This is a genomic window from Actinorectispora metalli (assembly GCF_056323685.1).
Map to the genome: position 1 here is coordinate 1,712,698 of NZ_JBREYE010000001.1, position 56,297 is coordinate 1,768,994.

Genomic DNA, 56,297 nt, shown 5'->3' on the forward strand with positions numbered 1-56,297 from the left:
TGGGGTCGCCCAGCTGCGGGCTGGCCGGGCGCAGCAGCACCTGCGCCACGGTGGGCCGAGGCGCGGTCGCGCTGGTCACCGCGTCGCCCAGTTCGCGCAGTTGGTTGAGGGTGATCGCGTTGGAGCGCACCAGCGCCAGCTGGTTGTCGCCGCGTTGCAGCGCCTCGGCGATGCCGCGGTGGTCGGAGCGGCGCAGCACGATGCGGTTGGGTTTGATCGGCGCGTCCCAGTACCGGTCGTTGCGCTCCAGCACGACCTCGCCGCGGTCCCGGTCGACGGTCTTCACCGCGAACCGGTGCCCGGAGACCGAGATGCCCTCGGCGAAGCCGTTGGCCCAGCCGCCGGGGGCGTCCTTGAGCAGGTGCGCGGGCAGCAGGTTGGTGAACAGGGACCGCCAGCCCGCGTAGGGCTTGGCGAACCTCACGTCCACGGTCTTGCCGCCGTCGCGGGCGGTGACCTCGGAGATCAGCCGGTAGCCCGCGGGCTCGGCGACGCCGGGCTCGGCGCGCATCCGCTGCCAGAGGTAGACGAAGTCCTCGGCGGCGATCGGCGCGCCGTCGGACCAGGAGGCCGCCTTGTGCAGGCTGTACTCCACCGTGAACGGCTCGTTCGCGGTCACCCGCGCGTCGGTGACCAGCGCGGTGTCCAGCTGCGGGCTGCCGTCGGGGGCGGGCCGGAACACCGAGGGCAGCACCAGCGCGGCGACGGTGTCGTTGACGGGCGCGGAGTCGGGCAGCGTGTGCGGGTTGAAGTCCCCGGCGATCGAGTCGATGCCGACGACCACCTCGGTGAGGTCCGGCGGCTTCGTGGTCGTTGTCGGCGTCTTGGGCTTCTCGACCAGCTGCGGGGGCGGGGCGTTGGTGCAGGCGGCGGCCAGCAGGAGACAGACCGCCAGCACGGGCCGGAGGTACCTGTCTGCCATGCCACCCCCTCGCTAGTGACTCGGATCGACTCGAGCGGCCACCCGAACGTGTGGAGGAAAGGGTGCCAGATCGCCCGATCGGCCCTTGCGGTGCGGGGTGCCCCAGCGGTCCCTGCACCGCGGGGACACCCCGTTCACGGTCATCCCCTGAACGATCACTAAGACGCGCGGGGGTCCGGGGAGGTTGCGTTCAGTTGAGCTGCTTCGCGCGGTTGCGGGCCTTGGCGCGCTCGTTGACGTCCAGAATCGTCTTGCGGACCCGGACCACGTTGGGCGCGACCTCGACGCACTCGTCGGAGGCGCAGAATTCCAGCGCCTCCTCCAGGCTCAGCAGTCGGGGGCGGGCCAGCCGCTCCAGCTCGTCGCCGGTGGAGGAGCGCATGTTGGTGAGCTTCTTCTCCCGGCAGATGTTGATCTCCATGTCCTCGGCGCGCGGGTTCTCGCCGACGACCATGCCCGCGTAGACCTCGGCGCCGGGCTCGACGAAGAACGAGCCGCGGTCGGCAAGCTGGAGCAGGGCGTAGGAGGTCACCGGGCCGGACCGGTCGGCGATCAGCGAGCCCTTGTACCGGGTGCGCAGCTCGCCGACCCACGGCTGGTAGCCGTCGAAGACGTGGTGCGCGATGCCGGTGCCGCGGGTCTCGGTGAGGAACTCGGTGCGGAAGCCGATCAGGCCGCGGGCGGGCACGGTGTACTCCAGCCGGATGCGGCCGGTGCCGTGGCCGCCCATGTGGTCCATCCGTCCCTTGCGGGTGGCCAGCAGCTGGGTGACCGCGCCGAGGTGCTCCTCGGGCACGTCGATGGTCAGCCGCTCGAACGGCTCGCAGAGCTTGCCGTCGATGGTGCGGGTGACCACCTCGGGCTTGCCGACGGTCAGCTCGAAGCCCTCCCGGCGCATGGTCTCCACCAGGATCGCCAGCGCCAGCTCACCACGGCCCTGCACCTCCCAGGTGTCGGGCCGCTCGGTGGGCAGCACCCGCACGCTGACGTTGCCGATCAGCTCCGCGTCGAGGCGGTTGCGCAGCAGCCGGGCGGTGAGCTTGGTGCCGCCGCCCTTGCCCGCCAGCGGCGAGGTGTTCACGCCCAGCGTCATGGAGATGGCGGGCTCGTCCACGGTGATCCGCGGCAGCGGCACCGGGTTGTCGACGTCGGCCAGGGTGTCGCCGATGGTGATGTCGGGGATACCGGCGATGGCGACCAGGTCACCCGCGCTGGCGGATTCGGCGGGCACCCGCTCCAGGGCCTCGGTGATCAGCAGTTCGGTGATCTTGACGCGGGAGATGGCGCCGTTCTCGCGGCACCAGGCCACCTGCTGGCCCTTGCGCATGGTGCCCGCCTGGATGCGGCACAGCGCGATGCGGCCGAGGAAGGCCGAGGCGTCCAGGTTGGTGACCAGCGCCTGCAGCGGAGCCTGGGAATCGCCGCGCGGCGCGGGGATGTGCGTGAGCAGCGTCTCGAACAGCGGGTTGAGGTCATCGGAGTCGGGCAGTCCGCCGTCGGCGGGCTGCTCCAGGCTGGCCTTGCCCGCCCTGGCGCTGGCGTAGACGACCGGGATGTCCAGCGCGGAGTCGTCCGCGCCGACCTCGGTGGCCAGGTCGAGCAGCAGGTCGTGGGCCTCGTCGACGACCTCGGAGATCCGGGCGTCGGGGCGGTCGACCTTGTTCACCACCAGGATCACCGGCAGACCCGCGGCCAGCGTCTTGCGCAGCACGAAGCGGGTCTGCGGCAGCGGGCCCTCGCTGGCGTCCACCAGCAGCACCACGCCGTCGACCATGGACAGGCCGCGCTCGACCTCGCCGCCGAAGTCGGCGTGGCCGGGGGTGTCCACCACGTTGATGGTCACATCGCCGTCGGGGGTCTTGCGGTGGATGGCGGTGTTCTTCGCCAGGATCGTGATGCCTTTTTCCCGCTCGAGCTCGCCGGAGTCCATCACCCGGTCGACCAGCTCCGCACGCTCGGAGAAGGCGCCCGACTGCCGCAGCATGGCGTCGACCAGGGTGGTCTTGCCGTGGTCGACGTGGGCGACGATGGCCACGTTGCGCAGGTCGGTCCGCACCGCCTGGTTGGACGAGGCGAGAGCACTGATTGCGGACACGGGGAACTCCTGATCACTGGATTCGGGGATTGCGCGAACAGCATGACGGTGTTCGCGTCGATACTCAGATTACCGATCGGTGTCATGTGGCCGACGACACAGCCCAAAAAGGTAAGGCTTACCTATCCTGCCTTAGGCGATTCAAGCAGGGAGTGTGACGTGGGCAAACCCAAGGTGAAGAAGAAGTGCTGCCGCTCCAGACCGCGGTGTAAGCGCTGCCCAGTCCTGGTTCTGCTCGCGAAAAAAGATCAACAACGCAAGGATGCGGAGAAACTAGCCAACAAATTGGCGCGCAAGATCGCTTAGTCCACCTCGTTCGGAAAAGCCCTTGCCAGGCCCAACCGGTAACCCAGCGCGAGCCGCGAATTCGTGCCGAACCGCAGTTGCAGCCCGGCCACCACGCTGCGCACCGTGCGACTGCTCACGTTCAGCCTGCTGGCGATCTGGTGGTCCGTGGCCCCGGCCACCAGCAGCCTGACCACCATCAGCTCCCGGATGGACAGGTTCTGACCCGGCGGCGACTCGCCGGAGCCCGATCCGTCGGGCAGCGGACCCGCTTCGCGCCACAGCCGCTCGAACAACGCGGCGTAGGTCTGGGCGAGACCGTCCTTGACCAGCACCGCCAGACCACGTGCGTCCTCCGGGTCGAGCGCCATCAGCGCGGCGTCGTCGTCGAAGATGACCATCGGGGGCAGCGTGCCGGGATAGACCCGGCATTCCACCGACCTCGGCGCGACCGTCGCGAACTGGTCGAGCACCGCGGCGGAGACCGACGAGTCGGCCAGCAGCCTGCTGCTCTTGCCGCTGGTGAGCAGCTCGCGGAGCAGCAGATCGTGCTGGTCGGCGAGGGTCACCACACCACGCACCCGACTGGCGGCCACCATCAGCGACGCGCAGCGCCTGCGGGCGACCGCTCCGCCCTGAATCACCTCCACCAGATCGTTCTCCGAGGCGATCTTTCCGGCAGGCTGGCCCGTGAACATGAGAAGTTCCGCTCCTGTCCTCTTTTCCGGTTGCCGATGACAGCCGACCGCTTCCGCGCCGCCGAGGGGCATCAGGTGGAAAGTCCGACAAAACCGACTTCAGGCATAACTCGTCAAGACATCCTCGAAACCAACTGCGCAACGCCCTTGCGGCGGCAATGACCTGCGGGTTCGCCCGATCAGTTCCGGACGGTCGAAAGCCCGCCGTCTTCCCGCACCAGGTCCAGTTCCGCGAGCCGCCGGTACAGCGGACAGCCCTCGGCCAACTCCTCGTGGGTGCCCTCGGCCACGACCAGCCCGCCGTCGAGCACAACCACCCGATCGGCACCGCGGACGGTGCTCATCCGGTGCGCGATGACCAGCACGGCGCATTCCTCCGCGATCTGCGCCAGCATCCGGCTGAACACTGCCTCGTTGAGCGCGTCGAGCTGTGAGGTCGGCTCGTCCAGCAGCAGCAGGGCGGGACGGGTCAGCAGCGCCCTGGCGATCGCGATCCGCTGCCGCTCGCCGCCGGAGAGCCTGCCGCCGTGCTCGCCAACCTGGCTGTCCAGCCCGGCGGGCAGCCGCTCCACCAAGCCGCCCAGGTTCGCCAGTTCGACCACCCGTTCGACCTCGCCTGCGGAGGCCTCCGGGGCCGCGTAGCGTAGGTTGTCCAGCAGGCTGCCGTGCAGCACGGGGGCGTGCTGCTCGACCAGGCCGATCCGTGATCGCCAGCTCCACAGGTCCTCCTGCGACGCCCGGTTCCCGCAGAGCAGCACTTCGCCCTCGGCGGGCTGGTAGAACCGCTCGGCCAACGCGAAGATCGTGGACTTCCCCGCGCCCGACGGGCCGACCAGCGCCACCTGGCACCGGGGCGGCACGACCAGCGAGACGCCGTGCAGCACCTGGCTGTCGCCATAGCCGAACCGGACGTCCCGCAGCTCCAGGACGGCCGCTCCCTGCTTCGGCGTGCCGGTGCCCTGCCCGCGCTGTTCGACTGGCAGCCCGAGCGTGTCGGAGATCCGCTGCAGCGCCCCGAGCCCGCGGTGCACCGAGTCCAGCGCGCCGAACACCGACGCCAGCGGGATGACCAGGAAGCTGGCGTAGAGCAGGAACGCCACCAGGTCGCCCAGCGAACCGGGGTCGGCCGCAGCCCTGGCCCCGCCGACCAACAGCACCATCAGGAACGAGCCGTGCACCGCAAGCTCCACGGCCGGGCTCATCAGCGAGGCGTAGCGCGCGGTGCGCACCCCGCTGCGGTAGGCGCCCTCGGCCAGCGCCTCGATGCGCTCGGCCTCCCGGTCCTCCGCGCGGCTGGCCCGCACCGTCCTGATGGCCGAGAGCACCCGCTCCAAGTCCGCCGCCATCTCGCCGAGCCTGCCCTGCGCCTTCTCGCTGGCCGCCCGGATGCCCCGCAGCAGGGTGCCCACGACCAGCGCCGCCACCAGCACCGTGGAGGCCATCAACACAAACAGCAGCGGGTCGAGCCAGAGCATCAAGGTGATCACCGCGACCGCGGTGAGCCCGCCGGTGGCCATCTCCACGAAGCCCGCGGCCACCACATCGCGCAGCAGCGTGGTGTCCGCGCCCGCCCGGGAGATCAGGTCCCCGATCCGCTGCTGGTCGTACACGGGCATCCGCAGCCACAGCAGCCGCCTGACCAGCCTGCGCCGCAGTCCCAGCACCACCCCCTCGCCCGCCCGCTCCAGCAGGAAGCGGCCGACGGCGCTGATCACCGCCTGGGCGATGAACAGCGCCCCGAGCAGCAGCACGGTCGTCACCACCGACTCGCGCCGCGACGCCGCGTCGATCACATCGCGGGCCAGCAGCGGCTGGAGCAGGCCCAGACCCGAACCGGACAGCGTGAGCAGCACCGCGATCGCCACCGCCCGCCGCTGTCGCAGGGCCAGGCGCAGCAGCGCGCCCGCGGTGACGGTCTTGTGCTCACTCACCGCTGGCGGGCACCGACATCAGGGTGCTGAAGTAACCGTCGGGAACGCCCTCGTCCACCGGATGGCCCTCGGCCTCCACCCATGCGTGCGCGCCGAAGGGCGGCAGGGCGCGCACCCCGACGCACCAGGTCGGCCACTGCCCGCGCAGCCGGGCGAGCAGCACGGTGGCCAGCGACCGGGGCAGGCAGCCCTGCGGCCGGGCGCAGCGCAGGCTCCCCGCGAGCACGGCGTCCCTGGCCTGTTTGGCCTCCGCCGCGGTCGCGGGCCGCGCACCGCGGCGCAGGACCAGCAGCACGCGGCGGATGCGGTGGGGCGGCAACAGCCTCAGCAGCCCCGCCAGCACCACCGCGGCCCTGGCCCCGAGTCGGCGGCCCAGCGGCACGCCCGCCGGCCGCACGAGCGCGCTGGGCGTGGTCATGGGGTCACCAGCCCGGCGTCGGTGAGGCTGTCCAGCAGGGCGGTCACATCCCGCTGGGCCTGCTCGGCGTCCACCTCGAACTCCGCCATCAGCGCGGCGACGGCCTGTTCCCGGTCGTGGCCCGCCAGCAGTTCACGCATCACGACCGCTCCGGTCTCGTTGAGCTGCCAGTACTGCCCGCTGCGGCCGTCGAGCAGCACGGTTCCGTATTCGGTGTCCGTGGTGGACACCTCGCCGGCGAGTCGCATCAGCCCGCTCTCCTTTCCAGTGCCGGTTCGGCCGCGAGGCTCCGCAGCCACACCTCGGCGGCGATCGTGGTGTACAAGATCGGCTCCCGCAGCCGCGGCGAGTCCGGGCAGCGGGCCAGCGCCCTCGGCTCGGTGACGTCGATCAGGCCGCGCCGGGCGAGTTCGGAGTCCTCCCACAGCGCCAGCAGGTCGCCGCTGTGCGCGCGCAGCCCGTCGATGGCGTCCCTGGCCGCCTGCGCCTTGGAGGTCCGCAGCAGGCAGTCGGCGGGGACGATGTCGCGCATGGCCGCGGTGAGCAGTGGCTTGTAGGCGTACGGGGTGACCCGCTGGTCGGGCCGGACGGCGAGGCAGGCCTCGATCACCCGGTCGTCGAAGAACGGCGAGGCCATCGGCACGCCCTCCCTGGCCGCCAGCAGGTCCCACTGCCGCAGGATGCGCGTGCAGTCCCGGATCTGCTCGACGTCGACGTGCTGTCCCCGGCTCGGCGCCGCGGGCTCCGCGTCATCGAGGACGGACCGCAGCGCCTCGGTCGCCAGCTCCTCGGCCCGTGGGGTCATCCAGCCGTACAGGCGCGGCGGCATGCCCCAGCCCAGCGCGACGGACACCCGGCTGGGCGCCGCGGCACGCAGCGCGCCGACGGAGTCGGCCAGCCAGCGGCGGTAGGAGCGCCGGTCGGCGAGCGCCCGCAGCATGCCGCCGACCGGCCAGTTCCACAGCGCGCGGAAGCCGCGCAAGCTGCGCAGCGCGAACAGCGGCCGCCGAGCCAAGAGATCGTGGTAGTGCGCCTCGGAGCACCAGGCGACGTGGTCGCCGCCGATGCCGGTGAGGTGCACCCTGCTGCCCGCGGCGCGCATGGCGGGCAGGTGGCTGAGCACCCTGGCCCGGTCCATCACGCCGATGCTGGGCTCATCGAAGCCGCGGTCGGTGCGCAGCAGGTCGGCGAAGACCAGCGGGGAATCCTCGGCCACCCAGATCCGGTGGTCGAGCTCCGGCAGGTGGCTCGCCGCGCGGCGGGCCCACAGCTCGTCCTCGTCGGCGGGGTCGCGGCCCGGCCAGGTGCTGGCCACGACCTTGGCGGGCCCCCTGGCGGCCAGAAAGCTGATCGAGGTGGAGTCCAGCCCACCGGAGAGGTCCGTGCTGACCACACCGCCCGCGCCGGTGCGTGCCTCGACCGCCGCGTCCAGCGCGTCTCGCACCAGCGGCGCCTGGTCGGCCAGCGGCACGTCCGGCTCCGGCGGCTGCCACCAGCGGCGCAGGCCGGGCCGTCCGTCGGCCACCAGCAGCGCGCTGCCTGGCGGCACCGCGTGCACGCCCCGCCACATCGGCCGCTGCGCCAACGGCTCCGGCATCGGCCACATCAGCCGCGCCGCGATCATGCGCTCGTCCAGTTCGGACCCCGCGGCGGCGGCAAGCACGTCGGCCCGGTCGGCGGCGACCGTCAGCCCGCCGAAGGCTGCGTGGAAGACCCGGCGCAGGCCCGCGGCGTTGCCCTGCACGCGCAGCCCGCCGCGGTGAGCCGCGATGACGTGGAAGGCGCCGGGCAACCGGGCGGCCAGCCGGTCGAGCCCCGCGAGATCACTCAGCCGCTCCGCCTCGCGGCGGAGTTCCTCCTCGCCGACCGGGCAGCAGCCCAGCACGGCGATGGCCGTGTCACGTGTTCTGGCGACGACCAGCTCCGCGTCGTCCCATCGCCCGATCACCCATGGCCGCCCCGAGGGGTGGGTGAGGACCCTGCTGTCGGCTGCGCCCAGTAGCCGGGCCACGGCGAGCGCGGCCTCGTGGTCCGGGAGGACCGCGAAGTACGCGTCGCCGTGGCCCGCCGGGCCGTGTCCTGAAGACATGGCTCGAGGTGTGCTACAGGTCAGTTCTTGCTGAAGATCAGACGGTCGTTGCCGTTCCGCTGGAGCAGACCGGTGACCTTCCGGAAGGAGCCGACTGCCAGCAGAACGGGAGCGTTGTACACGCGCTTCATCGTGTGTCCCTTTCGTGAGTGGTTTAGTCGTTTCCGGCTGGCTGGTGCACCGCAGCCACTACCGAACGTAACAAGATCGCTCCAGAGCGCGTACCTAGAGTGGGCTTCCGGTTGCGGCAATTGCCGCAACCGGAAATGGGGGTTTAACGGCTTTGTCAAGAGGGGTGCTGCCGTAGCGAGCGGCTACCGGCAAGCGGAGGAGCCCTCGTGGCAAAGCGGCGTGGGGCGACGACAACGCCGCCAGGAGCCAATCTCCCCCCGTAGGCATGCCCTGTCGACGGAGCCTCTCAGTCCGATTTGGGCCAGCGGACCTCGACGCGAGCGCCGTTCCACGGCGAGACCGACGCCGACACGCTGCCGCCGCGGGCACGGACCGCCTCGGACACCAGTGCCAACCCCAGGCCCGCGCCGCCGCTGCCACGGCCGCGGTCGTCCTGCACCCGGTGGAAGCGGTCGAAGACCAGCGGCCGGTGCTCGGCCGGGATGCCGGGGCCGTCGTCGTCCACGATCAGCCGCACCTGCTCCCCCGCGGGCAGCACGGTGACCCGCACGACCGTGGCGGCGTAGCGCAACGCGTTGCCGATCAGGTTGTCCAGCACCAGCTGCACCTCCCGCGGGCTCGCCAAGACCTCGGCCTCCGGGCCGTCCACCCGGACCGGTGCGCCGCCTGCGCGCTCGGCGGCCTGGTCGGCCAGTGCCCGCAGCGCCACCGGCTCGGCGGGGGCCACTGCGCCGCCGTCGGAGCGGGCCAGCATCAGCAGGTCGTCGACCAGCCGGGACAGCCGCTGGGCCTCGGCGGCGATGTTGTCGAAGGTCTCCTGGGCCGCGGCGGGGTCGGGGTGGGCCACCGCGACCTCGGCCTGCACCCGGATCGAGGCCACCGGGGAGCGCAGCTCGTGTGCGGCGTCGCCGGTGAACCGCCGCAGCCGGGCGGCGGCGTCGTCGCGCCTGCTGAGCAGGTCGTTGAGCGCCACGGCCAGCAGCCGCAACTCGTCGCGGGCCCTGGGCACCGGCAGCCGCCGCCCCGGTGGCAGTTCGGCCGCGGCCTCCCGCATCCGGCGCACCGGCACCAGCGAGGACCGCACCGACAGCCAGGTGGCCACGGCCACCGCCGTGGACCCCAACAGCGCGGAGATCGTCAGCCAGCGGCCCGCGCGTTCCAGCGTTCCGTGCAGGCCCACCACCTCGGTGCGGGTCAGCACCAGCAGCTGCCTGCCGTCCGCGGCGGTGGCGACCCGGCCCATCCAGCGCACCGGGTTGCCGTAGGAGAACCGAAGCAGCGGCTCACCGGCCTTGAGGTTGCGCAGCTCCGGCTCGCTGAACCCGGTGCGGGGACCGCCGTCGGCGGGCACCCCCGCCGAGTCCAGCAGCCGCACCTGGATGCCGTCCACAACGGACGGCGGCTGCCCTGCCTGCACCTGGGACACCGCGGCGTCCAACGCGGGGCGCAGTTCGGCGTCGGCGGAGCCGAGCACCAGCCCGGACACAGCGCTGGCCGCGATCTTGGCCAGCGCCAGCAGGAACAGCAGCGAGACGCCGGTGGCCACCAGGGTGATCCGGAACTGAAGGGTGCGCCGCAGCCACCAGTCGCGCGGCCCGCTCATGGCTGGTCCACGACATACCCGTGGCCGCGCACCGTGCCGAGCAGCCCGGCGGCGCCGACGGCCTCCAGCTTGCGGCGCAGGTACCCGACGTAGACCTCGACGGCGTTGCGGGTGGCGGCCTGCTCGTCGCCCCAGGCGGCGGCCAGCAGTTCGTCCTTGCTGACCACCGAGCCCGCCCGGCCCGCCAGCGCCACCAGCAGCGCGTACTCCCGGGGTGACAGCTCGACCTCGCGGCCGGCGAAGGTCACCGCCCTGCGGTCGCGGTCGATGTCCAGCTCGCCCACCCGCAGCGGGCCGCCGCGGTCGGTCTCCACCCGCCGCAGCAGCGCCCGGACCTGGGCGACCAGCACCATGAACGAGAACGGCTTGACCAGGTAGCCGTCGGCGCCGAGGTCCAGCCCATCGGCCTGGTCCACCTCGCCGTCCTTGGCGGAGACCAGCAGCACCGGGGTGGTCACACCCTCGGCGCGCAGCTTCTGCAGCACCCGGTACCCGGACAGGCCGGGCAGCATGATGTCCAGCAGCACCACGTCGAAGGCGCCGGTCAGCGCGGCACGCAGGCCCGCGGTGCCGTCCGCGACGGCGACCACCTCCATGCCTTCGGCGGACAGCCCGCGGCGCAGCGCGGTGCGCATGCCCGCTTCGTCCTCGACGACCAGAACCCGTGGTTGCACATCCGCAAGCATGCCCTGTCGCCCCGCGGACTCTCAGCGTTCTCTCAGCGCTCTCAGTGGTCTCTCAGAACGGTCCGGACACCGTTGGTGGCGCAGAGAGAGATCGAGTGAGAAGGGGGAAACATGCAACGCAACCGCAGAACCGTCACCGCGGCGGCCACCGCCGGAGTCGTCGGGCTCGCCGGGCTGATCGCGATGACGCTGCCCGCGGGTGCCGGGGCGGCGCCGAACCTGCCCGCGGTGAGCCCGGAGGACCTGGTGTCCTCGGTGCTGACCAGTAAGGCACCGGCGCTGGGCGGCACCGTGGAGCTGGACAACAACCTCGGGCTGCCCGCCATCCCGGGGGCACCGGAGCTGGCCACCGGCGACGGAACGCTGCGGATCTGGCACGACGGCGGTGACCGCAGCAGGCTCTCGATGCCGGGTGTCGGCGGCGAGAAGACGGTCGTCAACGACGGCAGCACGATCTGGACCTGGGATTCCCGTACGCAGTCGGTGCTCAAGGTCGACAAGTCGGCGCACCAGGGCGAGCGGGACAAGGCCGAGGAGAAGGCCAAGACCCAGGACCCGGCCGCGTTGTCCAAGGAGGCCATCGCCAAGCTGCGCGAGACCAGCACGGTCTCGGTGGACGGCACCGCGGAGGTCGCGGGCCGGCCGGTGTACACGCTGGTGCTCACCCCGGCGCCGACCGAGCGCACGCTGCTGCGCGAGGTGCGGATCGCGGTGGACGCCGAGAAGCGGATCCCGCTGGAGCTGAAGGTGCTCGCCAACAACTCCGCGGAGCCGGTGCTCAAGGTCGGCTTCACCGAGCTGACCCTGGGTGCCCAGGAGGACCGGCTGTTCTCCTTCACCCCGCCCGCCAACGCGAAGGTGACCACACCGGAGCAGGCGGGCAAGGAGCACACCGACAAGCGCGAGGGCGCGAAGCCCGAGATGACGCAGCCGCAGGTCGTCGGCGAGGGCTGGGACACCATCGTGGTCGGCAAGCTGCCCGCGGTGGAAGCGGGCAAGGAAGGCCGCAACCCGCTGGAGGCCGTCAAGGCGCTGGCCAAGCCGGTCTCCGGGCCCTACGGCAACGGCTGGCTGATCAGCACCAAGGTCGGCAGCGCGCTGCTGACCGAGGACGGCCGGGTGGCCGCGGGTGCCGTTCCGGAGCAGGTCCTGTCGGAGGCTTTGAGCCGATGACGACGACTGCCACGGCAGTTCGGGAGGGGGTGGCCGCGGTCGCGGTCGCCCCCGCTCCCGAGTTCGCCGCCAGGACGCAGGGACTGCGCAAGGACTTCCGGGGCACCCTCGCCGTCGCGGGCGTTGACCTCGCGGTGCCCGCCGGTTCGGTGCTGGGCCTGCTGGGCCCCAACGGTTCCGGCAAGACCACCACGATGCGGATGCTGCTGGGGCTGAGCCAGCCCACCGACGGCACCGTGGAGTTGCTCGGCAGGCAGATGCCCGACGCCGCGGGCGAGGTGCTGCCGGAGGTCGGCGCGCTGATCGAGGGCCCCGGCTTCCACTCCTACCTCTCCGGTCGGGACAACCTGCTGCGGGTGGCCGCCGCCGAACCGCTGCTGGCGCCCGGCACGGCGAAGGAAGCCGTCGCGGAGGCGCTGGAGCGGGTCGGACTGACCGACGCCGCGCACCGCCGCTACCGCGGCTACTCGCTGGGCATGAAGCAGCGCCTCGGCCTGGCCGCCGCCCTGCTGGTGCCGCGGCGGCTGGTGGTGCTGGACGAGCCGACCAACGGCCTCGACCCGGCGGGCACCAGGGAGGTGCGGCGGATCATCGCCGAGTTGCACGCCGCGGGCGTGACGGTGATCGTCTCCTCGCACCTGCTCGCCGAGGTGGAGGCGACCTGCACGCACGTCGCGGTGATGCACGCCGGTTCGGTGGTGGCGCAGGGCCCGCTGGCCGACCTGCTGGAGTCGCGGACCGCCCGCCTCATCGTGTCCACCCCGGACAGCGCCGCAGGCCTGCTCGAACTGCGTGGACACGGGATCACCGCGGTGGACACCGGTTCCGCGCTGGAGGTGGAGCTTGCGGGCACCAACGTGCCGCAGGTGCTTGAGGTGCTGGTCGGCTCTGGCATCCCGGTGCACGAGGCGCGGCGCGAGCGCACCGGCCTCGACGAACTGTTCGCGCAGCTCACCACGGAGGTGCCCGCATGACCACGCTCGCACTGACCGCCTCCGCGCAGCGGTCGAAGCGCTCGACCACGCTGCCGCTGCTGGGTTCCGAGCTGCGCCTGATGTTCCGTCGCCCGCGCAATGTGGTCGCGCTGGCGTTGTTCGCGCTGCTGCCGGTGGCCATCGGCATCGGCGTGACCACCCTGAGCGGCCCCACCGAGGGCGAGGGCGGCCCGCCGATGCTGTCCTCGGTGGCGGGCAACGGGCTGGTGCTGCCGCTGGTGGCGCTCACCATGGCCATGCCGCTGCTGCTGCCGGTGCTGGTCAGCATGGTCTCCGCGGACGCACTCGCCGGTGAGGCGAACCAGGGCACGCTGCGCGGTCTGCTGCTCGCGCCGGTCGGCCGGAGCAGGCTGGTGTGGATCAAGGCCGCGGGCCTGGCGTCGGTGGTCGTCGCCGCCATCGGCCTGATCGCGGTGTCCGGTGTTGTCACCGGGCTGGTGATCGTCGGCGGCGAGGGCATGGTCACCATCTCCGGCACCACCCTGTCCTTCACCGACGGCCTCGGCCGGGTGGGGCTGGCCGCGGCCTACGTGATCGTGCAGATGATCGCGTTGGGCGCGGTGGCGCTGGCGGTGTCGGCGTCCACCGACCACCCGCTGGTGGTGCTGGCCGCGGTGCTGGGCGGACTGATCCTCTTCGGCGTGCTCGGCGCGCTGCCGTCCATGGAGTGGATGGCTCCGCTGCTGCTCACCGACGGCTGGACGACCTCGCTGATGGGCGTGCTCCAGGACCCGATCAACACCGACAGCATGCAGACCGGTCTGCTGAAGGCCGCCGCGTACCTGGTCATCGGCTTCTCCATCACGCTGATCCGGATGACCACCCGCGAGGGCTGAGCCTGGTCGCCTGCCCGCACCGGTGGAGCGGGCAGGCGGCTCTGGCACACTCCACGCCACCCGTGCCGTTGGGAGGTGGCCGTGGCCGTCGGGCCGAGAACCTGGAACCGACTGGTGATCGCGGCGGGCGCGCTGGTGGCGGTCGCGACCGTGCTCGCGCTCGCCAACGAGAGCACTCGCAGGCAGATCCTCGACCTGGAGATCTACCGGGTCGCGGGCAAGGCGTGGCTGGAGGGCCACCCGCTGTACGTGCCGGGGTTCGCCAAACCGCTCGGCGGACCGGACTTCCCCTTCACCTACCCGCCCATCGCGGCGGTGCTGTTCGGGCTGATCGCAGTCCCGCCCATCCCGGTGACCATGGGCTTGGTGACCGCGCTCGGCCTCGCTGCCATCGTGGCCACCACGACCATCGTGCTGCGGCACACCGCGATCCCGCGGGAGCGGCACCTGGTCGTGGGCGTGGGCCTCGCGACGGCCGCGATCGCGTTGGAGCCGGTGCGCCAGACGTTCTCCTATGGACAGATCAACCTGGTCCTGCTGGCGTTGGTCGTCGCGGACTGCCTGCTGCCGCGCACCCGCTGGCCGCGTGGCGCGCTGATCGGGATCGCCGCGGCCGTCAAGCTCACACCCGCGTTCTTCGTGCTGTTCTTCCTCGCGAGACGGCAGTGGAAACCCGTGTTCACGGCGGCGGCGAGCTTCTGCGTTGTGGGCGCGTTGGGGTTCCTGCTCGCGGGCCGGGACAGCATGGAGTACTGGTTCTCGGTCATCCTCGACCCGTCCCGCATCGGTGGCTTCGAGTACCCGGCCAACCAGTCGATCCGGGGCGCGCTGCACCGCCTGGGCACGAGCGGGACCACCGAAACCGTGCTCTGGCTGGTACTCGGCCTGCTGGTGGTGGCGCTGACCTGGATCGCCGCCCGGCGCGGTGCGGCCTCGACCCCGACCGCGCTGCTGTGCGTCGCGGTGGGCGGTCTGCTCGTCTCGCCGATCTCCTGGTCACACCACTGGGTCTGGTGTGTGCCCGCGCTGGTGCTCGCCATCGGGTGGAAGCACCGGATGATTGCCCTCGGTGCGCTCGCGGTGTTCCTGATCGGCCCGCACCGGTACCTGGTGGGCACCGACCCGCGCGACTTCGCCTGGTGGCAGCACGTGTTGTGCGACAGCTACCTGCTCGCGGGCCTGGCGTTCCTGACCGCCGTCGCGTTGTCACCCAACAGCTCCCGCAGCGCGGGCAGCAGCACGAGGTCGGCCTCCAGCCAGTCCACGGTGTCCAGTTCGGCCTGAGCCAGCCACCGTAGGCCGCGGTGCTCCACGGCGCTCGGCTCGCCGCCGGTGAGCAGCGCCGCATAGGTGTGCAGGCTGCCGAGGCCGGGGAGTTCGACGGCGGGACCGACCCGGTCGCCGACCGCCACCGTGACACCGAGTTCCTCCCGGCACTCCCGCCGCACCGCATCGGGCTCGGACTCGCCGGGCTCGACACGCCCACCGGGCAGCTCCCACTTTCCCGCGCAGTGGTCGGGAAACGCGCGTTGCTGGGCGAGCAGGAGTCCGTTGTGGACGATCGCGGTAGCGACCACGATCACGCGGACTCCTTGTCCTGGGCGGCCACCCGGCGGCGGGCGGGCTGGCGGGCCAGCCGGATGGTGTCCAGCACCTGCTCCATCCTGCCCTGCCGGTCGCGGACCATGGCGAACTGGCGACCGAGGCCCTGCACGCCTTCCTGGGTGGCCTGTTTGGTCTCCTCGAGGCTGCTCACCAGCTGGGATTGCTGCGCCTGCAAACCGGTCAGCGCCTCCCGGAGTTGGCTCACCGAGGTGCCGAGGGCGTCCACCATCTGCCCGATGGCCGCGCTCTGCGCCTTGCGGCGGGCGCGTTCCAGTCTCAGCAGGAAGATCAGACCAACGGTGACCAGTAGGAGGAGCGCCGACGCTGCTACCGCGATGAACAGAGTCACATGACCCCCAAGTCGCCCGATGGCACCCGAAAAGACTAGGCCATCCCCACCGGCACTTCCTACGCCGCGGGGCGCGTGCCTGTTCACCCGGCGCGGCGCGCGCGGAGTTGCCATCATGGAGGTATGGCTGCACTCCTGGATGAGGAACAGGTTCGTCAGGCTCTGGAGAAGCTGCCGGACTGGCAGCGGGACGGGGCGGACGGCGCGGGCGGACAGGATGCCGCGCTGCTGCGCACCGTGCGACTGGAGTCCTTCGTCCAGGCCATCCGGATCGTCAACCGGGTGGCCGAGATCGCCGAGAACGACAACCACCACCCGGACATCGACATCCGCTACACCGCGCTGACCTTCCGGATCTCCACCCACTCCGCGGGCGGCCTCACCGCCAACGACGTCTCGCTCGCCGAGGAGATCGACGGCGTGCTGGAGGCGTTCGCGGCGAACTGAGACCCGGAAGGCCCCCTGTCTACGCGGCGGCCACTCGGGTTCGGGTGCGGCGCCAGGCGATGGTCAGAAATGCGATCAGCGCGATCAGCGGCAGGATGCTGATCACCCGGCTCAGCGCCAGCGGCGGGCCGGGCTGCTCCAGCACCTGCACGCCGGACAGCTCACCGGTCCCGGTGCCCTGCGGTCCGTTGACGGTGAACTTGAACGTCCAGTCGCCCTCGGTGTCCAGGCTCTGGATGTCCAGGCCCCACACGTCCAGCTTGCGGGGGTGCCGGACCAGCGGTGCGGGCCGCGACTTGATCGTCTCCGGCCCGGTGACGGTGAGCGTGCCGGACTTGCCCGCGATGCCGCCGTCGGGGATGAAGGTGAAGTCCAGCGACTGCATGGCGCGCAGCGGCCAGGTGCTGAAGCCCACCGTCAGCGTGTAGGGCCCGGCCTGCACCTTCTCGGTGTGCACGATGTTGACCGGCTCGTAGGCCACCGCAGGCGATGCCGTGCCGAGCAGCAGCCCGACCACCAGCGTGAGCAGGATCTTGCGCATGGGTCACCGTCCTTCGGCGGGGGCGAGCAGGCGGAGCATCGCGCCGAAGCGCGCGCCGAGGAAACCGGCGAGGGCGCCGAACAGCAGCGCGGCGATCGCCGTCGGGACCACCTTCCCGACGTCGGGCAGCGGCGCGCCGTAGACCAAGGCGTTCTGGAACGGCTGGCAGGCCACCGCGATCAGGCCGCAGACCGCGCCCGCGGCCACCGCCATCCGGCGGCCCGTGGAGATCCTTCGCAGTCCGGCCACGGCCGCCGCGAGCAGCACCAGGTACATCGGCACGAAGGAGGGCGTGGTCGGCACGCCGTCGGTGTAGTCGCGCAGCGGCAGACCCACCGCCTCCGCGTAGACCCGCGCGGCCCACGGCGCGAACCACCAGAACACGCCCTGGAACACCGCGACGGCGGCGGCCAGCCCGAACACCGCCCACGGGCGGTCGATCAGGATCGCGGCGATCACCACCAGCACCACCGAGAAGAACACCGTGCCCACGGTCACCGCGGCCACCACGCCGTTGAGCGGTTGCAGTCCGCGCACCGTGGTCATGCTCTCCACCAGGAACGACGCCAGCGTGAACAGCACCCCGACCACACCCCAGCGCAGGTTCCGCAGCGCTGCGAAGACCATGACCATGCCGATCGAGGACACCGTGGAGGACAGCAGCAGGCCGACGTGCGGCGGGGACGCCAGGGTGGCGTCGAAGCCGTACACCTCGTGCCACCACAGGTCCCACAGGCCGTAGAGCAGGAAGGACGCCGAGCCCGCTCCCGCGATCAGGTAGCCGACGGGCGCGGTGAAGGTGCCGCCGAAGACCTTGACGGCCGGTCCGCCGACCCTGGGGTCAGGCAGGATGCCGCGGCGCTGGTCGGCGGTGGCCCGCAGCACCACGGCGAGCGCGACCAGGCCGGGGATCGCGGTGCCGACGTACATGAACAGATGCGGCAGGGTGAAGAAGGTGTCCGGGCCGACATCCACATGCCACTGGATGTCCCAGGAACTGCCGACATGCGCGATCAGGATGCCCACGATCAGCAGGCTCGCCGGGAGCAGTCCCGGCGTTCGCGCCGTCGCGGTCGGTGGAAGGGCCGACTCCGTGACAACCATCCTGGCCTCCTTGGGGGTCTAGCGAACGAGCAGGGGAAAGACGACCTGTTCCGAACCGTCGGCTCCGTGCAGCGACACCGCGATCTCCCACTGCCCGGACATCGGCAGCACGGTGTTCTCCGCCCGGTAGCGGCCCGGTCCGGCTGGCGTGGCGGTCACCGGCGCCAACGCGTGTCCCATCCGCGGCATGACGGGCTCGACGGTGACGCTGTCCAGCGCCACCGGGTGCTGTGCGGGGTCGGTGACCTCCAGCGCGAAGCTGTTGGCGCCGGTCCGCGGGGAGTCGACGGACAGCCGAACGGTGCGCTGCTGCCCGGTGACCGCGGTGCTCACCGAGGTGCCCGCGTCGCCGCTCGGCCAGAGCAGCCAGGCGCTGACACCGGCGACCACGACGAGCACGGCGGCGGCCACTGCGCGCTTCACGAGGCCCCCTGCGGAACGTCGACGGTGATGGGCACGGTCATGACGCGGTAGTCCCGTTCGGCCTGGACCCACAGCAGGTACCGGCCGGGCCGCGGGAAGGTGAACGTGAACGGCACATCGGGGCCGTAGGCGGCGACTGTCTCATCGGGCAGGTCCGGCTGGCCCGGCACCGGCGGGATCATCGAGTGCACATGCGCCCACACCGGGGTTTCGGTGAGGTCCCCGGTGACCGGTCCAATGACGAACAGATGGCCCAGCATGCCCAGCCAGGGCTGGAGGTCGGCGGTGCCGAACTTCGCGGTGATGGTGCTCGCCGTGCCCGCCGGGCGGATCGTCCTGGCGACCTCGACCTGCGTGGTGGCGGGCGCCCCGGCGGTCTCCTGTGTCAGCGGCAGCACCGAGCGCAGCAGCTGCACCCCGCCGCCGCGGCGGGCGATCTCGGCGGCCAGCGCGTAGTTCCCGGACTCCGGCGGCGTGAACCGCGCCCGGTACTCCCCGGGCGCGGTCCGCACCGGGTGCAGGTGCCACAGCGATCCGCCGGGCGAGACCACCACGAGGTGCACCAGCGCGCTGTCGTGCACCAGCAGGTCGTCAACGGGCCTGCCGGTGGACCCGTCGGACAGCCGCAGCCGGAGGTCGCCGCCGACCCGGTCGGAGAGCAGGTTCACCGGCGGCCGCGAATAGTCAACGGCGGTCTGCGCGGGCACGGCGTACGGGTCGTTCACCGTCTCCACGCTCGGGTCCAGCTTGCTGCCCGGCGGATCGGGCGGCGGAATGGACGAGGTCAACAGTGCGGCGGTGATACCGACCGCGAGCGCGGCGATCATGGCGCCGGTGGGCACCAGCGCCGCCCGCTCGCCCCAGCGCAGCGCGACGAACAACGCGATCAACAGCAGCGCGCCCGCTGCCACGAAACCCCCGTAGGTGGCCTTGGTCCAGGGCGCGGCCAGGTTGGCGGGCACCACGAACGGGATGGTGGCGGTGCGCCGGCCGTCGTCCAGCGACAGCTCCCACGGGCCGGGCCGGTCCACCAGCAGCGTGCCGCCGGTGAACGGCGCGTCCAGCGCCACGGTGGCCGTGCTGACCACCGAACCGGCCATGCCTGCCCGCAGCGTCAGTGATCCCGGCGGACTGCCCGCGTGCGTGACGAGATCCACCCGCAGCGGGCCGGGCATCGCGGTGACCCTGCGGATCACCACCGTGAGCTCACGGTCGCCGAGGGTCTGCGCCACCTGGATGTCGGTGCCGTTCTGGGCCCCGTCGGCCATGGCCGTGCCGGTTCCGGTGAGAACGCCCAGCAGCACCAGGGCCGCGAGCCACCGAAAGGTCATCGTGCACTCCCCTCGAGGTGGCCAGACCGGCTGAACAACGCCGAAACTAGGCCGGACCGGACTTGCTGTCGTGCACCCGCGGGTTGACTTCCGGGTGGAACCTGCGGTTGCGGTGCGCCCAGACCACCGCCTCGGCCCGGCTGCGCACACCCAGTTTGGCGAACACCCGGTTGACGTACGTCTTCACGGTCGCAGTGCTGAGGAACAGCCGCCGCGCGATCTCACCGTTGGGCAGGCCCTCGGCGATGAGGTCCAGCACCTCGCCCTCTCGCGGAGTCAGCGGGGTCACCGCGGGCTCGTCGGACGGCGCCAGCCCGCGTCGGGCAGCGGCCAGCAACTGAGCCCGCACCTCGGGCGCGAGCACCACCTGGTTGGCCGCGGCGGCCTCGACGGCCCGGCGGATCTCGGCGTGCCCGGAGTCCTTCGTGAGGTAGCAGCGCGCCCCCGCCAGCAGCGCCTCCACAATGGAGGCGTCGTCGGCGTAGGTGGTGAGCACCACCACCGCGGTGTCGGGCCGCTCGGCGAGCAGCCGCCGGGTGGCCTCGATGCCGTTCACCCTCGGCATCGACAGGTCCATCAGCACCACCTGCGGTGACAGGCTCGCGGCCAGTTCCACCGCCTCCGCGCCGTCCGCGGCGCCGCCGACCACCTCGATGCCGGGCATCAGGTCGAGCATCGTCATCAGGCCCTCGCGGACCACCGTCTGGTCGTCGACGACCAGCACCCGCAGCGTCCCGGCGACCTCGGCGGCGGCACTCATACGGGCACCTCCGCGCGGACCACCCAGCCGTCGCCGACCGGACCGGCGAAGAGACTGCCGCCGATCAAGCCCAGGCGCTCCCGCATGCCGGTGAGGCCGTAGCCGCCGTTCACGCCGGTCACCTGGCCCGTGTCGGTGTGGTCGGCGGCGCCCGAGGTGACCTTCAATGCGACGGCGTCCGCCAGGTAATCCAGCCGCACGTCCACCGCGAGGCCCGCGGTGTGCTTGGCGGCGTTGACCAGCGCCTCCTGCGCAGTGCGCACGATCGCCACGGTCACCTCCGCGGGCAGCGCACGCGGGGTGCCCGCCACCTGGAGGTTTGCGGCGCCTGTCTCGTTGTACCGGTGCGCGGCGACCAGCAGCGCGAGCGCGTCCGGCAGCGGCGGGCTGTCCACCCGCAGCGCGGCCACCGCCCGCCGGGTGTCGGCCAAGCCGTCGGCGGCGATGGCATGCGCGCGGCGCACCCGCTCCACGGCACCGTCCACATCGGCCTCGTCCCCGCTGAGCATCAGGTCGGCCACCTTGAGCTGCACGCTCAGCGCGCCGAGGGAGTGGGCGAGCACGTCGTGGATCTCGCGGGCGATGCGGGCCCGCTCGGCCAGCGCGGCCGCCCTGGCCTGCTCCGCCTGCGCCCGGCGGGCTTCCGCCAGCAGCCGCTGCGCCTGCCGTTGCTGGAGCCGGTAGCTGTAGCTGGCGATGCCGCCGAAGTAGGCGGTGACCAGGCCCGCCGACCAGCCCGCCACCGCCCACGGTCCCTGCACCGTCGTACCCGCGACGACGGCCAGCACCGCGACGCCCAGCACGGCGAGGCTGGTCTTCGGCTCGAGTTCGGCGGCAGCCACGGCCAGGGCCGCGATGACCACGATGGAACCGAAGATCCCGTGCGAGTGGCTCATCAGGAAGACGCCGCCGACCCCCACCGTGACCAGCAGGAGCACCACCGACAGCGGCCTCGGCGTCCAGTCGCGGCCATCGCGCCAGTACACCAGCGAGGCCGCGCACCACCACGTCCACGCCACCGCGCCGACCACGGCGAGGCCCGCGTTGAACACGGTCCAGTCGCGGGATTCGGTGGTCGCGTACATGAACACGGACACACCGAACAGGGCCAGCGGCGGTACGAGCACGCGCGCCAGCACCTCGGCGCGGACGACGCCGCTCCCGCCGGTATCCGTCACCCCTTCACCGTAAAGAATTTCCGGACCCATCTCCCACGGTGCGCAAGACCGAGTGGGTTTTTGGCACCTGGGTGACGTTTTCGGGTGCGCACCAGGAGGAATTCCGGTACGGCGGTGACCGAATCGAGATGGGTACTACCAGCCGTGACCGGCGGGCCCGTCTATTCTCACCCGAGCGCGACCGGTGAGGAGGCAGCGAGCATGGCAGCGCTTGGCCACGCCGGCCGCCTGCTGCGCGTGATCGAGCGCAGGATGCAACGCGGCCCTCTGCTGCGCGCGGCCGTGCTGACGGGCCTGGTCCTGCTCGCGGCAGGCGCCAGCACCTGGGCGATCTGGTCGGATCACCGCCTGACCGACGCGCATGTCTACATCGGCGGCGGCACCGCGTGGATGCGCGGCCAGGACATCTACTCGCTGATGTTCCCCGCCTCCTTCCCCGACTTCTACCTGCCCTTCACCTACCCGCCCATCGCCGCGGTGCTGTTCGCCGGCCTCGGCGCGATGCCGCTGCCCGCCGCGGTGGTGCTGCTGACCGCGCTGAGCCTGTTCGCGCTGGGCCTGGTCTGGTACCTGTGCCTGCGCGAGCGGTGGCCGCACCTGATCAGCCCGTTCGTGATCGGTGTCGCGGTGGTGGCGGCGCTGGCGCTGGAGCCGATCAGGGAAACCGTCTCCTTCGGACAGGTGAACCTGATCCTGATGGCGCTGGTCGCCGCCGACTGCCTGGCCCGATCCCCGCGTTGGCCGCGCGGCGCGCTGATCGGGATCGCCGCGGCGATCAAGCTGACGCCCGCGGCGTTCGTGTTGTTCTTCCTCGTCCGCCGCCAGTGGCGCCCGGCGTTCACGGCGTTCGCCGCGTTCCTGGCCTGCACGCTGCTCGGCCTGGCGCTGGCACCCTCGGACTCCCAGGCGTACTGGCTGCGGGCCCTCGGCGACACCGACCGCGTCGGCAGGCTGGCCTTCGCGGCGAACCAGTCGCTGCGGGGCGTGCTGGCCAGGATGGACATCCCGGACCCTGCCGCCACCGCGCTGTGGGCGGCGGCCGTGCTGCCCGCGGTGGCCCTGGCCGCCGTGGTGGCCGCCCGGCTGCACCGGCGCGGCGACGAACTCGGCGCCTTGGTGGCGGTGTCGGCGGTGCCGCTGCTGATCTCGCCGGTCTCCTGGTCCCACCACTGGGTCTGGGTGCTGCCCGGCCTGGTCTGGGGCCTGTCGGAACTGCTGACGGCCCCGAGCCGGGCCAGGTTCGCCCTGTACGCCGCCTGCCTGCTGATCATCGCGATCGGCCCGCACTGGCTGTACCCCGAACTCCGCCTGCCCGGCCAGCACTGGAACTGGTGGCAGAACATCCCCGGCAACGCCTTCGTCTGGCTGGCTCTCGGCCTGCTCGTCGCGATGCTCGCGGGCACCCGCCGCCGCTCCACGCCCGCCGAGGTGCCCGCCGAGCCGGAACGCGTTCCCGCACACGTCTGAAACCCGTGGGCGGCAACCGGATCGGCCGCCGCCCACGGATCATCGGGATCAGGTACGGAACGGGCCGGTGATCTCGTAGGTGATGCCGCCGGAGGACGAGCCGCTGGTGCCGCGCTGCGAGGAGAAGTACAGCCGGTTGCCCGCGGGGGTGAAGGCGGGTCCGCAGATCTCGGAGCTGCTCTGGCCGGTGACCCGCAGGAACACCGAGATCTTGTCATCCGGAGTGATCATGCAGATCTCCATGTTGCCGCCGTCCTCGGCAACGTAGAGGTCACCGGCGGTGGAGCCGGTCACGTTGTCGACGCCGGTCAGCGGAGGGGTGCCGGGGCTGACGAGGCTGTCGTCGTAGGCCAGCTCGTAGGTGTTGTTGGTCAGGTTGAGCTGCCACACCCGGTTGTCGCCCTTGGTGGTGAACCACACCTGGTTGTTGGCGTAGTGCAGGCCCTCGCCACCGTTGAAGCGCTTGGCGCCGGAGACCTGGTCGCGGGTGAACGTCGGCGAGCCGTCAGGGTCCGGGACGTTGCCCCAGGTGAAGCTGCCCGAGGTCGCGGTGCCCGCCTTCAGCACCTGGAGGGTGCCCGAGGACAGGTTGCCCCAGGTGGTCGGGATGAACCGGTAGAAGCAGCCGTTGCTCTCGTCCTCGGTCATGTAGATGACCTGGCGCACCGGGTCGGCCGCGGCGGCCTCGTGCTTGAACTTGCCCATCGCCGGGCGCTGTACGGCCGCCGAGGCCGGTCCCCACGGGTTGGTCTCGTAGACAAAGCCCAGGCTGACCTCCTCGCAGGACAACCAGGTGTTCCACGGCGTGGCGCCACCGGCGCAGTTGGTCCTTGTGCCGCTCAGGATCCGGTAGGCGCTGGTGACGGAGCCGCTGGAGTTGAACTTGATGGCGCTGGCGCCGCCGTTGGGGTTGATCTCGGAGTTGGAGACGTAGATCCAGCCCGTGCCGTCGGCGAACACGGCACCACCGTCGGGGGCGTTGTGCCAGGTGTAGCCGGTACCCGAGACGGCCTGGCCGGACCGGGCGATCACGCGGCTGGTGAAGCCCGCGGGCAGCTGGATTCCGTTGGCGTCAGCGGGTTGCAGGGCGCCGTAGGGGCTGGGCGCGTTCTGCGCCGGAGCCGCCAGGGCTGAGGGAGTCAGGGTGTTGCCGAAAGCCGTCACCCCGGCGCCGACCACGGCCGCGCGCAAGAAGTTACGTCGTTCCACTGTTTCCTCCGATGATCCGCTGGAAGGTTTCCGTGTGGTGGGAGCGGGAACCTTTGTCGAGCGGAACGCCACGTTATGTCCGGCAAGACGCGTGGCAGACGCGGCTTTCGGGCGTGCCGGTGAACATCCGGCGAAGCAACGTCTTTCAGTTTTCCGACATATTTCGGAACTACGACAGACCGTATGCCTCGATACCACCGTCGATGCACCAGGCATGCGCTTGCCGCATGAGCATGACGAACGCCGACGGATCCCAGCGTCCGGGAAGACCGTCGTCCAGCGATACCGGCAACTGGTGGATGACCGAGCCGAAAGCCAGCGGCACCGGCAGGCCGACCGATTGCCGGACGGACTGCCAGTAGGAGCCCAGCGCGCGGGCCGCGTCGGTCTCGCCGACCTGGCCCGCCAGCAGCGCGGCCACTAGCCCGCCGTTCACCGCGGCGAGGTAGTTGCTGGTCATCAGCAGCGAGCTCAGCGCCTCGCCCAGCAGCTGCCGCGCGGTGGCGGGATCCCCGCAGCGCCGTTCGGCCTCCGCGAGGTACACCATCAACGCGCCCACCCTGGCGTACCGGCCGGGGTGCTGCTGCTGGATCTTCATGATCGCGTCCCGGGCCATCACCAGCGCCTCGGCGTTGCGATCGTTGGTCAGCAGCAGCCCGACCACGTTCAGCAGATGCTGCTGCTGGTGCCGGAAGTTGTCGCCGTTCTCGCGGGTGCTGCGCTCCACCAGATCCATCGACGTGCCGGGATCACCCTGCATCGCGGCGAGTTGCGCGGCCACCTCGAGGTGCCTGCCGGACACACTGCGGCCCCTGGCGAACTGGTGCCTGCGGTAGTCGGCGACGTACCGCTCGGCCTCCGCGGGCCTGCCCCACTGCATCGCCGCGATGGCCGCCAGCGTGTAGGCGTTGGCAAGCTGGTCGGCATCGCCCATCTCCTGCGCGGCGTTGATCAGCGTGACGCTCTCCTGCAGCACGCTGGGATTCACCAGGTGCCGGTTGGCCACCACGACCATGTTGAGGGACTCGACGTACTCGATCGCCTTCTTCGCGGCCAGTTCCGGCAGCGCCCGCTCGGCATGGGTGCGGGCGCCGAGGAAGTCCTCCCGCGCCAGCAGGAAGAACGCCGTCATGGCGTCCAGTTCGCTGCGCAGGACCGCCGACAGGTCGTCGACGCCTGCCAGCCGGTCCAACCACTGCTCGCCCTCGACCACGAAGGTCGGGTTGTTCAGCCAGAAGTCATAGAGGCCCAACACGACCTGGGCGACCCGGTCCCATTTGCCCTGGCGCGACCCGGCTTGCAAGGCGGCACGCACGTTGGGCAGCTCCGGGGCCAGCAGCCGGGCGGGCTCGAAGCGCTGCGAGTACGGCTTGTCGACGAACGCCTCGTCCACCACGTGCAGCCAGTAGTTCAGGTGCCGCAGCTGGAGCTCGATCTGGTCGTCACACCGCGACTCGGCGAAGGCCCGCACCGCCTCCAGCAGCCGGTACCGGCGCCGTCCGTGCTCGTCGTAGGGGTTGACCAGCGACTTGTCGATCAGTCCCGCCAGCAGCCCGGCGACATCGCGGGCGGCCAGCGGCTCGCCCCCGCACACCTGCTCGGCCGCCTCGACGGCGAAGCCGGTGCGGAACACCGAAAGCCGGGTCAGCAGCAGCTGCTCGTTGTCGTCCAGCAGCTGGTAGGACCAGGCGATGGCGGCGTCGAGGGTGGCGTGCCGCTCATCGCGCGGCCTGCGCCCGCCGTCGAGCACCGCGAGGCTCTGCTCCAGCCGGTCGGCCAACTGCGCGACCGTGAACGCCCGCACCCTGGCCGCCGCCAGCTCCAGCGCCAGCGGCAGCCCGTCCACCCGTCGGCAGATCCGGGCCACCGCACCGAGATCGGACAGGTCGGGCTGGGTGGTCGCCTCCCGGGCCCGCCGCAGGAACAACGCGACGGAGGGGCATTCCGGGTCGACCACGGCGGCGCTGGGCGGCAGCGGCAGTGGGGACAACGCGTAGACCGACTCCCCCGGCACGCCAAGGGGCTGCCGCGAGGTCACCAGGATCCGCGCGATGGTGCCTGCCTCGCGAAGCTGCTCGACCGCCTCGGCGACCTCGTCGATGAGGTGCTCGGCGTTGTCGATGACGATCAGCCCGTCGTGCGCGCCGAGCAGCTCGAAGGCCGCGTCGCACAGGGCATCGGTGGTCTCGGAGGACACGCCCAGGGTGGAGCCGACGACGGAGATGAGGTCCTCCCAGCTCCGGCAGGGCGTGAGCACGAAGGACACCACGGGCACACCGGTCCGCTTGGCCGCCTCCAACGCGAGCACGGTCTTGCCGGAACCGGCCGCCCCGACGATGGTCACCAACCGGTTGGTCTCCAGCCGCTGGGCGATGCCGCCGAGTTCGGCGTCCCGCCCGACGAGCTCCTCCAGCTGGGAGCGCGGGCCCTGCCACCGCGGCGGTTCCGCGCCGCGCGGAGTCGGGGTCTGCTGGGCGGGCACGGGCACCCGCGGCGCGTTCTGCTGCTCCAGCAGCTGCTGGTAGGCCTGCATCAGCTGCGGCGACGGGTCGACGCCGAGTTCCGCGGTGAGGCCCTGCCGGACGCGCTGGAACGCCGCGACGCCGTCGGCCTGTCTGCCGACCGCGCTCAGCACCATGATCAGCTCGGCCTGCAACGGCTCGTCGTAGAGCCGGTCCGCGGCGAAGATCTCGATGGCGGGCAGCGCCCGCGCGGGCTCGCCCGCCTCGCGGGCCGCCTGCGCCAGGCAGACCACGAACCGCGAGCGCATGTCCTGCCATTCGCCCGCCCGCAACGCCGTGCGGACGTGGTCCTCCAGGTCGAGCGCCAGCTCCTCGTCGGCGAGGTCGAGACACCGTTCCAGCAGCGGCAGTTTCGCGGCCGGGTCGTCCAGGGTGTGGGCGCGGTCCCGCAGCATCTGCGCCTGGTGCACGTCGACGCTGTAGGGCGGCACCTCCAGCGTGTAGCCCGCGGGCCCGTACTCGATACGCAGGCGCCCGCCCGCGCTGTCCTGAAGCCAGCCCCGGAGCCGGGCGACCGCGGCGTGCAGCGCGCCGACCCCCGCGGTGGCCTCCGCGCCCCACACGGCGTGGAAGAGCGAGTCCCGGGAGACGGGTCGGCTGTCCGCCAGTGCGAGCACCGCCAGCACCGACCGCAGCCGGGCCGAGGCAGGCGTGCGCCAGGTGTTGTCGGCGCAGCGGACCAGGACCGATCCCACGAGTCGAACGAGGAGCTGAGGGTGCTCAGCGTCCTCATCGTTCGACAAGCAGCTTGGATCGATCACGGGACCATCAAAGCATCAGCACGGGTCGGCGTCTGTCAAACGGGACAGTAGGGAGCAGCGATCTCGCCACTTTGGCCCAATGGCGCGACAGATCACCCGGCAATGGTAATGCAGCCGGAGAAGTTCCGGTCACGGCAACCTCTGCCGAAACAGACTTCGCATCGGCGCCGATGCTTTACATTTCAACAACTTGCCATGCTTGTGAACTGGGGCAACGTTGGCAGTGACCTCAGATTCACAGGTCATTGAAATGCGAATTTCAAGAACCCGCCACGAGCAATCCGCCATCTGTGTGAACCTTTTCCGCTCGGTAAAGGTAATTGGCAAGATCCACCTCGGCCGCCGACCGAATGCCCGGCTCCCGCGATCGGCGATAGACCACGTCAAATGGGCAGGCGGCCTGCGCGAATCACGCCCATGACCGCCTCCGGACCGCGAAAATCCGACCGGAGTTCAGACGTTGAAGCGGAACTCCACCACATCGCCGTCGGCCATGATGTAGTCCTTGCCCTCGATGCGGACCTTGCCCGCCGATTTCGCGGCGGCCATCGACCCCGCCTCGACGAGGTCGGCGAACGACACCACCTCGGCCTTGATGAAGCCGCGCTCGAAGTCGGTGTGGATCACACCCGCCGCCTGCGGCGCGGTGGCGCCCCGCGGGATGGTCCAGGCTCGTGACTCCTTGGGCCCCGCGGTCAGGTAGGTCTGCAGGCCGAGGGTGTGGAAGCCGGCGCGGGCCAGCGAGTGCAGACCGGGCTCCGGCTGGCCGATCGACTCCAGCAGCTCACGGGCCGACTCCTCGTCCAGCTCCAACAGCTCCGCCTCGACCTTGGCGTCCAGGAACACCGCGTCCGCGGGCGCCACCAGCTCGCAGAGCTCCTTGCGCCGGGCCTCGTCGGTCAGCACCGCCTCGTCGGCGTTGAAGACGTACAGGAACGGCTTGGTGGTGAGCAGGTTCAGCTCGCGAAGCTGCTCGCCGTCGATCTCCTTCTGGGCGGCGAACAGCGTGCGGCCCGCGTCGAGGATCTCCTTGGCGCGCTGGGCCGCTTCCAGGGCGGGACGGCGGTCCTTCTGCGTCCGCGCCTCCTTCTCCAGCCTGGGTACCGCCTTGTCCAGGGTCTGGAGGTCCGCGAGGATCAGCTCGGTGTTGATCGTCTCGATGTCGTCGGCCGGTTCGACCTTGCCGTCGACGTGCACCACGTCGGGATCGTCGAAGACCCGGATGACCTGGCAGATGGCGTTGGCCTCGCGGATGTTGGCGAGGAACTTGTTGCCGAGGCCAGCGCCCTCCGAGGCGCCCTTCACGATGCCCGCGATGTCGACGAAGGACACCATGGCGGGCACGATCCGCTCGGAGCCGAAGATCTCCGCGAGCTTGCCCAGCCGCTCGTCCGGCAACGCGACCACACCGACGTTGGGTTCGATGGTGGCGAACGGGTAGTTGGCCGCCAGCACATCGTTGCGGGTCAGCGCGTTGAACAGGGTGGACTTGCCGACGTTGGGCAGGCCGACGATACCGAGGGTCAAACTCACGAACGGCGAGTCTACGGCGCGGTGCGCCACACATCGGCATGAGGCGGAACCGATGGGGTTAATCACACCCTGAGCGCTGGCTACTGAGTGCTCATCGTGCCAGTTTTGTGCACGTTGTGTGAGCTAGGAGGAAACACCATGCCCAGGGGCAAAGTGAAGTGGTTCAACTCTGAGAAGGGGTTCGGCTTCATCCAGCCGGACGACGGGAGCGCGGACCTGTTCGTGCACTACTCGGAGATCCAGTCCAGCGGATTCCGTTCTCTCGAGGAGAACCAGGCCGTCGAGTACGAGGTCGGGCAGGGCCAGAAGGGGCCGCAGGCGCAGCAGGTGCGCCCGGTCTGATCGCTCAGCCCCCATCACAACTGAGGCACCGATGGGGTTAATCACCGATTGAGTACTAGCCGTCGGCTACGCCTCCGTGGCAGCTTTGTCACGTTGTGTGATCGGCGTGCCCTGGAAACGCTCAGTGGTTCCAGGGCCCGCCGGGGGCAGCCTGGAGGTAGTGATGGCGCAGGGCACTGTCAAGTGGTTCAACGCGGAGAAAGGATTCGGCTTTATCCAGCAGGACAACGGTCCCGATGTGTTCGCGCACTTCAGCGCGATCCAGGCGACTGGATACCGCTCGCTTGAAGAGAACCAGCGGGTGGAGTTCGATGTGGTCCAGGGGCCCAAGGGACCGCAGGCCGACCAGATCAGGGTGATCTGACACCGCGTGCGCACGGCGATGTCCGAATCCCGCTAGCCATCGCCCATCGACGCTGCGAGCATCGATATCGTGCTGGTGGATTCCGAACGCGCCTATCGCGCGGTGAGCTCTCGCGACCCCCGCTTCGACGGGTGCTTCGTCCTCGCCGTGCGCACAACCGGTATCTACTGTCGGCCGTCCTGTCCGGCGGTGACCCCGAAGCGGTCCAACGTCGAGTTCTTCGTGACAACGGCCGCCGCCCAGGCCGCGGGCTACCGCGCCTGCAGGCGCTGCATCCCGGACGCCGTACCGGGCTCCCCGGACTGGGATGTGCGCGCCGACCTCGCCGCCAGGGCCATGCGCCTGATCACCGACGGCGTGGTCGAACGCGAAGGCGTGCCCGGCCTGGCCAACCGGCTCGGCTACTCCGAGCGCCAGCTCAGCCGGGTGCTCACCGCCCAACTGGGCGCGGGCCCGCTAGCGCTGGCGAGGGCGCACCGGGCGCATTCCGCCCGGCTGCTGATCAAGACCACCTCGCTGTCCTTCGCCGACATCGCCTTCGCGGCGGGCTTCGCCAGCGTGCGGCAGTTCAACGACACCATCCGCCAGGTCTTCGGCGTGACCCCGACCCAGCTGCGCACCGAGGCCCGGCAGCGGCCGGACCGCTGCACCCTGACCCCCAGCCCCGGCACGATCGTGCTGCGGCTGCCCTTCCGCGGCCCGTTCGACGCCGCGGGCCTGCTCGGCTTCTTCGCCGCCCGCGCGTTGCCCGGCATCGAGTCCGCCGACGAGTCCGGCTACGCCCGCACCCTCCGTCTTCCGCACCAGCCCGCCACCGTGCGACTGGTCCCCCGCGACAGCCACGTCGAGTGCACGCTGCGGCTGGGCGACCTGCGTGACCTGAGCAGCGCGGTGTGCCGGATGCGCAGGCTGTTCGACCTCGACGCCGACCCGGTCGCGGTGGACGAGGTGCTGGCCGCCGATCCGCTGCTGTCCGCCTCGGTCGCCGCCACCCCGGGCATCCGCGCCCCCGGCAGCGCCGAGAACCACGAGACGCTGCTGCGCACCGTGCTCGCCCAGCAGATCTCGGTGCCCGCGGCCCGCGCCGCCGCGACCAGGCTGGCCGACGCCCTCGGTGATCCGCTGCCCGCCCCCGACGGCGATTTGCTGCGACTGTTCCCCACCGCCGATGCCGTCGCCGAACGCGGCGGGGAGGTCCTCACCGGGCCGGGGCAGCGCATCGACACCGTGCGCAGGGTGGCCGCCGCGCTGGCGGAGGAGAGCCTGCCGCTGCATTACGGCATGGACGCCGACGAGCTCATCGCAGGCCTGATCGCCATCCCCGGCATCGGCCGCTGGACCGCCGAGGTGGTGGCCATGCGCGTGCTCGGCCGTCCCGACGTGCTGCTCACCGGCGACACCGCGCTGCGGCGAGGCGCCGCCTACCTCGGCTTCGCCCCCGACGATCTCACCGCCCACGGCAAGGCCTGGCGCCCCTGGCGCTCCTACGCGGGCATGCACCTGTGGCAGGCCGCCGCCCGACCAGCCCAGCTCACCTCGAGGAGAACCGCATGACCGCCGCCACGGCGAACCCCTCAACCGGGTCGGCCACCGCCACCGCCGCCACAGTGGGCACCCCGATCGGCCCGTTCACCGCCATCGCCGACGCCGACGGCGCGGTGCTGGCCTCGGGCTGGACGTCCGACCTGGCGGCACTGCTCCCCCTGATCGCGCCGTCGCTGCGCCCCACCGACCCCCGGCCGCTGCCCGACCTGGGCGAGATCACCAAGGCCATCACCGAGTACCACGACGGCGACTTGTCCATTGTGGACGCCATCCCGGTGCGCCAACGTTCCGGCGAGTTCCTCGAACACGCCTGGCAGACCCTGCGCACCGTGCCGCCGGGCGCCCCGCTCAGCTACGCCGAGTACGCCGCCAAGTCCGGCCGCCCCGCCGCCATCCGAGCCGCCGCCACCGCCTGCGCCCGCAACGCGGCCGCCCTGTTCGTCCCCTGCCACCGCGTGATCCGCACCGACGGCACCCTCGGCGGCTTCCGCTGGGGCCCAACCGCCAAGCGCTGGCTCCTCACCCACGAATCCACTCGGCTTTAGGCCCAACCCACCCCCACAACGGCACCCCAGACAGCCCCCGCCCGCCCGGGGGGCAGCCCCGCGGCCAGCCTATCGGCCCAGGTAGAAGACCCAAAACGGGAAAGTCGGATCTGTGGATAACTCTGGAGATGTGGATAACACGCCGAAGGGACGGGTGCGTCCGCGACGCCGTCGGGCGGGTTCGGGTATAGGGGCTTTGGGGATGCCGAGATGCAGGTTCGACAGGGCTGGTTCGTGGAAGGCCGCGCCGGTCGGTTCGTAGATAAGCCGCGCGGGGCGCCACCAGCGCCTTCCGGATCTAGAGATGCGGGTTCGACAAGGCTGTCTCGTGGATAGGGCCACGCGGACGGCCATCAGCGCCGTGCGCATGTCGAGATACAGGTTCGACAGGCTGTCTCGTCTATGGGCCGCGCGGTCGGTCTGGTGTACGTGGCGGGACTGGGTCAGGCGGAGAGTTCCAGGGTGGAGCCGTCGCGGGACTTGCGGACCCGCAGCCGCACCGGGATGCGTTGGCGGAGTTCTTCGACGTGGGACACCAGCCCGACGACCCGGCCGTCGGCGCGGAGTTCGTCGAGGGTGTCCATGACCAGGTCGAGGGTGTCGGTGTCGAGGCTGCCGAAGCCCTCGTCCACGAACAGCGTGTCCAGCCTGGCGCCGCCGGTCTCGTCCGCGACCACGTCGGCGAGGCCGAGCGCCAGGGACAGCGAGGCCAGGAAGGACTCCCCGCCGGACAGCGTCTTCGCGGGGCGGACCTTGCCGGAGTAGTCGTCCAGGATGTCCAGGCCGAGGCCGCCGCGGGTGCGGCGGGGGCCGCCCGCGTCGGAGTGCACGAACGAGTACCGGCCCTGGCTCATCTGCCGCAGCCGGGCCGTCGCGGCGACCGCCACCTGTTCCAGCCGCGCGGCGAGCACATAGGACCGCAGCGACATCTGCCGCGCGTTCTGCCCGAGCCCGTTGATCACGTCGGTCAGCGCGTTGAGCTCGTCGAACTCCGTCTGGACCGGTTCGAACTCGCGCCAGGCCACCACCAGCGCGTCGGCCAGCCTGCCCACCTGGGCGAGGCGGGTCTCGGCGGCGCGCGAGCAGGTCAGTGCCTCCTCCAACCGGTGCTGCGCCTCGGCGTCGGCCCGCCGCTGGGCGTCCAGGTCGACCTCGGCGGCGGAGTCGAGCCCGAACAGTTCCGGCTCGTTCAGCACCGCGGTGGCGGCCGCCTCGCGCCGGTCCGATTCGGCCAGCCGCCGCTCCAGTTCCTCGACGGCCGCGGTGTCGCGCATGGCCGCGAGCGCCGCGTCGACGTCGGCGAAACCGGCCTCTGCCGCGGCCCCGGCCACCGCCGCGGCCTTCTCCGCACACCGCTCGCCCGCTCGCGCGACCGCCCGACGCGCGTCCGCCAACGCCTCCACCGTGTCGGCCAACTCGATCAGGTGCGCGCGGCGGGCGGCGACGTCGACGAACTCGCCTCGGGCTTCGTCCAACCGCGTGGCACGCAACGTCATCGCCTCGGTGAGGGCCGACGCCGTCGCGGTGAGTTCCGAGTGCAGCCGCTGCGATTCAGCCAAGCCGGTGCGCAGCTTCTCCTCCAGCGCCAGCGCATCGTCCAGCCGCTTGCGCAGATCGCCTTCGGCGGCGGCGAGGTCGGCCGTCGAGTCGTGCTGGTCAACCACCGTCCGGTGCTCGTCGGCGAGGGTGTCCACTGTGTACCGCGCCAGCCTGCCGCGCAGCACTTCGCACCGGGACTCCGCGGCCTGCGCCAGCGTGCCCGCCTGATCGCGTTCGGCGAGCGCCCGCTGCTCGGTTTCCGCCGCTTCGCGCTCGTCGGCCTCGGTGACGTGGCCGTCCAGTGCGGTGGCGGGCGCCGGGTGCTGCGCGGATCCGCAGACCGGGCAGGGGATTCCGTCCTCGAGCGCCTGCGCCAGTTCGAACGCCATGCCCGCCAGCCTGCGTTCCCGCAGGGTAAGCAGCGTTTCCTTGGCCCGCTGGTGGGCGTCCACGGCGGTGCGCTCGCGGTCCCGCAGCCGCTGCGCCTCCTGCTCGGCGGGCCCCAGCTTGGCCGCGTCGGCCAGCGCCTGCGTCAGCTCATCCCGTTGCGCGCGAAGGGTTTCCAGCCGAAGACCGGCATGCTGCGCCTGCTCCAGCTCCGACCGGTACTCCGCAATCCGCGCGGGAAGTGCCTGGAGCCGGGCTTCGAGTTCCTCGGCACGTGTCAGGGCACCCGCGCGTTCGCGGTCGAGGCCCGCCAGGCGGTCGGCGTCCGCCCGCTGCTGGACGCCCTCGGCGACCAGCGCCGCCAGCGAACCGGCCTCGTCCCGCAGGCGCCTGCACAACTCACGCAGCTGGTCAGTGGAGTTGTCCACAATGCCGCCGCCGGTTGTGGACAACCTCGCGGAGAGTGCGTTCTCCTCCTGCTCGGCCCGACTCAGTTCGGCCAGTGCCGCCTGGTGTTCCCGGTGCACGGGCAGGACGTGTCCGGCGTTGCGCGCGGCCTGGAGTTCGGCCTCGCAGGCCCGCCGTGCCTCGCGATCAGCGTGCAGCGCCGCCAATTCGTCCTGCGCCCGCCGGAGACGGGTGAGCCGCCCATGCAGCTCACGTTGCTGATCGAGCCGGGTGCGGGCGGCGGTGGCGGCCTGCCGTGCGGCCTGTTCCTCGGCGCGGGCCTGCTCGTGGGTGTGCGCGAGGCGGGTGCGCAACTCGTCCAGCCAGGCCTGGTCGAAGTCGGCGTCGCCGTCCTCACCCGCCGCCTGGCGGATGCGGGTGACCAGCTTGTCCAACTCGCCCCGGCGCAGTTCGAGTTCGCCGCGGGCGTCGCGGCGGCGGTCGCGGAACCACGACTCCACCGCGCTGAAGCGTTCGGTGCCGAAGAGCTTTTCCAGCAACCGCTCCCGCTCGGCCGTATCGCTTTGCAGAAACTCCGCGAACTTGCCCTGCGGCAGCAACACCACCTGGAAGAACTGGTCGGCGGTCATGCCCAGCAGCCGCTCGACGGTGCGCCCCACCTCGTCGACCCTGGCGACGCCGTCGCAGGCGTGGCCGCTGGGGGCCTCGCCTATCCAGGTCAGCGAGGCCTTGGCGTGCTCGGTGGTGGTGCCTTCGCCACGCTTCTTGGGCCGCTCGTACTCCGGTCGCCGCACCAGCCGCAGCCGATGCCCCTGCACCGTCAACTCCAGCGACACCTCGGTCGGCGTCTCGCGGTCGGCGGTGTCGCAGCGCAGCCGCTTGGAGTTGCGGCGCGCGCCGGGAACGGTGCCGTAGAGCGCGAAGGCCACCGCGTCCAGCAGCGTGGTCTTGCCCGCACCGGTGTCGCCGTGCAGCAGGAACAGCCCGTCGCTGCCGAGGGCGTCGAAGTCCACCACCTGCCTGCCGGGGTACGGGCCGAAAGCGGTGATCTCCAGCCGGTGCAGCCTCATCGGGCGGTCTCCGCGGCGGGCACCTCGTGAATCGACTCCAGCGCCTTGCGCAGCAGGGAACGCTCGACCTCGGTGGCCTCGCCGCCGCGGCAGTCCTCGACGAAGCCGCAGGCTAGGTCGTGGTCGGACTTGCCTCGCACGATCTCGGTGTACCGCAGCGACTTCCGGACGCCGCCGGTCGGTTCCCAGCTCAGGTGCACGGCGTGCGGGAACCGCTGCTGGAGCCTGCGCATCGGGTCCACCGGCCGCTGCGGGTCGGTCAGCGTCACCGACAGGTAGCAGTCCAGCACGGCATCGTGCGCGGGCTCGGTCAGCAACTCCTCCAGCCTCCCGGTGAGGGTGGCCAGCCCGCGCGGCACCGGCAGCTCGTGGCGTTCCACAGTGGACAGACCTGTGCCGTCCAACTCGGCGACCCACACCGACTTGCGCTGCGTCGCCTCGGAGAAGGAGTAGGCCAGCGGGCTGCCCGAGTACCGCAGGTGCTCGGCGAGGGTCTGCGGGCCGTGCAGGTGGCCAAGCGCCACGTAGTCGATGTCGTCGAAGATCCCGGCGGGCACGTGCTCGACGCCACCGACGGCGATCTTGCGCTCCGATTCCGACGCCCGGCCGCCCACCACGAACGCGTGTGCCAGCACCATCGACCGGGTGCCGTCGGGCCGGGTGGCGAGGTCGGCGCGGACCCGCCGCATGGCCTCGCCCAGCACGGCCTCGTGACCGCGCCGGTCGGGGATGCCAAGTCCGTGCCGGGCGATGTCCGGTTCCAGGTAGGGGATGCCGTAACAGGCGACCGGCCCGTGCTCGTCGGCCAGCATCACCGGCCGGTCGACGCAGGACAGCCGGGCGCACAGGTGCAGGCCGCCCGCGGCGGCGAACTCGGCGAAGGCGCCGACCCTCGGCGCGGAGTCGTGGTTGCCGGAGATCAGCACCACCTCGGCACCAGCGTTGCGGATGCGGCTCAGCGCCCGGGTGCACACGTCGACCGCCTCGGCCGAGGGCACCGCGCGGTCGTAGAGGTCACCGGCGATCAGCACCACGTCGATGCGCTCGCTCGCGACCAGGCCCGCCAAGTGGGCCAGCACGTTCTCCTGGTCGGCCAGCAGATCCCTGCCGTGGAAGGTGCGGCCGACATGCCAGTCCGAGGTATGCAGCACGCGCATGCCTCGCACGGTAAGGCCGAGGGCGGGCAAAGCCGCGCATCCCGCGCGCCGTGTCGCCCAATCAAGATTGTCGGGGGTGTACGACATGATCCCAGTGATGATCTCCGTGGAGTCCGATCCTCGAGGAGCATGCCGTGTTGACCACAGTCATCACCACCGCGGCGATCGTGGTGGCACTGCTGCTGGCAGGCGCCCTGCTGCTGGGCTGGCGGCTGTACTCGGACAGCATCACCCGCGCCGACGACGCGCTGCGCATGGTGGAGGCCGAGCGGGCCCGCACCATCGCCCACCAGGCGGCGCTGCGGCGCTACGAGGTGGCCTTCGCCTCCGTCACCGGCCGCGGTGAACTGGGCGAGCAGGTGCTGGTGGAGACCGCCCGCTCGCTCGGGCTGCGGGAGGGGCTGCACTTCATCGTGCAGGCCGACCTGGCGGGCGGCGGCTCGGTGCGGCCCGACCTGGTGTTGACGGTCGCGGGCGGCAAGCAGGTGCCGGTGGACGCCAAGACCAGCCTGGCCTGCTGGGCCGAGGCGATGGAGACCGACGATCCCGACGAGCGGGCCGACGCGCTGCGGGTGCACGCCCGCAACATCCGCTCCCGGGCGGCGGAATTGGCGGGCAAGGGCTACCAGCGCTGGGCGGACGCGATCTACGGCACGGTGATGTTCGTGCCGTCGGACGCCGCCGTGGTGGCCGCATTGGACACCGACCCCGCCCTGCTGGGCTGGCTGCTGGACCGCAGGGTGTTCCTGTGCGGGCCGACGTCCTTCGCGGTGATCGCCTCCGCGGCGCTGTTCGCCGCCACCGAGACCACCCTGGCCGCCGACGTCGAGCAGATCCGCGGACAGGCGGGCCGGGCGCACCGGGCGGCCAGCGCGGCCATCGACTCGGTCAACCTCACCAGCACCCACCTGCAGCGGTTCCTGTCCGCGCGGCGCAGGGAACTGGACGCGCTGGAGAGCTTCCGCAACTCCGTTTCGCCGCTGACCGAGGCCGCGGGCAGCCCCAACCAGGTGCCGGTGGTTCGGCAGCCGGAGGACACCGACGGCGCGGCCGCCATCGCCGCCCACCCGGAGCGCAATGGGGACGGCGGGGTGCCCGTCGAGCGGTGACCATCGGACGCAACGGGCGTTATGAGTATTTGTCATAACGCCCGTCCTGGGTATGCCGTCGGCCACTCCGGCAAACGAGTTACCGTGTCTTCTTGTGAGGGCGACTCCAGAGAGCCAGGCCGACCGACCTGCCGGGGCAGTGCCATGGCGCGAACGCGCCGCGTTCGGGCGTCAACGCGGGGTCCCGTGGTGGGGCGCGCTGCTGATCGCCATCACGCTGACCGCGGCGGGACTCGTCCTGGACATGGAGATCCAGGCCACCCCGGGGCTGACCTTCAAGGCCTGCTACTTCCTCGGCTGCGTGATCGCGGTGCTGATGGTGCAGCGCAGGAGCCTGTTCGGCCCGATGGTGCAGCCGCCGCTGATCCTGGCCATCGCGGTCCCCGGCCTGATCATGCTCACCGCCCCCGGTTCCGCGGGCCTGTTCGACATCGTGCAGCCGCTGGTCAACGGCTTCCCCACGATGGCGATCACCACCGGCGTCGTGCTGGCCGCTGGCATCGTCCGCATCATCCGGCAGAAGCGCCCGACTACGCCGCGGGAGCCCCGCAGGCCGGTCGCCGATCCCCGCGAGCCGCGTCCGGCCGCGAGCGCCGAAGCGACCAAGCGCGCCCCTCGCCCCGGCGCCGCGCCGCGCCGGACGCCACCCCCGGAACGCCGCCCGCGACCCCGACCGCGCCCGTCCGCGCGCTGAGGGTCGCCCCCGAGGGGTCGTACTACCTGGGTCTGACCCGGCGCCGCGGAACGCGAAACCTCCGGCTGATGTGAGCTGACCTGCGGATAAGCGATCGTGGACTTACCGCAGGAGCCAGGAGGGAACCATGAACGCCACCGCAGTCCAGCACCGGCCGATCGACACCAGCGCCCAGCAGGCAGCCGTCGTGCGCGGGCTCGGCACCGCCGCCGCCGCGGTCCAGACCGCGGCCCGGTTCACCGGGCACTTCGCGCTCGCCCTAGTGGGCGTGGCGCTGCTCGGCGAGCACTACGACCACTAGCTGTCGGAGCACTTGCCGCCTGCCGAGCCGCCCGCCATCGAGCCCTTGTTGATCAGCTCCTTGCGGAGCTCACGGGGCAGTGCGAAGGCGATCTTCTCGTTGGCGGTGGTGATCTCCTCGACGTCGTCCCAGCCACGCTCGGCGAGGTGCTCCAGCACCTGCAGCACGAGCACCTCGGGCACCGAGGCACCGCTGGTCACGCCGACGGTCTCCACACCATCCAGCCAAGCCTCGTCGATCTCGGTGGCGAAGTCGATCAGGTGCGAGGCCTTGGCGCCGGCCTGCAGCGCCACCTCTACCAGCCGCTTGGAGTTGGAGGAGTTCTGCGAGCCGACCACCAGCACCAGGTCGCATTCGGCGGCCATCGCCTTGACCGCGACCTGACGGTTCGATGTCGCGTAGCAGATGTCATCGCTCGGCGGGTCCTGCAACAGCGGAAAGCGCTGCTTGAGCTGGCCGACCCGCTCCATGGTCTCGTCGACGCTGAGCGTGGTCTGGGACAGCCAGATGACCTTGGACGGGTCGCGGACGGCGACCTTGTCCACGTCCTCGGCGGTGTCCACCAGCTGGATGTGCTCCGGGGCCTCGCCCGCGGTGCCCTCCACCTCTTCGTGGCCCTCGTGCCCGATCAGCAGGATGTCGTAGTCGTCCTTGGCGAACCGCTTGGCCTCCATGTGGACCTTGGTGACCAGCGGACAGGTCGCGTCGATGGTGCGAAGCTCGCGTTTGGCGGCCTGCTCGTGCACCGCGGGTGCCACGCCATGGGCGGAGAACACCACGAGCGCGCCCTCGGGCACCTCGTCGGTCTCGTCCACGAAGATCGCGCCACGCTCCTGGAGCGTCTGCACGACGTGCTTGTTGTGCACGATCTCCTTGCGCACGTACACCGGCGGGCCGTAGGCCTCCAGCGCCTTTTCCACGGTGATCACTGCACGATCCACGCCTGCGCAGTAACCACGCGGCTTGGCCAGCAGAACTCGCTTGCCAGTCATGGCTCCAGCCTACGGGAGACCCTCGGCGTCACCGCGCGAAGTTCACCCGCTGGGCAATCCACCCCCTGCTACGGCAGGCTGTGGACATGAAACCGCTACCGTTGCCGGTCCGGGTCGCCGCCGGCCTCGCGGCGCTGGCCGTCGAGAACACCCGCAAACTGCCGGAAAACCTCGCGGGCCTGCCGGTTACCGTTGCCAGCAAGGCGATGCAGCTGTCCATGCGGGTCCAGCAGCACATCACCGAACTCGCGATCAAGGGCGATGACGCGCTGGCCGCGATGCGGCCGGTCGAGGACACCCCCGAGTGGGCGACCTTCGACGAAGACCTCGAGGACGAGGGCGCCAACAGTGAGATCGGCCACTCCGTGCCGAAAAGCGCGTGGGATATGGCCGCGGTGTCCGATGCCAACGACGACTTCGACACCGAGGACGTCGGCCCCGGCGCCGATGCCTCCGGCGAGCCGCCCACGAGCCTGCCGGGCTACCCCTCGCTGTCGCTGGCCCAGCTCCGCGCCCGGCTGCGCAACCTGTCCGTGGAGACCCTGGAAGAGCTGCTGGACTACGAGCGCGCGGGCGCGAACCGGCCCGAGTTCGAACGCATGCTCACCAACCGCATCCGGACCGTGACGGGCGGCTGATCAGTTGGCGGACAAGACCAGCCCGGAGCAGCCGTGGCCGGTGCGCACCGTGGCGCGGCTGATCTCGGAGTGGATCAACCGGCTGGGCGCGGTGTGGGTCGAGGGCCAGGTCACGCAGATCTCCTCGCGGCCTGGGACCGCCACCGCCTTCATCACGCTGCGGGACCCGGCCGCCGATGTGTCGCTGAGCCTGACCTGTTCCAACGGCATCCTGCGCGGCATGGAGCCGCCGCTGACCGACGGCAGCCGCGTTGTCGTGCACGGCAAGCCCTCGTACTTCGTCAACCGCGGCTCGCTGAGCCTGCGGGTGGACGAGATCCGCGCGGTCGGCGTCGGCGACCTGCTGGCCCGCATCGAGCGGCTGCGCAAGCTGCTGGCGGCCGAGGGCCTGTTCGACCCGGCCCGCAAGCGGCGGCTGCCGTTCCTGCCCGGCTGCATCGGCCTGATCACCGGCCGCGCCTCGGCGGCCGAGCACGACGTGCTGACCAACGCCAAGGCGCGCTGGCCCGCGGTGCGGTTCCGGGTGGAGAACGTCGCGGTCCAAGGCGCGCTTGCGGTTCCGCAGATCGTGGACGCGCTCGCGGTGCTGGACAAGGACCCCGCCGTCGATGTGATCGTGCTGGCCCGCGGCGGCGGCAGCGTGGAGGACCTGCTGCCGTTCTCCGACGAGACGCTGTGCCGCGCGGTGAGCCAGTGCCGCACCCCGGTGGTCAGCGCGATCGGCCACGAGCCGGATACCCCGCTGCTGGACCATGTCGCGGACCTGCGTTGCTCGACGCCCACCGCGGCGGCCAAGCGGATCGTGCCCGACGTCGCGGAGGAAACCACGCGCATCCACCAGCTGCGGGACCGCGGCCGACGGGCACTACACGGATGGGTGGATCGCGAATGCCGCCTGTTGGACGCACTGCGCAGCCGTCCGGTCCTCCGCGACCCGCTGGCCGGACTCATTCGCCGTGCAGATGACGTTGCCGGGTTGCGTGATCGGGGCCGCAGGGCAATGCTCACAAGCCTGGTTGCAGCGGAAACCACCCTGACGGCAACGAGATCTCGCTTGACGACGCTGGGTCCGGCCGCCACTCTGGCCCGCGGGTACGCAGTCGTTCAGCGAGTCGGCACCGCCGATGGGGGCACCAATCCGGTGTTGCGCTCGGTCGCCGACGCACCCGAGGGGACGCAGGTGCGCATTCGCCTCGTCGACGGAGCGGTACACGCACAGGTTCGGCTGGTGGAGGACTTGACCGGCACCGAGTGAGAGGGAGGCAGCGTGACACGACCGACGTTCCTCCCGCTTACCGTGCCCGTGATCGCCGAGCGGGCACCTGCCCTGCACGGCAATGCGCTGGCTTTGGACACCGCGGCCCAGGAATGCTGGCAGACCCTGTTGGCGGGCTGCCACACCCGCGGCACCCTGCCGGAGGTACTGCGCCGGTTCTCTGCCGAGGTGTTCGCGTTGGCCGACACCGACCGCGCCGTCCAACGCAGGCGGGTGGCCAACGCGGAGAGCAGGATCCGTGACGCGGTGCTCGACGGCGACGGCGCCGAGTTCGCCGAGGCCTTCGTCGGTTACGACCAGGCCATCGCCACCGTCGTAGTGTGTGCGGCGAACCGACTCGCCAGCCACTCCTGATCCACCCGGCGAGTGGGCGTCCCGCAGACCACCGAGGAGCACCGCAGCGTGACCGACGAGAGCACTCCCCCCGGCGCCGCCCACGACGACGGCTTGGACGCCGTCACCTATGAGGCGGCACGGGACGAACTGGCCGATGTGGTCCGCAAGCTCGAGGCGGGCAACCTCAGCCTCGAACAGTCGCTGGCCCTGTGGGAACGCGGCGAGGCCCTGGCGCGCCGTTGTGAACGCCACCTCGCGGGCGCCCGCCAACAGGTCGAAACCGCCCTCGCCTCGGCCAAGCAGGCCGACCGCGACTAGCTGTTGGGCCGAGTGATGATCGGGGCGTTGACCGTAGCCGTCGCAAGCTCGCGGAACTCGGCGTCGTCGCCGTTGCCGGTGATCAGCAGGCGGACGCCGTCGATCTCGGTGACCCAGGCCAGTTCGGAGCGTTCGGCGGGGTAGACAGTCCAGGTGCGGCCCGCGGCGTCCACGGTGCCCATCGACTCGCGGCGGTTGCGGGTCTCGAAGGCCACCAGGTCGGGCTCGGGCGCGGTCGACTGGGACAGCCGGACGTAGCGGCCGCCCTCGGTGATGGCGCCTATCCGGACGGCCCGGTGGGCGCCGTTCTCGCCGACCCGGCTGGAGTTCGCCGAATTCACCCGCCAGCCCAGGGGCAGTTGGGGCGAGCGGACGCCGAAGTCCACCTGGGAGGCATAACTACGCAGTTCCTGGCCCATATCAACGGTGGGCACCATCCCGCCCTCCACCGAGGGGCCACCGGGACTGAACGAGCAGCCCCTGGAGAAGCCGACGATGGCGAGCACCAGCAGCACGAGCGGAATCATCGACGCGACCAGGTGCCGCGAGGTCATCGCGCCGCGCTCGGGCTTGGCGTACAGCCGCTCGGGCTGCTCGGGGTGTTGCGTCACGCTTCCATGCTTGCACGTCATGGCCCTGTGCCAGGCATCACGGTCGCCGCGAATCGGTTCACCAGGCGGGTGGCGCCTACCAGGGGCGATCGTCTGCGAGGATCGCTCGTGTACTTACACAGGCGCCACGCCCCGTCCGGCCACTGACGGGGTTCCATTCGTGTTTTGGCTGGTCGGCAGGTTCACTGGCGATCGGCTGCGCTGATCAGGGAGGCGGAATGACTACGACCACCGAACGCCGTCGGGAGGCCCCCGACCGCAACCTCGCGTTGGAGTTGGTCAGGGTCACCGAGGCGGCAGCGATGGCCGCAGGCCGCTGGGTCGGCCGCGGCGACAAGATCGGCGGCGACCAGGCCGCGGTCGACGCGATGCGGAAGCTGATCGGCACCGTCTCCATGCGGGGCGTGGTGGTGATCGGCGAGGGTGAGAAGGACGAGGCGCCGATGCTCTACAACGGCGAGGAGGTCGGCAACGGCGACGGCCCCGACTGCGATGTCGCGGTCGATCCGATCGACGGCACCACGCTGATGAGCAAGGGCATGCCCAATGCGCTGGCCGTGCTCGCGGTGGCGGAGAAGGGCGCCATGTTCGACCCGTCCGCGGTCTTCTACATGGAGAAGCTCGCGGTCGGCCCGGAGGCCGCCGACGTGATCGACCTGACCGCGCCGGTCGCCGAGAACATCCGCCGGGTGGCCAAGGCCAAGTCCACCGATGTCTCCGACGTGACGGTGTGCATCCTGGACCGGCCCCGGCACGAGAACCTGGTGCACGAGGTGCGCGAGGCCGGTGCCCGCATCCACTTCATCTCCGACGGCGATGTCGCGGGCGCCATCTCGGCCGCCCGGCCCGGCACCGGCGTGGACATGCTGATCGGCATCGGCGGCACGCCGGAGGGCATCATCGCCGCCAGCGCGCTCAAATGCGTCGGCGGAGCCATCCAGGGCAGGCTGTGGCCCAAGGACGACGAGGAGCGGCAGAAGGCCATCGACGCCGGTCACGACCTCGACCGCGTGCTCGGCACCGACGACCTGGTGCGCGGGGACAACGTGTTCTTCTGCGCCACCGGCGTCACCGACGGCGACCTGCTGCGCGGTGTGCACTACCGCTCCGGCGGCTGCACCACCCAGTCCATCGTGATGCGCTCCAAGTCCGGCACCGTCCGCCTGATCGACGGCTACCACCGGCTGAACAAGCTGCGCGAGTACTCCTCGGTCGATTTCGACCGCAAGCACGGCTTCGACGACGAGGAACTGCCGCCGCTGCCGTAGGGAAACGCGGTGAGTGCGGCACCTGGGCAGGTGCCGCACTCACTGGATGCGTCTCAGCAGTCGTCGCCCGGAACCGGCCCTGCGTTGGACCCGGTCGGTTCCGGCTTCGGCAGGTGCGTCGTCGGGGTGGGGGTCGGCGCGGGCGTCGGGGTCTGCGGGGTCGGCACGACCAGCGGCGACGGGGGCGGGGTTCCGGTGGGGGTCGACTCGTCGCAGCGACCGCCCGGTTCCTCGTCCGCGGTGTTCTTCACACCTTCCGCGGTGCCGCCGGTGGTGCCCGCCGGGTCGTTCGGCCCGTCCGTTGGTCCCGGCTTGCCCCTCGGGTCGACCGAGGTGCTGCCGGGCGCCGAGGAGGAGCCGCGGGTGCTCGGTGTCGATGAGCCCGCCGAGGACGACGGGTGCGCCGAGGCTTCGGCGGGCACCCCGAGCACGATGCTCGTCGGAAGCTCCGAGCTCGGGTCCGGCGCGGACGACCGGTCGGCGCCGGTGACGGGGGCCGCCACCTTCGGCGGCGGCATCGAGACGACCTCGTTCTCCGGCGGGGTGTTGCCGAGGCTGACCAGGCCGATGGTCACCGCGACGGTGCCTGCCGCCACGGTGTTGCCCGCGCGCTGCGAGCTCATCACGACCTGCTCGGTGACCGAGTTGAACCAGGCGGGCGGGTTCACATGCTGGGCGAGCCACAGCACGACGTTGTTGAAGGTGCCGCCGGTGCCGCCACCGCCGAGGTAGGCGGCCGCCGCGACCGGTCCGAGCACCGCGGCGCTGACCTGGGTGCGCATCCTGGCCGACAGCTCGTTCAGTTCGCGGTGCAGGGTCTTGCAGGGCAGACAGGCACGCAGGTGCGCGGTGAGCGCGGGGGTGACCGCCACCCGGTGGCCGGTGGCGCAGTCCAGGATGCGTTCGGCGTACTGCTGGCAGCCGGGCTGGGCCCGGTCGTTGATGTGCGCCTTCAGGTACGCGCGGCGCAACGCGTGGCGGGCCCGGTAGGCCAGCGCCGAGACACCGTTGGGCTTGAGGCCGAACTGAGCGGCGAGCACCCGCGGCGACTCGCCCTCCACCTCGGTGTGCCAGAGCACGGCGCGCCAGCGTTCCGGCAGTTCGGAGAAGGCCCTGGCGAGCAGGCCGCGCTCGTCCACGATGCGCCAGGAGTCGCCATCGGAGCGCAGGTCGTGCTCGTCCAGCGCGGCGGAGAACTCCTCTTCCCCGGTCACGTACTCGCGTTCGCTGTACCGGCGGGCCGCGTGGTTGCGGATGGCCACCAGCAGGTAGACGCGGAATCCGTCGACGGGGCCGCGACCGCGGCGGAGTGCCTCGAGAACGGTGGTGAAGCCCTCGGCGACCAGGTCCTCGGCATCGGGCTCGCCACGGCAGTATCGACGCACGAAACGGAGGGCCGCGGCTCGGTGCCTCTGGTAGAGCACATCCAGTCCCGACAGATCTCCGGCCCGGATCTCGACCAGGATCTGCTCGTCACTGCGTCCTTCGATGCCGTCATGCAACGACACTGCCGATGTTGCTGTCACACCAGCTCCTGTCTGAACCCCCGGGCCCGTGACATCCCACTGACAGTAACTATTGCCGCTGCCACACCCCAAGTCGAGGGTCATCCGCAGGAATGAGGGTCCGTAACACACTCTCGTTGAAAAGTTGGCCACATCGTGGACAGACCGTTCCACATCACGGGATCAGAACTGAAACTGTTAACTTGGCTTCCTTTTACTTCCCAGCTATGTGCGGGAAACGCGGAAATTCGAGAAAGCTATGGGGCCATTGCGTACACAAATAACTTAACACTTGACCGGAACCTGTTGTTCCGGGTGTTCTGAGCAGGTCTCAACCTACGAAAGTGGGTCGGCATTCCCCCACTTGGAGTACCTCGTTTCAGGCTGCCCCGGTGGAGGGCACCGGGGCCATACGAGAGGGCAGACAATTGCGCAGACGCTCCCTGCTCATCGGTCTCATTTCCGCAGCTACCGCACTTGCCGGCCTGGCAGCCCCGGCATACGCGACCGAACGGCCCACCACCGTTGAGCCATACATCGTCGGTGGTACCGACGCGACGGAAACCTATTCCTTCATGGCCTCGCTGCAAACCGCTTCCGGCAGCCACTTCTGCGGCGGTTCGCTCATCAAGGCGAACTGGGTGGTGACCGCCGAACACTGCGTGGCGAACCAGAGCCCATCGGCAATCCGCGTGCGAATCGGCAGCAAAGACCGCACTGCGGGCGGCACAGTCGCCCGAGTTTCGCGAATTGTGCACAACCGCAACGGCGACATCGCATTGCTTCAGCTGAGCGCCTCGGTCCGCCAGGCTCCGGTGCCGATCGCGGCCACCTCCGGGCCCGCGGGCACGGCCACCAGGATCATCGGCTGGGGACAGACCTGCCGGACTCGCGGCTGCGGCTCGGCGCCGCGAATCCTGCAGCAGCTCAACACCTCGGTCATGCCCGACGGCGACTGCGTCGGCATCCGCGGCGCCTCCGAGATCTGCACCGACAATCCGAACAACAACAGGGGTGCCTGCTACGGCGACTCGGGCGGGCCCCAAGTCAAGAAGGTCAACGGCGCGTGGCAGCTGATCGGCGCCACCAGTCGCTCCGGCAATGGCAGCCCGGTCTGCGCCACCGGTCCGTCGATCTACACCGACGTGCCCGCCTACCGCGGCTGGATCAACCAAAACACCGGCTCACGCGGCTGATCGGGTCGCAGACCTTTCACCGAGGAAGATCGGCCTCCGCCCGACGGGCTTGCACTGGGACACAGGGATTTCCTACCCTCCGCAGTCCGTCGGGCGTTTAACCGCCACTCGTCCGGGTAGACCAATCCCAGAGGTTGCCCGGACCGGGTGCTGGTTGATACCGCAAGCCGTCACCAGCAGTAATCGTTCCCGTCGGGTGGGTGGCCCGTGTACCGCCCGATTGGCGTACGAATTATCGGGAACGTCCGAGCAACCCCCAGCGATAAGTCGGCGTCTACTTCGCGTAGCACGGACAAAACCGCTGGCCATGGCAGGCTTGGACGGTTGAACGAGATCGGGGGAACCATGTCGCGTCGGTACGGCATGAAGACGGCGGCAACACTCGCAGCGGCAACCGCGACACTGCTTGTGGCGGCGGGATGCACGGAGAAGAACGGTTCGGCGCCCGCGCCGCAGCCGGTCGCAAGCTCCACCGCAGCGCCCACGAGCGTCCCGGCCGAGATCGCCCCCACCACGGTCCCGCCCACCACGGTGGCTCCGAAGCCGAAGCCGCAGGCCGAGCGGGTCCAGGCGCAGGCCGCGAAGACCGAGAAGAAGAAGCCTGCGGCAGCCGTCGGGGCCCCGTGCTCCGCAGCGGCGCGCGCCTGCATCGACCTGTCGGCCAACAAGGCGTGGCTGATCGAGGGCGGCAAGGTGGTCTACGGCCCGGTGCCGATCACCAGTGGCAAGAAGGGCTTCCGCACTCCGGTCGGCACCTTCCGGGTGACCTGGAAGGACATCGACCACAAGAGCCGGGAGTTCGACAACGCACCGATGAACTACTCGGTGTTCTTCAACGGCGGCATCGCCTTCCACGAGGGCAGCCTGAGGCAGCAGTCCCACGGCTGCATCCACCTGTCCCGCACGGCGGCACAGCGGTTCTTCAGCTTCCTGTCCCCGGGCCAGGTCGTCCAGGTGGTGCCGTAACCCGCTCGATCCTCAACATCCGGAAGTCCCCAAGCCCCGCTTGGGGACTTCTGCTTTTTTCGCGATTCCCGCACTCCGGCAGCGCACAGCGGACCGCGCCCGCGGCGGATCTCCCCGGAAACCGCATCATGATCTCCTGCGTCGTCATGATGACGCCCCGGGAGATCATGATGTCGCCTTGGGGAGGGCTGCGGAAGCTCCCCCCGAATCGAGCCTAGTGGTGCGCGGACTGGCCTTGGGGTTTTCGGCTCCCGGCGAGTCCAACGGCTCGGTGCGCTGTTCGGAGGGCTCCACGTTGCCGGCGCGAGTCCGACAGCTCACGCGTTGTGGCACCACTGGGTCGACTCCCGGCCTCGCCGCATGCACCATCCGCGCCTGGTTCCTGCCTGCGTGCATCCGGGCGTCCCCGGGGGGGGGCCGGGGTCAGGTGGCGTTGGAGGAGTGGCCGGGGAAGAGGTGGGCGTCGGGGTTGAGGGCGACGGTGATGTTGTTGACGGCGGTGGCGGCTTCGCCGAAGCCGGTGGCGATCAGTTTGACCTTGCCGGGGTAGGCGGCGATGTCGCCCGCGGCGTACACCAGGGGGCGGGCGGTGCGCATGGTGGTGTCGACGACCACGGCGCGGTGGTCGATGTCCAGGCCCCAGGACTCGATGGGGCCCAGGTCGGCGGTGAAGCCGAGTGCGGCCACCACGGTCTGGGCGGGCAGCAGTCGGCGGTCGCCGCCCTTGAGTTCGATCTCGGCTCCGGCCAGGGTGCCTGCCTCGTCGTGCAGGGCGATCACGGCGGCGTCGGTGATGATCTCCACGCCCAGTTCGCGGACCTTGTGCACGGTTCCCGCATGCGCGCGGAAGGTGGCCCTGCGGTGAACCAGGGTGACCGATCGGGCGATGGGGTGCAGAGACAGGGCCCAGTCGAACGCGGAGTCGCCGCCGCCGACGATGACGACGTCCTGACCCGCGTGCACGTCAAGCTGCGGCACGAAGTGCACGACGCCGCGGCCGAGCCAGCCGTCGCCCGCGGGCAGCGGGCGCGGGCGGAACTCGCCCATGCCCGCGGTGATCAGCATGGACTTGCAGCGCACCGTCGAGCCGTCGGCAAGGCCGATGGCCAGGCCTTCGCCCTCGGTGACCAGCGTGCGGGCCTGCCTGCCGAGCAGGTAGCCGGGCTTGTACTGGGCGGCTTGGTCGACGAGGCCGTTGACCAGGTCGCGGCCGCGGACGGCGGGGAAGCCCGCTACGTCGAAGATCAGTTTTTCCGGGTACATCGCGGTGATCTGCCCGCCGGGTTCCGGCAGGGCGTCGATCAACGCGACGGACAGATCGCGGAAGCCCGCGTAGTAGGCCGCGAAAAGTCCGGTGGGCCCCGCCCCGATGATCGCCAGATCGACCTCGGTGAGCGGAGTCTCTGCCGTGGAGCCTGCTGTGGTGGGAGCGTCCATTCGGCACCTCCTGCGATCGACATTAGTCGGATCCGACAGGAAAGGTCGGGAGGTGACTCACATCGGAATGACCGGCGTCGGTTCCGAACGCGGTCCACACTGAAGCCATGGGAGAGCAGGAGTTCCGGATCGAACACGACACCATGGGCGAGGTACGGGTACCGGCGGACGCGCTCTGGCGGGCCCAGACGCAGCGTGCGGTGGAGAACTTCCCGATCTCCGGACGCGGTCTCGAGCGGGCCCAGATCCGGGCGCTGGGACTGGTCAAGGCAGCGTGCGCGCGGGTCAACGCCCGCCTCGGCGTGCTGGACGCCGACCTCGCCGCCGCCATCGCCACGGCGGCGGACGCGGTCGCATCCGGCGAGCACGACGGGCACTTCCCCATCGACGTGTTCCAGACCGGCTCCGGCACCTCGTCGAACATGAACGCCAACGAGGTGATCGCCACGCTGGCCACCCGCGAGCTTGGCAAGCCGGTGCACCCCAACGACCACGTGAACGCCTCGCAGTCGTCCAACGACGTCTTCCCCACCACGATCCACCTCGCGGCGACCGAGGCCGTGCACGCCGACCTGCTGCCCGCCCTGGAACAGCTTGCCGCGACCCTGCGGCAGCGCGCCGGGGACTGGGCGGACGTGGTCAAGGCGGGCCGCACCCACCTCATGGACGCGGTGCCGATCACGCTGGGCCAAGAAGCAGGCGGCTGGGCCACCCAGGTCGACTACGGCGCCGCGCGGCTGCACTCGGCGGTGCCGAGGCTGGCCGAGTTGGCCATCGGCGGCACCGCGGTGGGCACCGGGCTCAACGCCCCCGCGGGGTTCGGCGCCGAGGTGGCGCGGGAACTGGCGGCCACCACGGGACTGCCGCTCACCGAGGCCGCCGACCACTTCGAGGCCCAGGGCGCCAGGGACGGGCTGGTGGAGGCCTCCGGGCAGCTTCGCACGGTCGCCGTGAGCCTCTTCAAGATCGCCAACGATCTGCGCTGGATGGGCTCGGGGCCGCGCACCGGCCTCGCCGAGTTGCAGCTACCCGACCTCCAGCCGGGCTCCTCGATCATGCCCGGCAAGGTCAACCCGGTGATCTGCGAGGCGACCATGATGGTGGCCGCCCAGGTGATCGGCAACGACACCGCCGTCGCGTTCTCCGGCGCCCAGGGCAACTTCGAGCTGAACGTGATGATGCCGGTGATGGCCCGCAACCTGCTGGAGTCGGTGCGGCTGCTGGCCGCGGTCTCCCGGCTGCTCGCGGAGAAGGTGCTGGCGGGCGCGGTCGCCGACGAGCAGCGCCTGCGCGAGTACGCGGAGTCCTCGCCGTCCATCGTCACCCCGCTCAACCGCTACCTCGGCTATGAGGAGGCCGCCTCGATCGCCAAGCAGGCGCTGGCCGAACGCAAGACGATCAAGGACGTGGTGCTCGAACGGGGCCACGTCGAATCGGGCACGCTCACCGCCGAGCAACTGGACGAGGCATTGGACGTGCTGCGGATCGCCTGCGGCGGTTGATCCAGCGGGCAGCCGCACCCCCAAAGCGGCTGCCCGCTCACTTCAAGGAAGTACTGCGCGCGACAAACATGACGTTCGCGCGGAAATTGTCCGCCGCGCCAAGTACGGTGCGAACGTGCTGCTCACCGAGGTCGTGGAGACATCAGCCGCGGTCGCGGCCACCCGGTCGCGGCTGTCCAAGATCGCCTCGCTGGCCGATCTGCTGACGGCGGCGGCCGGGCCGGAGGAACTCGCCGTCTGCGTGGCCTATCTGACCGGGGAGACCCGGCAGGGCCGCATCGGCGTCGGCTGGGCGGCGCTGTCCAAGCTGTCCGTACCTCCCGCGGACACCGCCACCCTCACCCTGGCCACTGTGGACAGTCTGCTCACGGAGCTGGCGGGCACCACGGGGACGGGCTCGGGGGCGCGGCGGGCGGAGCTGCTGGCCGGGCTGTTCGGCGAGGCCACCGCGGCGGAGCAGCAGTTCCTGCTCCGGCTGCTCGGCGGCGAGTTGCGGCAGGGCGCGCTGGAGGGCGTGATGGTGGAGGCGGTGGCCAGGGCAGCCGAGACCCCGTCGGCCGCGGTGCGCCGCGCGTTCATGCTGTCCGGCTCGCTGCCCGAGACGGCCGCGGCCGCGCTGCGCGGCGGCGAGGCCGAGTTGGCCGGTTTCGGCCTCCAGGTGGGGCGGGCGGTGCGCCCGATGCTGGCCTCCCCCGCCGAGTCGCTACAGACCGCGCTGAGCGAACTCGGCGACTGCGTCGTCGAGTACAAGATGGACGGTGCCAGGATCCAGCTGCACCGCACCGGCTCCCAGGTGCGGATCTTCACCCGCACGTTGCGCGAGATCACCGCGAACGTGCCGGAACTGGTCGAACTCGCGCTGCGGCTCCCCTGCGATGCCGTGGTGCTGGACGGGGAAACCCTGGCGCTCACCGACAGCGGCAGACCGCGGCCGTTCCAGGAGACGATGAGCCGCTTCGGCTCGGCTCAGCACGAACTGCTGCTGCGCCCGTACTTCTTCGACTGCCTGCACCTCGACGGCGAGGACCTGCTGGACCGGCCGCTGGCGGAGCGACTGGCCGCGCTGGACCAGGTCGCCGCGGAGTACCGCATCCCCGGCATGGAGCGGCCCGACGCCGAGCAGGCCGCGGGTCTGCTGGACGGCTCGCTGGCCGACGGCCACGAGGGCGTGATGGTCAAGGACCTCGCCTCGGTGTACGCCGCGGGTCGGCGCGGGAAGGCGTGGCAGAAGGTCAAACCCGAGCACACCCTTGATCTGGTGGTGCTGGCCGCGGAATGGGGTCACGGCCGCCGCAGCGGCTATCTCTCCAACCTGCACCTCGGCGCCCGCGACCCCGACGGCGGGCCGCCGATCATGGTCGGCAAGACCTTCAAGGGCCTCACCGACGAACTGCTGGCCTGGCAGACCGCGGAGTTCCCCCGGCACGAGACGCATCGCGACGACCACACGGTGCACCTGCATCCCGATCTCGTGGTGGAGATCGAACTGGACGGCGTGCAGACCAGCCCGCGGTATCCCGGCGGGCTTGCGCTGCGCTTCGCCAGGGTGCTGCGGTACCGCCCGGACAAGGAGCCCCGCGAGGCCGACACCATCGACGCGGTCCGCGCGCTGCTGCCCGGTCAGTAGGGCGGGGATGCGGACGGCCCGAGCACGCCCAGCGGCGGCAAGGCCATGGTCGGCAGCGGCCCGTCAGTGCGCCATCGCGGACTTTCGGCCTGCGCGCAGCACCAGGTTGACGACGGAGGCGGCGAGCACGGCGACCACCCCGCCGATGGTGTTGTTGTAGAAGTCCTGGGCCTCGCACACCCCGAGCCGGGCAGCCGCCTGCACAAGCTCCACACCGCCCGCGACGCCCGCGCAGGCCAGCATCATCAGCACCGGCCGCCGGGTTGCCAGCGTGCCGAAGAACGCGAACGGCACCAGCATCGCGAAGTTCAGCCGCTGGCGGGCACTGGCCAGCGCGAAGTCGTTGTGGATGCACCGCCGCAGCGGGTCCAGCGTGTCGAGGTCGGCGGCGAAGATGCCGGGTCTGGCCAACGTCACCGCGAGCGCCATGGCCAGCCCGAACCCGGCCAGCGCCGCGGGCACCCTGCGCCACCCCAGCCTGCCCGCCACCGCGAAAGCGGCCAACGCCAGCACGCTGCCGCCCAGCACCATCGCCGCGGAGACCAGCGGCTTGTTCAGGATGTAGTCGGCCAACTGCGCGTCGTAGCTGGTGAACATCTCGCTCCTCACAGATCGCACTCCGCGCACCGCCGGAGATCATCGGCACCGGGATCGTCACCCCGGGAAATTCCATGAGGGCCCCTCGCATAGACAGACGCACGCGGTCGCCCGAGGTTGGCTCGAGGTGCCCGAAACTCGGTGTGTGACTGCCGCTGAACTGCGCAAACCGGTGCTAACGTCACCGATCATGTGCGTCCTGTCCAGACAGACAGCGATCCTGCTCACCCTCCTTCTCACCACCGTCACCGCGGCCTGCTCGACACCCGGACCCGCACCGACGTCCTCCCCGCCGACGGTCGGCAGCACCGCGCCCGCCGGGCTGCCCGGCGCGTGCGAGACGGTGCCCGAGGCGGATCTGGTGCGGATCATCGGCGGGCCCGCGGCGGGCGAGGGCATGGCCGAGGACCTGCCCGACAACTCGGTGCGAAGCTGCTTCTGGGAGTGGACCAATCCGGACCTGGTGGAGGACGGGGACATCCAGCCCGCGACCAGGCGGCTGGCGGTGGACGTCTCGCTGCACCGCGACCACCCCGAGTTGGGCAGGGGCACGGCCCGGGCGGAGGAACGACTGCGCAGGCATGTGGAGCAGGAGCAGGACAGCGGCCCGCAGCGCATCGAGGGTCTGGCCGATGAGGCCTACTGGTGGCGCTATGAGGGGCAGAACTTCGTGCTCGCGGCGTTCCGCAAGCACAACGTCGTGGCCGAGGTGGAGTTCAGCGGCACCGACTACGACCACGGCAGCCCCGTCCCACTGTCGGGTGACGCCGCACGGGACGCCGCGGTGGCCGCGGCCAAGGCGGTCGCCGCCGCGCTGTGACAGCCGACAAGCCGTTGCGTTACAACATGGTCCCACCCCTCCGCCATCACCCGAACGCGTAGTGAATCCGGTCGAACGACGCGATCGAGACATGGTTGAATACGGAAATAGTTCGCTTAGTAGCCGATAACCCATATGGATCATTACGACCCGTAAGTGGCTCGGTACACTGCGCTTTTGCTCCCCAAACGGCCTAGCGCACCGCCGAACGGTCGTGCGGGGCACCGTTCGCGAAACGTAAGGATGACGACGTGCCGCGCTGTGAGGCGACGTGACCATCCCGCTCAAGTCCCCCGGGCCCGCCGGAGACGACGGAGGCCGCGGGCGGCTCAAGCTCGCCAAGAAGTGGGCGTACCTGCTCAGCAGGACCGCCTACCTCCCCATGCAGCACAACGTGATCGAGCAGCGGCTGCACGTCCTGGTCGACCGCATCGTCACCATCCTGGTGAGTGATCCGTTCACCCCGAGGCAGGCCGCCGCCGTCGGCGCCGAGCTCATCGAGATGCGCTGCACCGGGCCGGACAGCCTTCAGTGCACTGTGGACGTTCTCGGCAAGGCACTGCTCGCGCAGAGCGACCTCCAGCACATCGACCGGCTGCCCGAGCGGGTGGTGCTGACCATCGGCTCGCTCGCGGCAGGCTACGCCGAAGCCCTCCGCCAGTTCGTGTTCGAGCAGCAGCGCAACCTCAACGCCGCCCTCGCCAAGGCCACCCGCGAGGTGCACCGCAGCCTCAAGGCCAGTGAGGCGCGATTCGAGGAGCTGGTGGCGGCCTCCAACGACGGCGTGGCGATCGTGCGCATGGACGGCGGCTTCGAGCGGACCAACGCCAAGCTCCAGGACTTCCTCGGCTACACCGAGGCCGAGCTGAGCAAGCGCACGATCTTCGAGATCGTGCCGGAGACCGACCGGGAGCAGCTGCGGGCGGCCTATCGCGCGCTGCTCGCGGGCACGCCGCACCGGCTGCCGCCGCAACAGCACCTGCTGCGCCAAGACGGCGAGCCGGTGCGTGTCTCGCTGAGCTTCAAGGTGCTGCGCAACGACGACGGACTGCCCGCCACCTTCCTCACCACGGTCGAGGACCTGCAGGATCTGACCATGTTGCAGGGCGAGCTGAACCGCCAGCTCCAGCTGGACATGCTCACCGGCCTGCCCAACCGGGCCAAGTTCGCCTCCCTGGTGGCCTCCGCGCTGCGCGAGGCCGACCCGGCCACCGGCATCACCGTCTTCCACCTCAGCCTGGACGTGTTCCCGATGGTCACCGGCGGACTCGGCGAGGAGGCGGGCAACCAGTTGCTCGCCGCGGTGGCCGAGCGCCTGCAACTGCTGTTGGCCACGCACCACGCCGTGGTCGCCCGGTTCGCGGGCGACGAGTTCGGCATCCTGATCGAGAACTCGTCGGACACCCCGATGGTCGCGACCATGGTCGACCGGATTCAGCAGGCCCTGTTCGAGCCGCCGGTCTACATCTCCGAGCACGATGTGGCCACCACGGCCAGCATCGGCGTGGTGAACAAGCCGCCGAGGAGCATGACCGCCGACGAGCTCATGCGCGGCGCCGACCTCGCGCTGCGCAGGGCGAAGCGCAACGGGCGCAGGCAGTGGGAGCTGTTCGACGCACTCGCCGACGGCAGGGACACCGAGGCCTTCCAGCTCGCCGCGGACCTGACCGGCGCCTGGCACTACGGGCAGGTCGAGGTGAGCTTCGAACCGGTGGTGAGCCTGCCCGAGGAGTCGGTGACCGGCTTCGAACCGGTGCTGTGCTGGCACCACCCGCAGCTCGGCCCGCTGGACCACGAGCGTGTGGTCCAGCTCTCCGAGCAGACCGGCCTGAGCCTGACGCTGGGCGAGTGGATGCTGCACAGCGCCTGCGAGCATGCCCGCCGCAACGACAACCGGCTGTCGATGTACCTCGGCCTGACCGTCAGCCAGGCGGCCGATCCCGACCTGTTCGGCAATGTGCAGCGCAACCTCAACGAGATGGGCGTGAGCCCGGCCCTGCTCCAGCTGGGCATCCCGGTCGCCGCGCTGCTCGCCCGCAACGACGAGGTGCAGCAGAACCTGGAGCTGCTCGGCGAGATCGGCGTCAAGCTCGAACTGGACGAGTTCACCGGCGCCGTCGACCAGATCGCGCTGCTCGAGGAACTGCCCTTCACCGGAGTGCGGATCGCCCGCCAGCTGGTGCGGCGGCAGACCGGTGACGGCGGCGACTCGTTCACCGAACGCGCCATGCGGGAGCTCATCACCACCGCGCACGCGGCCGGGAAGCAGGTCGTGGTGGACGGCGTGGAGACCAGCGCCCAGGCCGACTGGTGGCTGCTGGCGGGCGGCGACCGGGCGATCGGCCCTCGGTACCGCCCCGAGGACCCGGCCGGGGCCGAGGAGCCTGCGTAGGCTCTGCTGGTGTGGAGTTCCTGAACGGGCGCAGGCCCGAGTACGACCTGACCTACGACGATGTGTTCCTGACCCCGGGACGCTCCGACGTGGAGTCGCGTTTCGCCGTCGACCTCGCCTCCCCGGACGGCACGGGCGCCACGCTGCCGATCGTGGTGGCCAACATGACCGCCGTCGCGGGACGGCGGATGGCCGAGACGGTGGCCCGCCGCGGCGGGCTGGTGGTGCTGCCGCAGGACGTGCACCCCGACGCGGTGGCCGA

At 70.9% G+C, this 56,297-nt stretch carries 52 protein-coding genes and 1 pseudogene (2 of these 53 only partly in view); 25 read left to right on the forward strand and 28 right to left on the reverse strand.

Translation table 11 applies throughout. The annotated features are described in order from the left end of the window. The 10 genes from ACU6XJ_RS07865 to ACU6XJ_RS07910 all read right to left on the reverse strand — a co-directional run. A protein-coding gene (locus ACU6XJ_RS07865; RefSeq protein ID WP_476308100.1) for an ABC transporter family substrate-binding protein crosses the window boundary here: on the reverse strand, positions 1 to 922 show its 5' portion. It extends 794 nt beyond the left edge of the window; the window shows 922 of its 1,716 coding nt (coding positions 1–922); its start codon is at positions 920 to 922; its stop codon lies off the left edge, out of view. Positions 923 to 1,112: 190 nt separating this feature from the next. Further along, positions 1,113 to 3,017 carry a translational GTPase TypA gene (gene typA / locus ACU6XJ_RS07870; protein ID WP_476308102.1) on the reverse strand — a complete coding sequence of 635 codons (1,905 nt, stop codon included), beginning with the start codon at positions 3,015 to 3,017 and terminating at the stop codon, positions 1,113 to 1,115. A 302-nt stretch (positions 3,018 to 3,319) separates the two neighbouring features. Beyond that, entirely contained in the window at positions 3,320 to 4,000 is a 681-nt protein-coding gene (locus ACU6XJ_RS07875) for a helix-turn-helix transcriptional regulator (RefSeq protein WP_476308104.1), read from the reverse strand. A 179-nt stretch (positions 4,001 to 4,179) separates the two neighbouring features. Continuing rightward, positions 4,180 to 5,931 carry an ABC transporter ATP-binding protein gene (locus ACU6XJ_RS07880; RefSeq protein WP_476308106.1) on the reverse strand — a complete coding sequence of 584 codons (1,752 nt, stop codon included), beginning with the start codon at positions 5,929 to 5,931 and terminating at the stop codon, positions 4,180 to 4,182. Then, positions 5,924 to 6,349 carry a lasso peptide biosynthesis B2 protein gene (locus ACU6XJ_RS07885; RefSeq protein ID WP_476308108.1) on the reverse strand — a complete coding sequence of 142 codons (426 nt, stop codon included), beginning with the start codon at positions 6,347 to 6,349 and terminating at the stop codon, positions 5,924 to 5,926. Before ACU6XJ_RS07885 ends, ACU6XJ_RS07880 begins: the two co-directional genes overlap by 8 nt. Beyond that, a complete protein-coding gene (locus ACU6XJ_RS07890) occupies positions 6,346 to 6,597 on the reverse strand; it encodes a lasso peptide biosynthesis PqqD family chaperone (protein ID WP_476308110.1) in 252 nt (83 codons plus the stop codon). The genes ACU6XJ_RS07885 and ACU6XJ_RS07890 overlap by 4 nt, the downstream gene beginning before the upstream one ends. Beyond that, entirely contained in the window at positions 6,597 to 8,438 is a 1,842-nt protein-coding gene (locus ACU6XJ_RS07895; RefSeq protein ID WP_476308111.1) for a lasso peptide isopeptide bond-forming cyclase, read from the reverse strand. Before ACU6XJ_RS07895 ends, ACU6XJ_RS07890 begins: the two co-directional genes overlap by 1 nt. Before the next feature lie 20 nt (positions 8,439 to 8,458). Next, entirely contained in the window at positions 8,459 to 8,569 is a 111-nt protein-coding gene (locus ACU6XJ_RS07900; protein WP_476308113.1) for a keywimysin-related RiPP, read from the reverse strand. Positions 8,570 to 8,856: 287 nt separating this feature from the next. Next, positions 8,857 to 10,173, reverse strand: a complete 1,317-nt coding sequence (locus tag ACU6XJ_RS07905) for an ATP-binding protein (protein WP_476308115.1) — start codon at positions 10,171 to 10,173, stop codon at positions 8,857 to 8,859. Continuing rightward, the gene (locus ACU6XJ_RS07910; protein WP_476308117.1) at positions 10,170 to 10,859 is read right to left on the reverse strand and encodes a response regulator transcription factor; all 690 of its coding nucleotides are present in this window, start codon (positions 10,857 to 10,859) and stop codon (positions 10,170 to 10,172) included. Before ACU6XJ_RS07910 ends, ACU6XJ_RS07905 begins: the two co-directional genes overlap by 4 nt. Positions 10,860 to 10,970: 111 nt before the next feature. Between ACU6XJ_RS07910 and ACU6XJ_RS07915 the strand changes: the two genes are divergently transcribed. From ACU6XJ_RS07915 to ACU6XJ_RS07930, 4 genes and pseudogenes are all read left to right on the forward strand, one after another. Next, positions 10,971 to 12,032: a LolA family protein gene (locus ACU6XJ_RS07915; protein ID WP_476308119.1), complete on the forward strand. Its 1,062-nt coding sequence runs from the start codon at positions 10,971 to 10,973 to the stop codon at positions 12,030 to 12,032. Beyond that, positions 12,029 to 13,006, forward strand: a complete 978-nt coding sequence (locus ACU6XJ_RS07920; protein ID WP_476308121.1) for an ABC transporter ATP-binding protein — start codon at positions 12,029 to 12,031, stop codon at positions 13,004 to 13,006. Before ACU6XJ_RS07915 ends, ACU6XJ_RS07920 begins: the two co-directional genes overlap by 4 nt. After that, positions 13,003 to 13,863 (forward strand): ABC transporter permease, encoded by an 861-nt coding sequence (locus ACU6XJ_RS07925; RefSeq protein WP_476308123.1) that lies wholly within the window; start codon positions 13,003 to 13,005, stop codon positions 13,861 to 13,863. Before ACU6XJ_RS07920 ends, ACU6XJ_RS07925 begins: the two co-directional genes overlap by 4 nt. A 351-nt stretch (positions 13,864 to 14,214) precedes the next feature. After that, positions 14,215 to 14,790, forward strand: a pseudogene (locus tag ACU6XJ_RS07930) (glycosyltransferase family 87 protein); the annotation flags it as partial. Positions 14,791 to 15,026: 236 nt separating this feature from the next. Here the strand turns inward: ACU6XJ_RS07930 and ACU6XJ_RS07935 are convergent. After that, positions 15,027 to 15,443 carry a (deoxy)nucleoside triphosphate pyrophosphohydrolase gene (locus ACU6XJ_RS07935; protein WP_476313850.1) on the reverse strand — a complete coding sequence of 139 codons (417 nt, stop codon included), beginning with the start codon at positions 15,441 to 15,443 and terminating at the stop codon, positions 15,027 to 15,029. Continuing rightward, entirely contained in the window at positions 15,443 to 15,817 is a 375-nt protein-coding gene (locus ACU6XJ_RS07940) for a hypothetical protein (RefSeq protein ID WP_476308125.1), read from the reverse strand. The genes ACU6XJ_RS07935 and ACU6XJ_RS07940 overlap by 1 nt, the downstream gene beginning before the upstream one ends. Positions 15,818 to 15,940: 123 nt before the next feature. Between ACU6XJ_RS07940 and ACU6XJ_RS07945 the strand changes: the two genes are divergently transcribed. Further along, positions 15,941 to 16,264, forward strand: coding sequence for a 4a-hydroxytetrahydrobiopterin dehydratase (locus ACU6XJ_RS07945; protein ID WP_476308126.1), 324 nt, complete (start codon positions 15,941 to 15,943; stop codon positions 16,262 to 16,264). 19 nt (positions 16,265 to 16,283) lie between these two features. Here the strand turns inward: ACU6XJ_RS07945 and ACU6XJ_RS07950 are convergent, their stop codons facing one another. From ACU6XJ_RS07950 to ACU6XJ_RS07975, 6 genes are read right to left on the reverse strand one after another with little or no spacing between them, the layout of a single operon-like run. Further along, positions 16,284 to 16,805: a hypothetical protein gene (locus ACU6XJ_RS07950; RefSeq protein WP_476308128.1), complete on the reverse strand. Its 522-nt coding sequence runs from the start codon at positions 16,803 to 16,805 to the stop codon at positions 16,284 to 16,286. Positions 16,806 to 16,808: 3 nt separating this feature from the next. After that, the gene (locus tag ACU6XJ_RS07955) at positions 16,809 to 17,909 is read right to left on the reverse strand and encodes a hypothetical protein (protein WP_476308130.1); all 1,101 of its coding nucleotides are present in this window, start codon (positions 17,907 to 17,909) and stop codon (positions 16,809 to 16,811) included. An 18-nt stretch (positions 17,910 to 17,927) separates the two neighbouring features. Then, on the reverse strand, positions 17,928 to 18,332 hold the full coding sequence (locus tag ACU6XJ_RS07960) for a FixH family protein (RefSeq protein ID WP_476308132.1): 405 nt from the start codon (positions 18,330 to 18,332) through the stop codon (positions 17,928 to 17,930). Further along, positions 18,329 to 19,663 carry a hypothetical protein gene (locus tag ACU6XJ_RS07965; protein ID WP_476308134.1) on the reverse strand — a complete coding sequence of 445 codons (1,335 nt, stop codon included), beginning with the start codon at positions 19,661 to 19,663 and terminating at the stop codon, positions 18,329 to 18,331. Before ACU6XJ_RS07965 ends, ACU6XJ_RS07960 begins: the two co-directional genes overlap by 4 nt. A 46-nt stretch (positions 19,664 to 19,709) precedes the next feature. Further along, entirely contained in the window at positions 19,710 to 20,423 is a 714-nt protein-coding gene (locus tag ACU6XJ_RS07970) for a response regulator (protein ID WP_476308136.1), read from the reverse strand. Next, entirely contained in the window at positions 20,420 to 21,601 is a 1,182-nt protein-coding gene (locus tag ACU6XJ_RS07975) for a sensor histidine kinase (protein ID WP_476308138.1), read from the reverse strand. Before ACU6XJ_RS07975 ends, ACU6XJ_RS07970 begins: the two co-directional genes overlap by 4 nt. A 201-nt stretch (positions 21,602 to 21,802) precedes the next feature. Between ACU6XJ_RS07975 and ACU6XJ_RS07980 the strand changes: the two genes are divergently transcribed. Beyond that, entirely contained in the window at positions 21,803 to 23,068 is a 1,266-nt protein-coding gene (locus ACU6XJ_RS07980) for a glycosyltransferase 87 family protein (protein WP_476308140.1), read from the forward strand. A gap of 48 nt (positions 23,069 to 23,116) precedes the next feature. On the opposite strand, the gene ACU6XJ_RS07985 is transcribed toward ACU6XJ_RS07980, so the two are convergent. The 3 genes from ACU6XJ_RS07985 to ychF form a co-directional block, all read right to left on the reverse strand. Beyond that, positions 23,117 to 24,277: an alkaline phosphatase PhoX gene (locus ACU6XJ_RS07985; RefSeq protein ID WP_476308142.1), complete on the reverse strand. Its 1,161-nt coding sequence runs from the start codon at positions 24,275 to 24,277 to the stop codon at positions 23,117 to 23,119. Between the two features lie 169 nt (positions 24,278 to 24,446). After that, positions 24,447 to 27,494, reverse strand: a complete 3,048-nt coding sequence (locus tag ACU6XJ_RS07990; protein ID WP_476308144.1) for a BTAD domain-containing putative transcriptional regulator — start codon at positions 27,492 to 27,494, stop codon at positions 24,447 to 24,449. A gap of 519 nt (positions 27,495 to 28,013) precedes the next feature. Then, positions 28,014 to 29,093 (reverse strand): redox-regulated ATPase YchF, encoded by a 1,080-nt coding sequence (gene ychF, locus ACU6XJ_RS07995; protein WP_476308146.1) that lies wholly within the window; start codon positions 29,091 to 29,093, stop codon positions 28,014 to 28,016. Between the two features lie 138 nt (positions 29,094 to 29,231). On the opposite strand from ychF, the gene ACU6XJ_RS08000 reads away from it, so the two are divergent. From ACU6XJ_RS08000 to ACU6XJ_RS08015, 4 genes are all read left to right on the forward strand, one after another. After that, positions 29,232 to 29,435, forward strand: a complete 204-nt coding sequence (locus ACU6XJ_RS08000) for a cold-shock protein (RefSeq protein ID WP_476308148.1) — start codon at positions 29,232 to 29,234, stop codon at positions 29,433 to 29,435. A gap of 163 nt (positions 29,436 to 29,598) precedes the next feature. Continuing rightward, the gene (locus tag ACU6XJ_RS08005; RefSeq protein WP_476308150.1) at positions 29,599 to 29,799 is read left to right on the forward strand and encodes a cold-shock protein; all 201 of its coding nucleotides are present in this window, start codon (positions 29,599 to 29,601) and stop codon (positions 29,797 to 29,799) included. Positions 29,800 to 29,868: 69 nt separating this feature from the next. Next, positions 29,869 to 31,353, forward strand: coding sequence for an AlkA N-terminal domain-containing protein (locus ACU6XJ_RS08010; RefSeq protein ID WP_476308151.1), 1,485 nt, complete (start codon positions 29,869 to 29,871; stop codon positions 31,351 to 31,353). Then, positions 31,350 to 31,889, forward strand: coding sequence for a methylated-DNA--[protein]-cysteine S-methyltransferase (locus ACU6XJ_RS08015; RefSeq protein ID WP_476308153.1), 540 nt, complete (start codon positions 31,350 to 31,352; stop codon positions 31,887 to 31,889). The genes ACU6XJ_RS08010 and ACU6XJ_RS08015 overlap by 4 nt, the downstream gene beginning before the upstream one ends. 443 nt (positions 31,890 to 32,332) lie before the next feature. Here the strand turns inward: ACU6XJ_RS08015 and ACU6XJ_RS08020 are convergent, their stop codons facing one another. Both ACU6XJ_RS08020 and ACU6XJ_RS08025 read right to left on the reverse strand, forming a co-directional pair. After that, entirely contained in the window at positions 32,333 to 35,293 is a 2,961-nt protein-coding gene (locus ACU6XJ_RS08020; RefSeq protein ID WP_476308154.1) for an AAA family ATPase, read from the reverse strand. Then, complete coding sequence (locus ACU6XJ_RS08025) at positions 35,290 to 36,450, reverse strand: exonuclease SbcCD subunit D (protein ID WP_476308156.1); 1,161 nt, start codon at positions 36,448 to 36,450, stop codon at positions 35,290 to 35,292. Before ACU6XJ_RS08025 ends, ACU6XJ_RS08020 begins: the two co-directional genes overlap by 4 nt. A gap of 137 nt (positions 36,451 to 36,587) precedes the next feature. On the opposite strand from ACU6XJ_RS08025, the gene ACU6XJ_RS08030 reads away from it, so the two are divergent. From ACU6XJ_RS08030 to ACU6XJ_RS08040, 3 genes are all read left to right on the forward strand, one after another. Beyond that, positions 36,588 to 37,559, forward strand: a complete 972-nt coding sequence (locus ACU6XJ_RS08030; RefSeq protein WP_476313852.1) for a DNA recombination protein RmuC — start codon at positions 36,588 to 36,590, stop codon at positions 37,557 to 37,559. A 94-nt stretch (positions 37,560 to 37,653) separates the two neighbouring features. Beyond that, positions 37,654 to 38,253 carry a DUF6542 domain-containing protein gene (locus ACU6XJ_RS08035; protein WP_476308157.1) on the forward strand — a complete coding sequence of 200 codons (600 nt, stop codon included), beginning with the start codon at positions 37,654 to 37,656 and terminating at the stop codon, positions 38,251 to 38,253. Between the two features lie 127 nt (positions 38,254 to 38,380). Next, positions 38,381 to 38,554 carry a hypothetical protein gene (locus ACU6XJ_RS08040; protein WP_476308158.1) on the forward strand — a complete coding sequence of 58 codons (174 nt, stop codon included), beginning with the start codon at positions 38,381 to 38,383 and terminating at the stop codon, positions 38,552 to 38,554. Here the strand turns inward: ACU6XJ_RS08040 and ACU6XJ_RS08045 are convergent. After that, the gene (locus ACU6XJ_RS08045; protein WP_476308160.1) at positions 38,551 to 39,546 is read right to left on the reverse strand and encodes a 4-hydroxy-3-methylbut-2-enyl diphosphate reductase; all 996 of its coding nucleotides are present in this window, start codon (positions 39,544 to 39,546) and stop codon (positions 38,551 to 38,553) included. The genes ACU6XJ_RS08040 and ACU6XJ_RS08045 overlap by 4 nt on opposite strands. 86 nt (positions 39,547 to 39,632) lie before the next feature. On the opposite strand from ACU6XJ_RS08045, the gene ACU6XJ_RS08050 reads away from it, so the two are divergent. Genes ACU6XJ_RS08050 through ACU6XJ_RS08065 form a run of 4 tightly spaced genes read left to right on the forward strand, consistent with a single transcriptional unit; the run spans position 39,633 to position 42,114 of the window. Further along, a complete protein-coding gene (locus tag ACU6XJ_RS08050) occupies positions 39,633 to 40,184 on the forward strand; it encodes a lipid droplet-associated protein (protein WP_476308162.1) in 552 nt (183 codons plus the stop codon). A gap of 4 nt (positions 40,185 to 40,188) precedes the next feature. Next, positions 40,189 to 41,439: an exodeoxyribonuclease VII large subunit gene (xseA, locus tag ACU6XJ_RS08055; RefSeq protein ID WP_476308164.1), complete on the forward strand. Its 1,251-nt coding sequence runs from the start codon at positions 40,189 to 40,191 to the stop codon at positions 41,437 to 41,439. A 12-nt stretch (positions 41,440 to 41,451) separates the two neighbouring features. Continuing rightward, positions 41,452 to 41,814: a sugar ABC transporter substrate-binding protein gene (locus ACU6XJ_RS08060; RefSeq protein ID WP_476308165.1), complete on the forward strand. Its 363-nt coding sequence runs from the start codon at positions 41,452 to 41,454 to the stop codon at positions 41,812 to 41,814. Between the two features lie 12 nt (positions 41,815 to 41,826). Beyond that, positions 41,827 to 42,114: an exodeoxyribonuclease VII small subunit gene (locus tag ACU6XJ_RS08065; RefSeq protein ID WP_476308167.1), complete on the forward strand. Its 288-nt coding sequence runs from the start codon at positions 41,827 to 41,829 to the stop codon at positions 42,112 to 42,114. Here ACU6XJ_RS08065 and ACU6XJ_RS08070 read toward each other — a convergent pair. Then, positions 42,111 to 42,725, reverse strand: a complete 615-nt coding sequence (locus tag ACU6XJ_RS08070; protein ID WP_476308169.1) for a DUF4245 domain-containing protein — start codon at positions 42,723 to 42,725, stop codon at positions 42,111 to 42,113. The two genes, ACU6XJ_RS08065 and ACU6XJ_RS08070, sit on opposite strands and share 4 nt — an antisense overlap. A 218-nt stretch (positions 42,726 to 42,943) precedes the next feature. Between ACU6XJ_RS08070 and glpX the strand changes: the two genes are divergently transcribed. Further along, a complete protein-coding gene (glpX, locus tag ACU6XJ_RS08075) occupies positions 42,944 to 43,993 on the forward strand; it encodes a class II fructose-bisphosphatase (RefSeq protein WP_476308171.1) in 1,050 nt (349 codons plus the stop codon). A gap of 53 nt (positions 43,994 to 44,046) precedes the next feature. Here glpX and ACU6XJ_RS08080 read toward each other — a convergent pair whose 3' ends face one another. Further along, on the reverse strand, positions 44,047 to 45,519 hold the full coding sequence (locus tag ACU6XJ_RS08080) for an RNA polymerase sigma factor (RefSeq protein WP_476308172.1): 1,473 nt from the start codon (positions 45,517 to 45,519) through the stop codon (positions 44,047 to 44,049). Positions 45,520 to 45,926: 407 nt separating this feature from the next. On the opposite strand from ACU6XJ_RS08080, the gene ACU6XJ_RS08085 reads away from it, so the two are divergent. After that, positions 45,927 to 46,694: a S1 family peptidase gene (locus tag ACU6XJ_RS08085; RefSeq protein WP_476313854.1), complete on the forward strand. Its 768-nt coding sequence runs from the start codon at positions 45,927 to 45,929 to the stop codon at positions 46,692 to 46,694. 324 nt (positions 46,695 to 47,018) lie between these two features. Next, positions 47,019 to 47,660: a L,D-transpeptidase gene (locus ACU6XJ_RS08090; protein WP_476308174.1), complete on the forward strand. Its 642-nt coding sequence runs from the start codon at positions 47,019 to 47,021 to the stop codon at positions 47,658 to 47,660. Between the two features lie 423 nt (positions 47,661 to 48,083). Here the strand turns inward: ACU6XJ_RS08090 and ACU6XJ_RS08095 are convergent, their stop codons facing one another. Then, the gene (locus tag ACU6XJ_RS08095; protein WP_476308176.1) at positions 48,084 to 49,097 is read right to left on the reverse strand and encodes an NAD(P)/FAD-dependent oxidoreductase; all 1,014 of its coding nucleotides are present in this window, start codon (positions 49,095 to 49,097) and stop codon (positions 48,084 to 48,086) included. Between the two features lie 107 nt (positions 49,098 to 49,204). Here ACU6XJ_RS08095 and ACU6XJ_RS08100 point away from each other — a divergent pair, with 107 nt between their 5' ends. Both ACU6XJ_RS08100 and ACU6XJ_RS08105 read left to right on the forward strand, forming a co-directional pair. Beyond that, entirely contained in the window at positions 49,205 to 50,599 is a 1,395-nt protein-coding gene (locus ACU6XJ_RS08100) for a class II fumarate hydratase (protein WP_476308178.1), read from the forward strand. Between the two features lie 115 nt (positions 50,600 to 50,714). Beyond that, complete coding sequence (locus tag ACU6XJ_RS08105) at positions 50,715 to 52,226, forward strand: ATP-dependent DNA ligase (RefSeq protein ID WP_476308180.1); 1,512 nt, start codon at positions 50,715 to 50,717, stop codon at positions 52,224 to 52,226. Between the two features lie 63 nt (positions 52,227 to 52,289). On the opposite strand, the gene ACU6XJ_RS08110 is transcribed toward ACU6XJ_RS08105, so the two are convergent. Beyond that, complete coding sequence (locus tag ACU6XJ_RS08110; RefSeq protein ID WP_476308182.1) at positions 52,290 to 52,844, reverse strand: VanZ family protein; 555 nt, start codon at positions 52,842 to 52,844, stop codon at positions 52,290 to 52,292. A gap of 169 nt (positions 52,845 to 53,013) precedes the next feature. On the opposite strand from ACU6XJ_RS08110, the gene ACU6XJ_RS08115 reads away from it, so the two are divergent. From ACU6XJ_RS08115 to guaB1, 3 genes are all read left to right on the forward strand, one after another. Continuing rightward, positions 53,014 to 53,643: a hypothetical protein gene (locus ACU6XJ_RS08115; RefSeq protein ID WP_476308184.1), complete on the forward strand. Its 630-nt coding sequence runs from the start codon at positions 53,014 to 53,016 to the stop codon at positions 53,641 to 53,643. Between the two features lie 271 nt (positions 53,644 to 53,914). After that, positions 53,915 to 56,035, forward strand: coding sequence for a putative bifunctional diguanylate cyclase/phosphodiesterase (locus ACU6XJ_RS08120; RefSeq protein ID WP_476308186.1), 2,121 nt, complete (start codon positions 53,915 to 53,917; stop codon positions 56,033 to 56,035). Positions 56,036 to 56,046: 11 nt separating this feature from the next. Next, positions 56,047 to 56,297, forward strand: the 5' end (the start) of a protein-coding gene (gene guaB1, locus ACU6XJ_RS08125; protein ID WP_476308188.1) for a GMP reductase. Its footprint extends 1,192 nt past the window's final position; the window shows 251 of its 1,443 coding nt (coding positions 1–251); its start codon is at positions 56,047 to 56,049; its stop codon lies beyond the right edge, outside the window.

Excerpts from the sequence above, each read along its gene's own strand:
- ACU6XJ_RS07965 (WP_476308134.1), bottom strand. The coding sequence starts at position 19,663 with ATGACCTTTCGGTGGCTCGCGGCCCTGGTGCTGCTGGGCGTTCTCACC.
- ACU6XJ_RS07885 (WP_476308108.1), bottom strand. The coding sequence starts at position 6,349 with ATGACCACGCCCAGCGCGCTCGTGCGGCCGGCGGGCGTGCCGCTGGGC.
- ACU6XJ_RS07970 (WP_476308136.1), bottom strand. The coding sequence starts at position 20,423 with ATGAGTGCCGCCGCCGAGGTCGCCGGGACGCTGCGGGTGCTGGTCGTC.
- ACU6XJ_RS07950 (WP_476308128.1), bottom strand. The coding sequence starts at position 16,805 with ATGCGCAAGATCCTGCTCACGCTGGTGGTCGGGCTGCTGCTCGGCACG.
- ACU6XJ_RS07925 (WP_476308123.1), top strand. The coding sequence starts at position 13,003 with ATGACCACGCTCGCACTGACCGCCTCCGCGCAGCGGTCGAAGCGCTCG.
- ACU6XJ_RS07910 (WP_476308117.1), bottom strand. The coding sequence starts at position 10,859 with ATGCTTGCGGATGTGCAACCACGGGTTCTGGTCGTCGAGGACGAAGCG.
- ACU6XJ_RS08115 (WP_476308184.1), top strand. The coding sequence starts at position 53,014 with ATGTGCGTCCTGTCCAGACAGACAGCGATCCTGCTCACCCTCCTTCTC.
- ACU6XJ_RS08015 (WP_476308153.1), top strand. The coding sequence starts at position 31,350 with ATGACCGCCGCCACGGCGAACCCCTCAACCGGGTCGGCCACCGCCACC.
- ACU6XJ_RS08040 (WP_476308158.1), top strand. The coding sequence starts at position 38,381 with ATGAACGCCACCGCAGTCCAGCACCGGCCGATCGACACCAGCGCCCAG.
- ACU6XJ_RS07895 (WP_476308111.1), bottom strand. The coding sequence starts at position 8,438 with ATGTCTTCAGGACACGGCCCGGCGGGCCACGGCGACGCGTACTTCGCG.
- ACU6XJ_RS07875 (WP_476308104.1), bottom strand. The coding sequence starts at position 4,000 with ATGTTCACGGGCCAGCCTGCCGGAAAGATCGCCTCGGAGAACGATCTG.
- ACU6XJ_RS08100 (WP_476308178.1), top strand. The coding sequence starts at position 49,205 with ATGGGAGAGCAGGAGTTCCGGATCGAACACGACACCATGGGCGAGGTA.
- ACU6XJ_RS07920 (WP_476308121.1), top strand. The coding sequence starts at position 12,029 with ATGACGACGACTGCCACGGCAGTTCGGGAGGGGGTGGCCGCGGTCGCG.
- ACU6XJ_RS08000 (WP_476308148.1), top strand. The coding sequence starts at position 29,232 with ATGCCCAGGGGCAAAGTGAAGTGGTTCAACTCTGAGAAGGGGTTCGGC.
- ACU6XJ_RS08005 (WP_476308150.1), top strand. The coding sequence starts at position 29,599 with ATGGCGCAGGGCACTGTCAAGTGGTTCAACGCGGAGAAAGGATTCGGC.
- ACU6XJ_RS07915 (WP_476308119.1), top strand. The coding sequence starts at position 10,971 with ATGCAACGCAACCGCAGAACCGTCACCGCGGCGGCCACCGCCGGAGTC.
- ACU6XJ_RS07955 (WP_476308130.1), bottom strand. The coding sequence starts at position 17,909 with ATGGTTGTCACGGAGTCGGCCCTTCCACCGACCGCGACGGCGCGAACG.
- ACU6XJ_RS07900 (WP_476308113.1), bottom strand. The coding sequence starts at position 8,569 with ATGAAGCGCGTGTACAACGCTCCCGTTCTGCTGGCAGTCGGCTCCTTC.
- ACU6XJ_RS08095 (WP_476308176.1), bottom strand. The coding sequence starts at position 49,097 with ATGGACGCTCCCACCACAGCAGGCTCCACGGCAGAGACTCCGCTCACC.
- ACU6XJ_RS08050 (WP_476308162.1), top strand. The coding sequence starts at position 39,633 with ATGAAACCGCTACCGTTGCCGGTCCGGGTCGCCGCCGGCCTCGCGGCG.
- ACU6XJ_RS07905 (WP_476308115.1), bottom strand. The coding sequence starts at position 10,173 with ATGAGCGGGCCGCGCGACTGGTGGCTGCGGCGCACCCTTCAGTTCCGG.
- ACU6XJ_RS08025 (WP_476308156.1), bottom strand. The coding sequence starts at position 36,450 with ATGCGCGTGCTGCATACCTCGGACTGGCATGTCGGCCGCACCTTCCAC.
- ACU6XJ_RS08020 (WP_476308154.1), bottom strand. The coding sequence starts at position 35,293 with ATGAGGCTGCACCGGCTGGAGATCACCGCTTTCGGCCCGTACCCCGGC.
- ACU6XJ_RS07980 (WP_476308140.1), top strand. The coding sequence starts at position 21,803 with ATGGCAGCGCTTGGCCACGCCGGCCGCCTGCTGCGCGTGATCGAGCGC.
- glpX (WP_476308171.1), top strand. The coding sequence starts at position 42,944 with ATGACTACGACCACCGAACGCCGTCGGGAGGCCCCCGACCGCAACCTC.
- ACU6XJ_RS07890 (WP_476308110.1), bottom strand. The coding sequence starts at position 6,597 with ATGCGACTCGCCGGCGAGGTGTCCACCACGGACACCGAATACGGAACC.
- ACU6XJ_RS07945 (WP_476308126.1), top strand. The coding sequence starts at position 15,941 with ATGGCTGCACTCCTGGATGAGGAACAGGTTCGTCAGGCTCTGGAGAAG.
- ACU6XJ_RS08045 (WP_476308160.1), bottom strand. The coding sequence starts at position 39,546 with ATGACTGGCAAGCGAGTTCTGCTGGCCAAGCCGCGTGGTTACTGCGCA.